At 42.0% G+C, this 57,671-nt stretch carries 48 protein-coding genes (1 of these 48 running past the window's edge); 23 read left to right on the top strand and 25 right to left on the bottom strand.

Translation table 11 applies throughout. From position 1 onward, the window contains the following. A protein-coding gene (thrC, locus tag V7L29_RS30065; RefSeq protein WP_334737795.1) for a threonine synthase crosses the window boundary here: on the bottom strand, positions 1 to 878 show its 5' portion. It extends 427 nt beyond the left edge of the window; 878 of the gene's 1,305 nt are visible here — the first part of the coding sequence; it begins with the start codon at positions 876 to 878; the stop codon falls past the left edge of the window. An 817-nt stretch (positions 879 to 1,695) separates the two neighbouring features. On the opposite strand from thrC, the gene V7L29_RS30060 reads away from it, so the two are divergent. From V7L29_RS30060 to V7L29_RS30040, 5 genes are all read left to right on the top strand, one after another. Next, positions 1,696 to 4,251, top strand: coding sequence for a beta strand repeat-containing protein (locus tag V7L29_RS30060; protein WP_334737794.1), 2,556 nt, complete (start codon positions 1,696 to 1,698; stop codon positions 4,249 to 4,251). Between the two features lie 172 nt (positions 4,252 to 4,423). After that, a complete protein-coding gene (locus tag V7L29_RS30055; RefSeq protein WP_334737793.1) occupies positions 4,424 to 4,987 on the top strand; it encodes a hypothetical protein in 564 nt (187 codons plus the stop codon). A gap of 157 nt (positions 4,988 to 5,144) precedes the next feature. Next, the gene (locus tag V7L29_RS30050; RefSeq protein ID WP_334737792.1) at positions 5,145 to 6,686 is read left to right on the top strand and encodes a hypothetical protein; all 1,542 of its coding nucleotides are present in this window, start codon (positions 5,145 to 5,147) and stop codon (positions 6,684 to 6,686) included. Then, complete coding sequence (locus V7L29_RS30045) at positions 6,683 to 10,771, top strand: TonB-dependent receptor (protein WP_334737791.1); 4,089 nt, start codon at positions 6,683 to 6,685, stop codon at positions 10,769 to 10,771. The genes V7L29_RS30050 and V7L29_RS30045 overlap by 4 nt, the downstream gene beginning before the upstream one ends. A gap of 253 nt (positions 10,772 to 11,024) precedes the next feature. After that, positions 11,025 to 13,958 carry a lamin tail domain-containing protein gene (locus V7L29_RS30040; RefSeq protein ID WP_334737790.1) on the top strand — a complete coding sequence of 978 codons (2,934 nt, stop codon included), beginning with the start codon at positions 11,025 to 11,027 and terminating at the stop codon, positions 13,956 to 13,958. Between the two features lie 71 nt (positions 13,959 to 14,029). On the opposite strand, the gene miaB is transcribed toward V7L29_RS30040, so the two are convergent. From miaB to V7L29_RS30015, 5 genes are all read right to left on the bottom strand, one after another. Then, positions 14,030 to 15,394, bottom strand: a complete 1,365-nt coding sequence (miaB, locus tag V7L29_RS30035) for a tRNA (N6-isopentenyl adenosine(37)-C2)-methylthiotransferase MiaB (protein ID WP_334737789.1) — start codon at positions 15,392 to 15,394, stop codon at positions 14,030 to 14,032. Positions 15,395 to 15,518: 124 nt separating this feature from the next. Further along, on the bottom strand, positions 15,519 to 16,355 hold the full coding sequence (locus V7L29_RS30030) for a Uma2 family endonuclease (RefSeq protein WP_334737788.1): 837 nt from the start codon (positions 16,353 to 16,355) through the stop codon (positions 15,519 to 15,521). Between the two features lie 344 nt (positions 16,356 to 16,699). Continuing rightward, a complete protein-coding gene (locus V7L29_RS30025) occupies positions 16,700 to 18,139 on the bottom strand; it encodes a carotenoid oxygenase family protein (protein ID WP_334737787.1) in 1,440 nt (479 codons plus the stop codon). A gap of 722 nt (positions 18,140 to 18,861) precedes the next feature. Continuing rightward, the gene (locus tag V7L29_RS30020; RefSeq protein ID WP_334737786.1) at positions 18,862 to 19,101 is read right to left on the bottom strand and encodes a type II toxin-antitoxin system HicB family antitoxin; all 240 of its coding nucleotides are present in this window, start codon (positions 19,099 to 19,101) and stop codon (positions 18,862 to 18,864) included. Between the two features lie 41 nt (positions 19,102 to 19,142). After that, positions 19,143 to 20,222 carry an NACHT C-terminal helical domain 2-containing protein gene (locus V7L29_RS30015; RefSeq protein ID WP_334737785.1) on the bottom strand — a complete coding sequence of 360 codons (1,080 nt, stop codon included), beginning with the start codon at positions 20,220 to 20,222 and terminating at the stop codon, positions 19,143 to 19,145. Positions 20,223 to 20,288: 66 nt separating this feature from the next. Here V7L29_RS30015 and V7L29_RS30010 point away from each other — a divergent pair, with 66 nt between their 5' ends. Continuing rightward, positions 20,289 to 21,056, top strand: coding sequence for a thioesterase II family protein (locus tag V7L29_RS30010; protein ID WP_334737784.1), 768 nt, complete (start codon positions 20,289 to 20,291; stop codon positions 21,054 to 21,056). Positions 21,057 to 21,157: 101 nt separating this feature from the next. Here the strand turns inward: V7L29_RS30010 and V7L29_RS30005 are convergent, their stop codons facing one another. Together V7L29_RS30005 and V7L29_RS30000 are read right to left on the bottom strand one after the other, a co-directional pair. After that, the gene (locus V7L29_RS30005) at positions 21,158 to 21,562 is read right to left on the bottom strand and encodes an ExbD/TolR family protein (RefSeq protein ID WP_334688873.1); all 405 of its coding nucleotides are present in this window, start codon (positions 21,560 to 21,562) and stop codon (positions 21,158 to 21,160) included. After that, complete coding sequence (locus tag V7L29_RS30000) at positions 21,549 to 22,217, bottom strand: MotA/TolQ/ExbB proton channel family protein (RefSeq protein ID WP_334737783.1); 669 nt, start codon at positions 22,215 to 22,217, stop codon at positions 21,549 to 21,551. Before V7L29_RS30000 ends, V7L29_RS30005 begins: the two co-directional genes overlap by 14 nt. Before the next feature lie 351 nt (positions 22,218 to 22,568). Here V7L29_RS30000 and V7L29_RS29995 point away from each other — a divergent pair, with 351 nt between their 5' ends. From V7L29_RS29995 to V7L29_RS29985, 3 genes are all read left to right on the top strand, one after another. Continuing rightward, positions 22,569 to 24,008 (top strand): energy transducer TonB, encoded by a 1,440-nt coding sequence (locus V7L29_RS29995; protein WP_334737782.1) that lies wholly within the window; start codon positions 22,569 to 22,571, stop codon positions 24,006 to 24,008. Between the two features lie 614 nt (positions 24,009 to 24,622). Then, positions 24,623 to 24,868 carry a hypothetical protein gene (locus tag V7L29_RS29990; protein ID WP_334688870.1) on the top strand — a complete coding sequence of 82 codons (246 nt, stop codon included), beginning with the start codon at positions 24,623 to 24,625 and terminating at the stop codon, positions 24,866 to 24,868. A gap of 10 nt (positions 24,869 to 24,878) precedes the next feature. After that, the gene (locus V7L29_RS29985; protein WP_334737781.1) at positions 24,879 to 25,919 is read left to right on the top strand and encodes a hypothetical protein; all 1,041 of its coding nucleotides are present in this window, start codon (positions 24,879 to 24,881) and stop codon (positions 25,917 to 25,919) included. Between the two features lie 75 nt (positions 25,920 to 25,994). Here V7L29_RS29985 and ilvA read toward each other — a convergent pair whose 3' ends face one another. Continuing rightward, the gene (gene ilvA, locus V7L29_RS29980; protein ID WP_334688868.1) at positions 25,995 to 27,506 is read right to left on the bottom strand and encodes a threonine ammonia-lyase, biosynthetic; all 1,512 of its coding nucleotides are present in this window, start codon (positions 27,504 to 27,506) and stop codon (positions 25,995 to 25,997) included. Positions 27,507 to 28,065: 559 nt separating this feature from the next. Here ilvA and V7L29_RS29975 point away from each other — a divergent pair. Further along, complete coding sequence (locus V7L29_RS29975) at positions 28,066 to 29,067, top strand: aldo/keto reductase (RefSeq protein WP_334688867.1); 1,002 nt, start codon at positions 28,066 to 28,068, stop codon at positions 29,065 to 29,067. A gap of 265 nt (positions 29,068 to 29,332) precedes the next feature. Next, entirely contained in the window at positions 29,333 to 30,304 is a 972-nt protein-coding gene (locus tag V7L29_RS29970) for a polyphosphate kinase 2 family protein (protein ID WP_334688866.1), read from the top strand. A gap of 356 nt (positions 30,305 to 30,660) precedes the next feature. On the opposite strand, the gene V7L29_RS29965 is transcribed toward V7L29_RS29970, so the two are convergent. Both V7L29_RS29965 and V7L29_RS29960 read right to left on the bottom strand, forming a co-directional pair. Then, a complete protein-coding gene (locus V7L29_RS29965; protein ID WP_334737780.1) occupies positions 30,661 to 31,356 on the bottom strand; it encodes a pentapeptide repeat-containing protein in 696 nt (231 codons plus the stop codon). 142 nt (positions 31,357 to 31,498) lie between these two features. Then, on the bottom strand, positions 31,499 to 31,681 hold the full coding sequence (locus V7L29_RS29960) for a hypothetical protein (RefSeq protein ID WP_334688864.1): 183 nt from the start codon (positions 31,679 to 31,681) through the stop codon (positions 31,499 to 31,501). Positions 31,682 to 31,711: 30 nt separating this feature from the next. On the opposite strand from V7L29_RS29960, the gene V7L29_RS29955 reads away from it, so the two are divergent. Beyond that, on the top strand, positions 31,712 to 31,897 hold the full coding sequence (locus V7L29_RS29955; RefSeq protein ID WP_334688863.1) for a hypothetical protein: 186 nt from the start codon (positions 31,712 to 31,714) through the stop codon (positions 31,895 to 31,897). 53 nt (positions 31,898 to 31,950) lie between these two features. Here the strand turns inward: V7L29_RS29955 and V7L29_RS29950 are convergent, their stop codons facing one another. After that, a complete protein-coding gene (locus tag V7L29_RS29950) occupies positions 31,951 to 32,556 on the bottom strand; it encodes a DUF411 domain-containing protein (protein ID WP_334688862.1) in 606 nt (201 codons plus the stop codon). A gap of 374 nt (positions 32,557 to 32,930) precedes the next feature. Between V7L29_RS29950 and V7L29_RS29945 the strand changes: the two genes are divergently transcribed. Beyond that, positions 32,931 to 33,875, top strand: a complete 945-nt coding sequence (locus V7L29_RS29945; RefSeq protein ID WP_334688883.1) for a DNA polymerase III subunit delta' — start codon at positions 32,931 to 32,933, stop codon at positions 33,873 to 33,875. Between the two features lie 266 nt (positions 33,876 to 34,141). Further along, positions 34,142 to 34,762: a hypothetical protein gene (locus V7L29_RS29940; RefSeq protein WP_334688860.1), complete on the top strand. Its 621-nt coding sequence runs from the start codon at positions 34,142 to 34,144 to the stop codon at positions 34,760 to 34,762. Between the two features lie 121 nt (positions 34,763 to 34,883). On the opposite strand, the gene V7L29_RS29935 is transcribed toward V7L29_RS29940, so the two are convergent. The 3 genes from V7L29_RS29935 to mnmG form a co-directional block, all read right to left on the bottom strand. Then, positions 34,884 to 35,861 carry a bestrophin family protein gene (locus tag V7L29_RS29935; RefSeq protein WP_334688859.1) on the bottom strand — a complete coding sequence of 326 codons (978 nt, stop codon included), beginning with the start codon at positions 35,859 to 35,861 and terminating at the stop codon, positions 34,884 to 34,886. Positions 35,862 to 36,752: 891 nt separating this feature from the next. Further along, a complete protein-coding gene (locus V7L29_RS29930) occupies positions 36,753 to 38,105 on the bottom strand; it encodes a hypothetical protein (protein WP_334737809.1) in 1,353 nt (450 codons plus the stop codon). Positions 38,106 to 38,336: 231 nt separating this feature from the next. Then, positions 38,337 to 40,259, bottom strand: a complete 1,923-nt coding sequence (mnmG, locus tag V7L29_RS29925; RefSeq protein ID WP_334737808.1) for a tRNA uridine-5-carboxymethylaminomethyl(34) synthesis enzyme MnmG — start codon at positions 40,257 to 40,259, stop codon at positions 38,337 to 38,339. A gap of 180 nt (positions 40,260 to 40,439) precedes the next feature. Between mnmG and V7L29_RS29920 the strand changes: the two genes are divergently transcribed. From V7L29_RS29920 to V7L29_RS29910, 3 genes are all read left to right on the top strand, one after another. Beyond that, complete coding sequence (locus V7L29_RS29920; protein WP_334737779.1) at positions 40,440 to 40,712, top strand: hypothetical protein; 273 nt, start codon at positions 40,440 to 40,442, stop codon at positions 40,710 to 40,712. A 123-nt stretch (positions 40,713 to 40,835) separates the two neighbouring features. Continuing rightward, the gene (locus V7L29_RS29915; RefSeq protein WP_334737778.1) at positions 40,836 to 41,678 is read left to right on the top strand and encodes a D-alanyl-D-alanine carboxypeptidase family protein; all 843 of its coding nucleotides are present in this window, start codon (positions 40,836 to 40,838) and stop codon (positions 41,676 to 41,678) included. 63 nt (positions 41,679 to 41,741) lie between these two features. Continuing rightward, the gene (locus tag V7L29_RS29910) at positions 41,742 to 42,074 is read left to right on the top strand and encodes a hypothetical protein (protein ID WP_334737777.1); all 333 of its coding nucleotides are present in this window, start codon (positions 41,742 to 41,744) and stop codon (positions 42,072 to 42,074) included. Positions 42,075 to 42,493: 419 nt separating this feature from the next. Here the strand turns inward: V7L29_RS29910 and V7L29_RS29905 are convergent, their stop codons facing one another. After that, positions 42,494 to 42,856, bottom strand: coding sequence for a hypothetical protein (locus tag V7L29_RS29905; protein WP_334737776.1), 363 nt, complete (start codon positions 42,854 to 42,856; stop codon positions 42,494 to 42,496). 254 nt (positions 42,857 to 43,110) lie between these two features. On the opposite strand from V7L29_RS29905, the gene V7L29_RS29900 reads away from it, so the two are divergent. The 3 genes from V7L29_RS29900 to V7L29_RS29890 all read left to right on the top strand — a co-directional run bounded on the left by V7L29_RS29900 (position 43,111) and on the right by V7L29_RS29890 (position 46,538). After that, entirely contained in the window at positions 43,111 to 44,166 is a 1,056-nt protein-coding gene (locus V7L29_RS29900) for a DMT family transporter (protein WP_334737775.1), read from the top strand. 328 nt (positions 44,167 to 44,494) lie between these two features. After that, positions 44,495 to 45,238, top strand: coding sequence for a class I SAM-dependent methyltransferase (locus V7L29_RS29895; RefSeq protein ID WP_334737774.1), 744 nt, complete (start codon positions 44,495 to 44,497; stop codon positions 45,236 to 45,238). 541 nt (positions 45,239 to 45,779) lie between these two features. Further along, a complete protein-coding gene (locus V7L29_RS29890; protein WP_334737773.1) occupies positions 45,780 to 46,538 on the top strand; it encodes a DUF2996 domain-containing protein in 759 nt (252 codons plus the stop codon). Between the two features lie 62 nt (positions 46,539 to 46,600). Here V7L29_RS29890 and V7L29_RS29885 read toward each other — a convergent pair whose 3' ends face one another. Further along, the gene (locus V7L29_RS29885; RefSeq protein ID WP_334737772.1) at positions 46,601 to 47,095 is read right to left on the bottom strand and encodes a TM2 domain-containing protein; all 495 of its coding nucleotides are present in this window, start codon (positions 47,093 to 47,095) and stop codon (positions 46,601 to 46,603) included. Positions 47,096 to 47,739: 644 nt separating this feature from the next. Here V7L29_RS29885 and acsF point away from each other — a divergent pair. Beyond that, positions 47,740 to 48,816 (top strand): magnesium-protoporphyrin IX monomethyl ester (oxidative) cyclase, encoded by a 1,077-nt coding sequence (gene acsF, locus V7L29_RS29880; RefSeq protein ID WP_334737771.1) that lies wholly within the window; start codon positions 47,740 to 47,742, stop codon positions 48,814 to 48,816. Between the two features lie 133 nt (positions 48,817 to 48,949). On the opposite strand, the gene V7L29_RS29875 is transcribed toward acsF, so the two are convergent. The 7 genes from V7L29_RS29875 to V7L29_RS29845 form a co-directional block, all read right to left on the bottom strand. After that, complete coding sequence (locus V7L29_RS29875; RefSeq protein WP_334737770.1) at positions 48,950 to 49,081, bottom strand: hypothetical protein; 132 nt, start codon at positions 49,079 to 49,081, stop codon at positions 48,950 to 48,952. Between the two features lie 341 nt (positions 49,082 to 49,422). After that, positions 49,423 to 51,606 carry a caspase family protein gene (locus tag V7L29_RS29870; RefSeq protein ID WP_334737769.1) on the bottom strand — a complete coding sequence of 728 codons (2,184 nt, stop codon included), beginning with the start codon at positions 51,604 to 51,606 and terminating at the stop codon, positions 49,423 to 49,425. Positions 51,607 to 51,849: 243 nt separating this feature from the next. After that, entirely contained in the window at positions 51,850 to 53,133 is a 1,284-nt protein-coding gene (hisD, locus tag V7L29_RS29865; protein WP_334737768.1) for a histidinol dehydrogenase, read from the bottom strand. Between the two features lie 327 nt (positions 53,134 to 53,460). Continuing rightward, on the bottom strand, positions 53,461 to 53,628 hold the full coding sequence (locus V7L29_RS29860) for a hypothetical protein (RefSeq protein WP_334737767.1): 168 nt from the start codon (positions 53,626 to 53,628) through the stop codon (positions 53,461 to 53,463). Positions 53,629 to 53,838: 210 nt separating this feature from the next. Next, positions 53,839 to 53,961, bottom strand: coding sequence for a hypothetical protein (locus V7L29_RS29855; protein WP_334737766.1), 123 nt, complete (start codon positions 53,959 to 53,961; stop codon positions 53,839 to 53,841). A gap of 15 nt (positions 53,962 to 53,976) precedes the next feature. Further along, a complete protein-coding gene (locus tag V7L29_RS29850; RefSeq protein WP_334737765.1) occupies positions 53,977 to 54,672 on the bottom strand; it encodes a type I restriction endonuclease in 696 nt (231 codons plus the stop codon). A gap of 318 nt (positions 54,673 to 54,990) precedes the next feature. Next, entirely contained in the window at positions 54,991 to 55,419 is a 429-nt protein-coding gene (locus V7L29_RS29845; RefSeq protein WP_334737764.1) for a hypothetical protein, read from the bottom strand. 160 nt (positions 55,420 to 55,579) lie between these two features. On the opposite strand from V7L29_RS29845, the gene V7L29_RS29840 reads away from it, so the two are divergent. Beyond that, positions 55,580 to 55,852: a hypothetical protein gene (locus tag V7L29_RS29840; RefSeq protein ID WP_334737763.1), complete on the top strand. Its 273-nt coding sequence runs from the start codon at positions 55,580 to 55,582 to the stop codon at positions 55,850 to 55,852. Positions 55,853 to 55,977: 125 nt separating this feature from the next. Next, positions 55,978 to 56,244, top strand: coding sequence for a Precorrin-3B methylase (locus V7L29_RS29835; protein WP_334737762.1), 267 nt, complete (start codon positions 55,978 to 55,980; stop codon positions 56,242 to 56,244). Positions 56,245 to 56,365: 121 nt separating this feature from the next. Here the strand turns inward: V7L29_RS29835 and V7L29_RS29830 are convergent, their stop codons facing one another. Further along, positions 56,366 to 57,439 carry a WD40 repeat domain-containing protein gene (locus V7L29_RS29830; protein WP_334688842.1) on the bottom strand — a complete coding sequence of 358 codons (1,074 nt, stop codon included), beginning with the start codon at positions 57,437 to 57,439 and terminating at the stop codon, positions 56,366 to 56,368. Positions 57,440 to 57,671 lie beyond the last annotated feature (232 nt).

The following is a 57,671-nucleotide window of genomic DNA, read 5'->3' as shown; positions in this document are numbered from 1 at the left end:
TTGAATGCTTGGGCGATGGGTGAACAACCTTCAGCTTGAGCGCCGCTGAAACGAACGTTCTTGTTTTCTACCAAACCAACTTTTACAAATTCTTGGAAACCTTTATAAATTTTGGTAAAGAGCGAACCAGAAGCTAAAGGAGCAACAACATGGTCAGGTAGTTCCCAGCCTAGTTGTTCCGCGACTTCAAAACCTAGTGTCTTAGAACCTTCAGAGTAATAAGGACGCAGATTAATATTGACAAAACCCCAGCCATGTGTATTGGCAACTTCCGAACAGAGACGATTTACTTGATCGTAGTTGCCCTTGACGGCCATCAGGGTGGGACTGTAGATCAGGCTACCGATAATTTTACCGGCTTCTAAATCTGCGGGGATGAACACACAGCAGTCTAAACCTGCGTGAGCTGCGATCGCAGCTGTAGAATTTGCTAAGTTACCAGTGCTAGCGCAAGAAACAGTAGTGAAACCCAACTCCCGCGCCCTGGAGAGGGCAACTGACACCACCCGATCTTTAAAGCTAAGGGTGGGCATATTAACAGCATCATTTTTTATATAAAGCTTATTTAGACCCAGGCGACGGGCAAGACGGTGGGAACGAACCAAGGGAGTCATCCCCGTTCCTACATCAATAACATTGTCAGTTGCCACAGGCAAAAAGGGACGGTAGCGCCAAATTGAATTGGGCCCGGCTTGAATTGTTTCACGAGTGACAGTCAGACGTAGGGCACTGTAGTCATACTTGACTTCTAACGGCCCAAAACATAATTCACAAACATTACTGGCTTTGAGTTCATATTCTGCACCACATTCCTTACATTTCAAGGCTTGAAAGTAAGCAGTGCTGGCTTTGGTTTGGGTTGTGATTGCCTGAGTCATAAACTAGCTTTAATAAGTTTGTCTGTCGCTGTCGCCTGATAGTAACACGAGCAAAAATACCAGTCAAACATATCCGACAAAAATAGTCGGGTATCATTAGTAATGAAAGGAATGATTTTTGTAAAATTTTGATGTCAGTAATCCCTAGATTTAGTATTTACACTGTTATAAAACAAAAAAATAGTTGCAATTATTCAGCATTAACACAGATAAATAATCTGATTAAATTGCATTATAGTAATTATGATGAATTTGCATCTCTTAAAATTACTATCTTATTTAAGTGATCTAGATCACTTAGTTAAACCTTCATTTTTTTATCTAAATGCTCCACAAGGTAGTATACATTTCTAATAGCAAAAACTCAAAAGCATTTTCAAACATAAGTTTTAGTATTTTTAGCCTCTGATTAAACCATTAAAATTGCTATGTGTGTTGCCAAAATAAAGTTAATTTTTCAGCTTTGATGCACTCGTTGATCGCTAGAGAAGTTCCTTATTTATACGGAAGATATCTTAGGCTATAAAAGCTACATTACATTCACATCTACAATTAAGCAGAATACAGTCATAAATTACACATATTTGCGATTGCCAGCCTTGAGTCTCTAGGGTAAGCGTAAAACAAGTAGGCAAGTTATTTCTGCTATTGCCTCAATATAGTTTTTAAGGTGTGTCAATAATGTAACTCCTCCAAGATATGCTCCTAAAACATTAAGGTTTTGGGGAGATGTAATCGGTAATTCTTTAAGGAATTACCGAACTTTATCCTGCCTCAAAACCCAAGATACAAGTTCACCAAACAAAAAAACTACCCGATGATCAAACAAAATAAATCTGTTAACAACCAACACCAACACTACCGTTCTTTGGTAGCAACAGCATTATTAACTAGTAGCCTTTTCCAATTTGTTGCACCTGTACTAGCTGACGGTACAGCTGGTGGTCAAGCTATAAGTAACACAGCGACAGCGACCTACGAAGATCCTAACGCGCCAGGGACAACTATAAATGCTACTTCTAACACTGTAACTGTAACTGTGGCAGAAGTTGCTGGTATCACTGTCACCGCGTCGGGTGTTACAGATAACAATGGTGGCTCTGTTGCAGTTGGTGATTTACTAACTTACACCTACACCCTAACGAACGTAGGTAACGACCCCACCAAATTCCACATTCCAAACCAAGCAACAACAACCGGGCCTGGTACAGTTTCTGGTCAACTTCCTCCTCCTACCGGGAGTACTACTGCACCACCTAGTGGCACATTGCAATATAGTACCGATGGTGGCGCGACTTGGACAAATGTAACAGCAGGTGGTGTAGATACACCCTCAATTCCGGTTAGTGGTACTGTGTTGGTGCGTGTGCCAGTGACTGTACAGACTGGCGCTCAATCGGGTGACGTAATCAAAGTTACCCTTGGTAACACTCCTGGAGATGCTCAAAACCAACTGCGGAATCCTGATGGTGGTGACGTTTATACTGTAGATAATCCAGATAATCCACTTGTTCCTGGGGAAGTTATTGGCGCACCAGTTAACGGTACACGAGAAGCTAGTATTACCCAGCAAATTCAAGTGGGCAACACTGCTAAAACCGTTGCTCTAGCCACAATACTTAAAACTCGGACAGCCTACAACCCTGGTAATACTTCCGTACTCAATGATGATGTTCTGACTTATGGTTTAAGCTTGCGAGTTGAGAGCAATGACGTAACCAATCGGGGGCTAACACCCGCAGCTTTAGCTGGTACAAGTATCAATGTAGATGGTAGTGCAGTTACTCGCATCTTAGTTTCTGATGCACTTCCAGCATCCACAACTCTTAATGGGACTCCAACCGCTCCTCCAGGGTGGATAGTGGTTTACGCTGGCGAAGATCCTGCAACTACAACTGCTGATCAGGCTCTATGGAAAACTGACAAAACTCAAGTAACAGGCGGCACAGTAAGACGAGTTGGTTTTATTAACAATCCTAGCTCTATCTCTACAGTTGCCACTGGGACAACCGTTACAGGCTTTACAGTACAAGTAACAACCACTGGAATCACAGGAACGACAACGACAAATGTTAACAACATCGCTCAAGTGTTCGGTAGAACTGCTGGTGATGCAAGTAGCCCCCTACTCTTCGACGATTCAGGTGACCAAAACCCAGATAACATCAACCCCACTACTGGAGCCTTTCCGACTACAGTAGACCCTGGCTATTATGCCACTACTCCCGCCAATACTGACACAGGCAATAACAACCAAGGAACTGCTTCTGTTACAGGCAATGTCAACGTCTATACCATTTCAACCGCCACAGCGAACTCAGTTTTGAATGGGCCGAATGGTGCACCTGATGCCACTGGGCCATCAGGTTTAACCAACGATGACTTCACCAACAAATCTGCCTTTGTTCCTCCTAACACAGCACCTGGTAGTACACTTGACCCACAATCAGTTGGCTTCACTAACACAATTAAGAACAACGGTACTGCGCCTAACGACATTACAATAGTGCCAACCGCACCAGCAACAGCTACAGATTTGCCAAATGGTACGAAGGTAACTGTTACCTATAACAATCAATCTGCCGTTTATACCTACGATAGTACTACTGGTGCTTTTACCATAGCAACAGGTAATACACCAATTAAAATCTCTGGTGTTGCCCCTGGCGCCAGTGTTAATTATGGTCTAGAAGTTGACTTACCAGCTGGTACGAAACTATCGACTGATATTGGTAAGGGCTTCCCAGTACCCATTACTGCCTTTATTGACAGTAATAATAATGGTGTAGTTGATTCTGGTGAAGTCAAAAACATCTCCATTGATCGCGTCTACACTGGCTTTTTACAATTGATGAAAGTGTCACGAGTTTTACAAGGAACTGGACCAGCTGTTGGTGCAAATCAGGGTGATTTTGAGTCTACACCAGCTTACACAAATCCTGTTACTAGCACTGTTATTGATCCGAATCCAGGAATTGCTGATGTACCCAGAAATCCTGCTCCAGGCAACATTATTGAGTACCAGATTCGGTACAAAAATATTTCTGATGCTCAAGCTGGAACCGGTAACGTGATTTTGAATGCTAACAAAGTTGTGATTACTGAAGACGGTACATTAGGGTCAGGGGGCAACAACTGGGCGCTAGACAACGACAATAACACTCAAATTGATACTAGCAACATTGTTGGTTCAGCTAAGGATTCTGGGGCTTCAACTATCCAATTCTTCAGTGGTAATCCAGCTACTACCTCTGGCATCGACCAAACTGGAACCACGGTAAACACTGATATCACCAAGTATGTAGATACTGCCACCGGACAGGTTGCACCAGGTATTCAAAGAACATTTACCTTCCAACGCAAGGTTAACTAGGTAGTTTGACCTCACCCCTCTTTGTTTGCAAACAGAGGTGTAATAGCTCCTATACGTTTGTAGTTGGTGATTTAGGGCTGAAGCGTTAACTACAAACTGATTATTCCCGAGCCAAAACAGGGAAAGATAAATCAACTATCAACATTGTGAAAGTTTTTTGAGGTTATTGATTATGAAGCGTCTTTCTTTTGCAAGTTTAGGAGCGTTCGCACTCATTGCTACCGTTCCATTTGTCAATCAAGTGCCGGGAGTGTCTTCTTTATGGCATTCTACAAGCGCGATCGCTCAAAATGTCAAAACTCAAGGCCAGTTACAGTTGCGCTTAGAGGCTGAGAAGCAAGTGGTAGCACAGGATCAACAAGGTAAGCAAAGCAAGACATGGCAACCTTTGAAAGGTCAAGTTGTGGTGCGACCTGGAGATGTGTTGCGATATACCTTGAGTGGCGAAAATAAGAGCGATCGCCCAGTGAAGAATTTGATTCTCAATCAACCTATTCCTAAAGGAATGGTGTACGTACTTCAATCAACCAATGTTACTAACAATGCCAAAGTTATTTACAGCATTGATGGCGGACGCAGCTTTGTCGAAAATCCTACTGTTAAAGTTACTCTTCCTGACGGTAAAGTCGAAACCAAACCAGCACCAGCGAATCTTTATACCCATATCCGTTTGCAAGTGCCATTAGTTGCAGCAAAGACAACAGTCAAAGCGACTTATCAAACCCAAGTGCGTTGATTTAATAAGATACAAAAAATCCGAAATTTAGTAATTCGTAATGGGAATTTTAAATTATGAATTACTAATTACTTGGTGTGGGAAATATACTTTAAAATTTATGAGTTTTTCCCAAAAACTAATTGTTTTTATGAAAAAAAATGGCAGCCAATAGGAAATGTATTCAGTGAGCCGTCCTCAAAAAAAAAAGCAAATTAATTCTAACAATATCTGGTGTCAAAGGTTAACAACAACCGTTATTTTGGTAAGTTTTTTGCATACTACTATATCTATACCAGCCAGAGCGCAACCGACTAACAATCTGGCTGCATCTTTGCCAATAACTAATCAAGCTACTTATACTTATACAGATTCTGCTAGTAATTATCAATATCAAGGAAGTTCTAATCAGCTTAATGTTAACTTTAATCCATTAATTGACCCATTAGGGCGAATATTAGGTTGTGCTGGCGCTATTTTACCTGACTATACAGGTTTTTCAGTTGGCGTATACGAACTTAACCCTAGCGACCCAACAGGGACAGAATTGGGCAGCTTGCTTGCTTTGACTCGAACAGAGTTACCGAATATTTCTAATAACAATGTTCCTGGCGGTAAACCGCCAAATACCGAGAATAGTAATCCATATTTCATTACAAATAACCCTGCGGGTTTCTACAATTTTCTACTTGACCCGAATAAAGGTCAAACTGATCCAGGTAAAACTTATATTTTTGTAGTCAATCCACCGCCAAATTCTATCTACAAACAACGGCGCATCAAGATTGAAATTATTGCAAAAAATAATAATAATGTTGTGCAATACATTGCTACTTCTCTGGATGGACAACCAATTAGTCTCACAGGTGAGACCAGGCTAGAGGAAACAGTTGTCTTAGTTCCCAGCGCAGAAACAGTGGGACTGGACTTATTAGCCTTTGAATTCACTGTAAATATGTGTCAAGCCAATCAGTTGCAGATTATCAAAACAGGCGATCGCGCTGCTGCTGAACCTGGAGATACGGTAATCTACCGCCTCTCAGTAAAAAATCTAGCTGATGCTGGTTTAAATAATATAGTTGTCACCGACAACTTACCTTTAGGATTCCAGTTCTTGCCTAAATCTGTGCGGGGAGAGTTGGATGGTCAAGCAATCACTATCACCTCAGAACGCAATGGAAACACGGTGACATTCCGCACAGACGTAACAATTACAACAGAAAAAATCCTGAATATTGCTTACGCGGCTCAACTAACAGCCGATGCTCTGCGTGGTAACGGTCGCAACAGTGCGATCGTTAATGCCCAACGGGCTGATAACCGTTTTAGCACCAAGGATGGCCCTGCAACACACCAGTTAAAAATTCTTCCAGGAATCGTTTCCGACTGTGGCACGATTATCGGTCGCGTGTTTATTGATAAAAACTTTGACGGGGAACAACAGCCTGGTGAGCCTGGAGTCCCCAATGCAGTGATTTTTTTGGAAGACGGAAACCGCATCACCACAGATCCTAATGGTTTGTTCTCCTTAGCTAATGCCTTACCAGGAAACCATACGGGTGTACTAGACCTCAGCAGTGTACCTGGTTACACCCTAGCTCCCAACGAAAAATTCCGCGAACGGAATAGCCAATCTCGTCTAGTGCGTTTAGAACCTGGTGGCTTGGTACGTATGAACTTCGGAGTTACCCCCGCCTTCCAGGAGCCAGTCAAGAAATGAAGCCCAGACTGCACCATGCAACTATATTTCACCTGAAGATGATCGGGGTAATGCCAGTAGCTCTCAGCCTCGTTTTGTATCCTGCCATAGTTAAAGCAGAAATTATCCATGAAAACCAGGTTTTTCCTGATTCCCCTTTGCAAGCAGAGGATGCTATCAAAGATCAAGCGGATCAAGACAAAGGGGTTGAAAAAAGTACAGGTTCAAATTCTGGCATTGGTGATTCAGGATATGAAAAACTGACGCAAAGACAAGGTAGCGCATTGGGGAAGCAGTACGTTGAGCAGGGAACCTCTGTTCAAACTGCCAAGCGAATGCTGGACAAAGGCGCAGAGATCAAGAGAATGATTTATAGTCGAATTGAGCAACGCCTAAATTCTCCTGAACTCCTGCAAAGTTCTGAGCAGCAATTTCCACTCCTCGAAGTTGCCTCAACTTCTCCAGCACCAGCTACTGATACTTCAATTCCAGATGTCCAGCCAAGTGAAACGCAAATACAACCATTTCAACCAGTAACTTCTGTTGATTTGCCCAGAGGTTTACGCAAAATTGCCGGAATCGAGGACAAGAACAATGGACGCGAAGACATCGAGATCCAGTTGCAAGCTTCTTCAAAGGAAATACAACCATTTCAACCAGCAACTTCTGTAGGTTTGCCTAGAGGCTTACGCAAAATTGCCGGAGTAGAGGACGCAGGGACAAGAAGACAAGGGGTGAATGAAAATCTTCCCGTGTTCCCCACTCTCCCTATATCTACAGCAATAAAAATCCTGACTCCGGCAGCTAATAGTGTTGTAGATGTACAAGCTACCACGGTGATTGTGCAATTTCCCTCTGGTGGTCAGGTGGAATTGCGGGTAAATGGCGCGTTGGTAGACTCTTCCTTAGTGGGACGAACGGAAACTGATACCACCACCAACTTGGTAACGCAGACATGGTATGGTGTCTCGTTAAAAGAAGGTGCAAACACCATCTCTGCACAAGTTGTTGGAGGAACAGAACCCCCCGTAACGGTGCAAGTCGCAGTTCGGGGAGCACCACAGAAATTAACTTTAGAAACGGTTGAATCCCGTATCCCAGCAGATGGACGTTCTACGGCGACAATCCGAGGTCAACTCATCGATGCAAGTGGCAATCGTTCTAATCGTGATGCTGTTGTCACTTTGATACCCACTGCTGGAGAGTTGGTTGGGAAAGACTTCAAACCCGATGAGCCGGGATTTCAAGTAGAAGCTAAAGCGGGGCAATTTACAGCGATTTTACGATCGCAACTCAATGCCCAAACTGTCAGAATTCGTGCGATCGCTAATGATTTAGAAGCCTTTACCCAACTACAATTTGAAACAGCACTGCGTCCGAGTTTAGTAACAGGGGTCATAGATTTACGTTTGGGCGCTAGAGGTACAAATTATTACGGCAGTTTCCGTGATTTCCTCCCACCTGATAAAGACAACAGAACGCAATTAGATTTCCATTCAGCGGTATTTGCCACTGGTGCGATCGGGGAATGGTTGTTTACAGGCGCATACAATAGTTCTCGTAGCCTCAATGAAGATTGCAACTGCGATAATCGCCTGTTTAAAACTTACCAATTCAGCGAGCAAAATTATCCTGTCTACGGCGATAGCTCCAAAGTTGATGCCATCGCTCCTTCTATTGACAGCTTCTTTCTACGTTTTGAGCGTTCAACTCGTATCCCCGGAGCTGATCCTGATTATGCCATGTGGGGTGACTACAATACAGAAGAATTTGCTCGGCGATCGCAGGAATTTACTTCTATCACCCGTCAACTTCACGGCTTTAAAGCTAACTACAATTTAGGGAACTTACAAATTACGGGTTTATATGGCAACCATTTAGAAGGGTTTCAACGAGATACTATTCCTCCCGATGGCACTAGTGGCTATTACTTCCTCTCTCGCAGACTACTACAACCAGGTAGTGAAAATGTCTTTATCGAGTTAGAAGAACTCAATCGTCCTGGGACTGTACTAGAACGCAAACAGCTTAACCGAGGCCCAGACTACGAAATCGACTATGATCGCGGTACCTTATTATTCCGCGAACCGATTCTTCGCACCGATATTGATCAAACTGGACAAGTGTTGGTACGCCGGATTGTTGTTACCTACCAATATGACAGCCAAGACTCTGACAGCAATATCTATGCTGGTCGTCTGCAATATAACCTTTCCCATAAGCTCAATCAGCAAAGTTGGATCGGAGCAACTTACGTTCAAGAAAATCACGGGGTGCGTGACTTTCAGCTCTACGGTGCAGATGGGCTGATTGCTTTAGGTGATCAGGGGAAATTAATCGCAGAATATGCACATTCCAGTAATGATTCTGATGTGGTAGGAAAAGTCAGGGGTGATGCGTATCGGTTAGAAGCTGAGGGAGAAATTGCCAATGGGATTCTAGGTCGTGCTTATTATCGCTTTGCTGATACGGGTTTTGCTAATAATGCCACTATCAGCTTTGTCCCAGGACAAACCCGTTACGGAGCGCAGGTTACAGCTAAACTCACCTCAAGTACTAACGTCAGAGCGCAATATGACCACGAAGACAATTTTGGGATTGCTCCTCAACCGCTAGACACCTTTGAAGAACTGTTTGCACCGCGTTCTGAGGCCATACCTGGGAGCGAAGTTAATAATTCGCTGACAACGATTTCCGCCGGGATTCAACAACGCTTGGGTAGCGCCACCCTTGATGTGGATTGGATTCATCGTCATCGGGAAGACCGTATCCCTGACAGCGCCCTGAGTGGCAATTCTGATCAATTGCGATCGCGTTTTTCAGTTCCTCTAGCTAAGAACCTGACTTTCCAAGCACAAAATGAACTGAGTTTATCTTCCCAAAAAGATACAGTTTACCCAGACCGTACCATCTTAGGGGTGAATTGGGCAGCAATTCCTGGTGTCAATATCAGTCTAGCCCAACAGTTTTACACTAGCGGTCAATATTCGGGTAATTCCATCACCAGCTTAAGTGTCAACGGTGAACACAAACTCGGACCAAATACTACCTTGACCGGTCGTTACTCAATTTTGGGTGGTGCTAACGAAATGACTACCCAAGGGGCGATTGGTCTAAATAATCGCTGGACTATTGTTTCTGGATTACGGCTGAACGTTGCTTATGAACACGTATTTGGCAACTTCTTCGGACGAACTGCGGCGGGTCAACAATATGCTCAACCCTTCGCTTTTGGTCAATCAGCATCTGCGATCGGATTTGATGGTGGTGATAGTTACAGTGTGGGGCTGGAATACTCTGATAATCCGCAGTTTCAAGCCAGCGTTCGTTACGAACATCGCTCCTCTTCTGGTGGTGGTAATACAGTAATTACCGCAGGTGTTACTGGTAAAATTTCTCCGGCTCTGACAGCCTTGGTACGTTATCAACAAGCTGGTTCTTCCAATCAAAAGCTTTCAGGATTGGGGGATACAGCTAATCTGAAGCTAGGTTTAGCCTACCGCGACCCCAATAGTGATAAATTTAATGCTTTATTGCGTTATGAATATCGCCAAAATCCATCAACTATCCCTGACACTATTCTCTTAGGTAGTGGTACAGGTTCTCAAGACCATACTTTTGCCTTAGAAGCTATTTATGCTCCTAATTGGCAATGGGAATTCTACGGTAAGTATGCCTTGCGTAACAGTACTTCTTACATAGCCAGTGATTTAGCTGGTACTAGCACAGTAAATCTGGCCCAATTTCGGGCTACCTATCGTTTGGGATATAGCTGGGATTTGGTGGGTGAGGCTCGTGTAATTAGTCAGTCTAGCTACAGCGAAACAGGGTTTGTTGTAGAAACAGGTTACTACCTGACACCTAACCTGCGCGTTTCGGCTGGATATGTGTTTGGTAAAGTTGATGACCGGGATTTCTCAGGAACACGTTCCGCAGGCGGTGCATATTTGGGTATAAGCGTCAAGCTCAACGAATTATTTGATGGATTTGGACAGCAAAAGCCTGTAGCGCGTCAGCAACAAAAATCTCCCGTGCAAACCCTGGTAGAGAAATTACGCCAACAAAGGAGCAGAGGAGCAAGAGTACAAACAGATGCATCAATTTAAACGTGTAGATACGTAGTAATGTAACGTATCTACAACTAATTTCCATAATGATACGCAGATAGTAAATATGAAATTTTTATTTAAGAATTTAAGAGCGATCGCCACAATGAATATGAATCAAGATGGTAGATTCTCTTAGACAATGGGAAACCTAAAAGCGGCGCTACCCACCACCAGCGTGAAACCTCTGAATCAGCCATGAATGCAATAGATCGCACTCATTCAAACGTAATCAGGAGCTAGTAAAGCATAAATGAGCCTACTTTTAAAACATTTTTTAGCGCCCAATAATAGACTTTATAAACGCTATAAAAGACTACTAAATAGTCTTGCTCTATCACTGTGCGCCCTGAGTTGCTGGACACAAATTGCTGAAGCTGAAGGTAGTCGCACACTATATCCCAGTAGCGCTACAGCTAGCAGTAGCAGAGCTAACCTGGAATGGCGTACCAACACTTATGGCAATCTTGTGCTGCGACGAACCTTGCTTAAGGTCTACGCCAACAAAGATGAGTACATTCTTTTGGGTTCCAGCGCAGTTGGGATAACTAATGGTGATATCCGCGTTTACAACCCCGGTCGTGTCAGTGGAAGTATTGGTAGTGAAACGATTCCCAGTACAGCAGATTTTGTATGTACTTCTCAAGCTGGACAAGGGGTTATCTCAACTCGCTCACAAGAGTTAAATGGCCCCCGTGCTATTTCTGGTGGAGGTAATCCCAGCGGTTATATTCCCTGCTATTACCACGCTCCATCCACTGGAGTTTATGACATAGTTTTTTACGGGCCTATTGGGAGTAACTCTGCAACTGATGGCACTGTTACTGGTGAGATTAATTTGAATAGTGTGAACAACTTTAATGCTCAACAAGGAAGTAGTGTTGCAGCTTGGGATGTAACAGTACGTAGTAACGACCAAACTTCAACAACTGACTTAAACGGACGCTTATTCAGCTATTATCTGGCTTTATTTACTGGCAATAACGGTCGATATCTCAACTTCCCTGTCTATCCTGTAACCCTAGATGGATTTCGATATAAAGTAGAACTTAGGGGTACAGACCCGAATGGATTCGTTCTCTATGGTAATCAGACTGGCTTTTTTGATAGTGATGGCAAAACGCCTCTCTATCATGATCTACTAGGGGCGGATGGTCAGCTGACAAGTCCCCAAGGTGGTGTTAGCTTGGCTCGTCCCCAATATCCTACCTTTTTCAACTCCATCGACGCCAGCGCACTTTCATACATTGAACGTTACAAATCAGATGGCAGTTTAGATGGAACTGGCATTCCCCTTAGCCCAATTATTCCTGTTATCAGTAACTTACAATTTAACGGCACAGTTACAGGAAATAATAGTTCTTACGGTACAGGCGGTACTTTTAACTTTGGCAGCAATGTCACAGGTATTTATGAACTCATTATGAGCCGAGACGGTAGTAATTTTGATCCGACCAACTCACAAAACCGTCTTCTGCGAGGGATTATGACCACAACAGGACAGCAAGCGGTTAGTTGGGATGGTAAAGATAACAGTGGTAATTTTTTTCCAGTTAGCAGTAATTATAAAGTCAGAGTCAGAACCTTTGGAGGTGAATATCACTTTCCCTTGCTAGATGCGGAAAACAATTTTACTGGCGGCCCTACCATTACAATGCTGAATGCTACTAATCCACTCGGCAACACCAGAGGATTTTATGATGATCGCGGTTATAAAACCATCAGTGGTTCTACCGTTGGCACTGTTGGTCAGGTAATCTGTGGTATTAATCCACCAAACCCAGCCTTTAGCGACCTGATTAACGGTTTTGACACCGCCAGCAATGACCGGAAATTTGGTCAGTCTGGTAACGTTGGTAATAGTAACGCATCATGCTCTGGCTCTTTTGGAGATGCTAAAGGGTTGGATTTATGGACTTATTATCCTGGTCAAACTCAACCAACTCCATTTAATATTATTGATGCAGTTTCACCCAACGTTGGCAAAGTCATAATAAATGAAGTTTTGTATAACGAAACGGGTACTACTACTAACACTAACGATGAGTTTATTGAACTTTATAATGCTTCCTCCTCAACTGTAGATTTAAGTGGTTTTAAGTTAGCAGATGGACACTTAACTGCTAATGATAATGATAGTACTAACGGGTTTACTTATACATTTCCTAACGGCACAACCTTACAACCAGGGAAATATGCTGTGATTTGGATTGGGGATAACAACGCCAATCATCAAGCAACAGGAGCAGCTTTTCAAGCTTGGTTAGGACAAACTCCCAAACTCAACAACTCTGGTGATGATATTTGGTTGTACGATAACCAAGATAAAATTATTGACTATATCGCATACGGCGGTGGTAGTGAGGTTAATACACCTCCTTCAAGTGTTCTTAATCTCTGGGACAATACTTATCAGTCTTCTCTAGTTGGCGCTAGCACTGGACAATCTATCAGCTTGACTCCCAATGGCCAAGATACAAATGCTAGTGCTTGCTGGGAAGCAACTACTAGTGGGAACGCGAAAACGCGGTGTCCCAACTACTTACCAACCATAAACACTGATGCTACAGGTAGTCGCATTACCAGCGTTGGCAAGAACAATAACGCTGTTGCTCCTAAACTGCTGCTAGTAAAACGCATCACCCGCATCAATAACCAAGATTTAACCGATATTGTGGATGGTCGTAGCGACGTTGCTATTACTGCAACCAATTATGTCCCAGAACCCTATGCTTCTGATGATAACGATACAAAATGGCCTGCTAGCTACCTGCGGGGATTGATTAATGGTGGCACTGTCAAGCCAGGAGATGAGTTGGAATACACTATTTACTTCCTTTCTAAGGGCCCAAGTGATGCTACTAATGTTAAATTCTGCGATTTGGTTCCTACCAATACTACTTTTATTCCCACTGCCTTTAATGGTAATACTCCTCGTGATGGCGGTCTAGCAGGAGCAGATCAAGGTATAGCTCTTGCTATTGGTTCTAGCAGTCCCACATTTTACCTCAGCAATGTAGAGGATGCAGATCGCGGGCGCTTTTATGCTCCTAACGAGGTAGCCCCATCATACTGCGGTGCTAACACCAATGGAGCGGTGGTGGTGAATATTACGCGGAGTCCAGATTTACCCAATCTCGTCAAAGATTTTTACGGCTTTGTCCGCTTCCGCACTAAAGTGAAGTAGCTTTGAGAAAGAAAAAAGGTTAAATTATGAGATTTCCTTTCCCCCTTAACCTTTTCTCTTTACCCCTCTTTTTATACTGCTATGGCTTGTCTCACTTCAATTGGTTCACCTGTCAAGCTAAAAGGGCGAACTTCGATAATTTTTACCTTTACTAACTGCCCTTTCAATTCTTTGATGTCGCCACTGAAGAACGTTAGACGATTACCGTCAGTGCGTCCCATAACTTTAGTTTTATCTTTGGGGTTTTGGTCTTCTACTAAAACGGATTCAATGCGGCCAAAGTAACGTTGCGATCGCTCTGCTACTTTCAAGTTTACTAAATGATTCAGGCGTTGCAGGCGATCGCTTTTAATTTCTTCACTCAGTTGATTGTCCCACAAAGCGGCAGGTGTCCCTGGACGCGGTGAATATGCTGCTGTATTCAACATGTCAAAGCCAATATCTTCCACCAGTTTCAGAGTATTTTCAAACTGTGCTTCTGTCTCCCCAGGAAAACCGACAATCGCATCAGCACTAATTGAAGCATCTGGCATATACCGCCGAATGGTATCGATGATGCGGCGATATTTCTCATGGGTATAACCCCGCGCCATTGTCTTTAAAAGTTCATTATCCCCAGATTGAAAGGGAATGTGGAAATGTTTGCACACCTTGGGCAACTCAGCACAAGCCTGAATTAATCTCTCTGTAAAATAACGGGGATGGCTAGTAGCAAATCTTAGCCTTTCAATCCCCGGCAGATCATGTACATAATAAAGTAAATCTGTGAAGTTGTGCAAATGCCGACCTTCTGGTGTCACTCCCGGCAAATCTCTGCCGTAGGCGTCAATATTTTGACCGAGTAGAGTAACTTCTTTGTAACCTTGGCGTCCTAATTCTTCCATTTCAGCCCGGATAGCTGACGGTGTGCGAGATTGTTCGATACCACGGACATTAGGAACTACACAATAGGTGCAGCGTTCGTTACAGCCGTAAATTACATTTACCCAAGCTGTCACTTTACTATCCCGTCGCGGCTGGGTGATATCTTCAATAATATGAACCGACTCGGTTGCCACAACTTGGTTACCTTCAAAGACCGACTCCAGCAAATCTTTGAGGCGGTTAGCGTGTTGTGGCCCCATTACCAAGTCTAATTCTGGAACTCGCCGCAACAGCGCTTCTCCTTCCTGCTGGGCAACACAACCAGCAACAATCAGAGTTAAATCAGGCTGCTCATGTTTGCGTTTTGCCTGTCTGCCGAGATAGGAATATACCTTTTGCTCGGCATTATCCCGAATTGTGCAGGTATTGTAGAGAATCACATCTGCATTATTCGGGTCTTCTGACCATTCAAAGCCCATGTCTTCCAAAACGCCAGCCATGCGCTCTGAGTCAGCTTTATTCATCTGACAACCGAAGGTAGTGATGTGATAGTGGCGTTTAGAAGTGGTCATGGGCAATTATGCTTAATCAGCGTAATGTATATAAGGTTTATTTTTATTCTATGTGCGTTACGTTGTCACTAACACACTCTACGAAAACAAAATCTTGGAGTTATTAGTAACTTTTTACTTTCTACTAGAACGGAGGCAAATTATTCGGGTCAATACCCTGAGATTGCAAATAAGCAATCAGTTGTTCTTTTTGCAGACGTTCTTGTTCAGCACGTTGACGTTCTTGTTCAGCACGTTGACGTTCTTGTTCAGCACGTTGACGTTCTTGTTCAGCACGTTGACGTTCTTGTTCAGCACGTTGATGTTCTTGTTCAATTTGTTCCACAGCCCAAGGTAACAAATTACCAGCTTCATTCCACCAGCGCAACCAATAACCAGTTCGAGCTTCTTTTGTTCCTTGCCAAGTTCCCAAAAATAAGCCCATTGTCTTAAGCCAATGACGACCATTTTTGTCAGGTTGCTTTAATTCATAGCGTCTATTTTCTAGTTGATAAAATTCTAATAAACCGCTATCTGGTTCAAAAATCGCGTAGATGGGAACTTGCAAAATCTGTTCATAGAAAAACCATTTTCCTGGTGGATAAGTTCGCTTTACTGAATATTCCCCACCCTCAGTGTCGGATAGGAATTCTATAACAATCGCCGGGATATCACCTTTTAAATTGGGTGTATAACTTTTCCGATTACTTACAACTTCATTAACCGACGGCACATAAACCCAGTCAGGTGCTTTCGCAATAAATTGCCCGTTGACAGTCGCACAAAGAGCAAAATTCGAGGCTATTAACATCTGAGGTTGAATGAATCCACTGATTTCTAGACTTTCACGTAAAGCACCAGCCAAAATTGGCTGACCCGTATTCTCCACTGGTTCATCCTCTAGTTGAAAGTCGTCGGGCAACGCTTCCCAAGATATTACCAGTTCTGTTGGTGATTTGGCTTTGCTGAGTTGGGTTGCCATAAACACAGCATGAATGTAATTTTATTTTTTATTTTATCGTTTCCAGCATAGGGATGGGGGAGTATCCCAATTTTGCCAAAATACTTATTTTTAGATGATTTTGAAGAGATTGTATACACATCTTTGCTAATTGCTAAGTACAGTTTTGCATAATAATCGTAGCGTTTTTAAATGTAGAGAGACGCATTGCCATTGCAGAGGGATACATTGCCATTGCAGAGGGATGAATTGGCATTGCTAAATTTAATTTTAGGACTTACGCAATAACTCTTTGAAACTCTTGTTCTTTTATGAGTTAAAAGTAAGTATTGAATTCTTCACTTATAACTCATAACTTATAACTTTTATGCAGGGTTCCAAGTACCGTGGAAGCTGTGGGGAATGACACTGGGTAATCCAAGTTTGCAAATGGGTTCGGCATCCAGGCGATCGCTATCAAATACCCAAACTTCACTACTATGAGAATTACCATCGTAGACAACAGTTAGCACCCAACCTTGTTCAGGGTTTTGAGTGTCTTGGGCGTGGATGGGTTCTGAAGGATAACGGTTTTCTCCTAAGTCTGCTTCGGTGAGGGTTTCGGTTTTGTGATCAAAACGAGCGATCGCATTTAATAGTTCTTGGCTAATATCTGTTCCTGAGCGGAATGTTGACATATATGTGTACCGAGAAGCTAGCCCTACGTTTTGCTGTGGTACATTGGGAAACTCACAATGTTGGTTTAATAGTTGTTGAATTGACGTAACTTTGCCAGTTTGGGGATGCAGATGAACTTGCGTTAGTGTACTTTTAGCTGGGGTGTGAGTCTCACCTGTAGCCACTTCCTTGAGATATTGGTTAGTTTGAAAATCTTCATAACGGGCGATATCCACAATTACTGAACCGCTAGCATCTACATAACCGTTGCTAAAATGCCATTGATACCAAGGTTCGGTTTCTCCACGACTGACTACAGATAGAGTTTCCCGATCAATAACTAAAATCTGAGTTCCTAATTTAGGTTGCCACTTTAGCGAATCACTATAGTTGCTTGTCCCTATTAGCACGGGTAAGACATTCAACCGCACTGGCGGAAGGAAAAATACAAGATACTGTCCTGCTAAAACAAAATCATGCACCAATGGTACACCATCTAGCTGATATGCGGCTTGTTGGATAATCCGCCCAGTCGAATCGCTTTTATAAATATTAAGCGTCGCATTTTGTTCAGGGCTGATGCCAAAGTTAAAAATCTCCCCTGTTTGCTCGTCACGCTTACAATGCGCGGAATAGCTTAATCCTTTAGTTAACCCCCCTAAATCATCTTCGCCCCAAGTTTCTAAAGTTTGTAAATCAAGGGCGTGGGGTTTACCACCTTCCCACAGTGCCAAAAGTTTATCTGGAAGTGCTAGCACCGAAGTGTTGGCAGCATTTTTGAGCGGCTTTTGCCATTGATTCCAAATTGGGCCTGGTGCAGTCATACCATAATTGCCATAGACTAGTTTACCTGCTGCGGCTTCTTCTTGATAGCCAAAGGTTTGCACGTAGCGATAAACCCCGGTTGCAACTGCATCGGTAAAATTTACAGCCAAAATTGCCCCATCTCCATCAAACCAGTGTCCCATGCGAATGCCACCGCGTTCTAGCCGTGCGGGGCCATTGCGATAAAGTGTGCCACGCAAGCGATCTGGAATTTTGCCAGAAAGAATTGACAGTTGGGTAGAGGGGAATTCTGTAGCTGGTTGTGCGTTAGCGATCGCACCTGCCCAGGCTTTTGTGGTTGACTTTCTCTCAATGGTATGCATATAAAATTTTGGCTTGATAAATTATCGATGTACATACCTGCATTCTTACATTTTCATCTTTGCTGCAATTTTTTAACAATGCTTCTAGCTACTGAAGCTTATCAGGCATTGTCTCAGGTATTTATTAACAGAGAAGATGAGATATACAGCAGATTGCAACTTAGTGAGGTATAGATTATTGTAAGGGCACAACATTGTTGTGCCCCTACCTGTGTACCTCATTTACCTGAAAAACGCTATATGTGGGTGAAGAGAAAAAACCACAGCTTGTGCATTCATAACCACAGAACTTAGTACAGCATTTCATTAATTCGTAGCAAATTAAACTTGGCAATACTCTCACAATGCCAATGCATTCCTATACAATGTTAATGCGTCTGAATGCAATGCCAATGCATCCCGATACAATGTTAATGCGTGCCGATACAATGTTAATGCGTCTGAATGTAATGCCAATGCGTGCCGATACAATGTTAATGCGTCTGAATGCAATGCCAATGTATCCCCCTGCATTAAAAACGCTACGCTTTTATGCAAAACTGTACTAAGGAACAAGAATTAAATAACATACAATTTATGTCCCTAGCTTACCTCACCCTCAATCCCTTTCCTTATAAAGGAGAGTGAAGCTAGATACAGGATGAAGTTTTGCATTTTATTTAATCCACGTTCCTAAGCGTTCTAGAACACTAATAACTTCAGAAGCTCGAACTCTTGGTAGCTTAGGCACTGGTTACCTCAAATGTGTTTAGCAACCGACAAGGTGCTATCTCAGGAAGTGAGAATTCTTCTAAATAAAGTTCCGTTGCTTCCCGCAAATTAGCAATAGCTTCTTCTATCGTCTCTCCTTGGCTGGCGGTTCCCACCTCTGGACATTCAGCTACATAAACATCCTCTTCCCAATGCAAGATTGCTATAAAGGTTCGAGTTTTTGTATCCTTAGCCTGTTGTAATGAACTCATGGAGCATTTATCTGGCTATCTTTTGATTTTCCTATTGTTGCTTAACCACCTGGAACCAACAACATCTGCGCCTCAATCGCTTCCCAGGTTTGGGGCGACACCCGCACTGCTGCTTGTTTGCACTTGATGATGAGATGATTGGCGTAGAGATAATTTTCCAGTGACCTTGCTTCTTTATGAGATAAATTGACCATTTCTGAGGTGAGATTGAAAGCATTAAGTAAGGTTACTTGGAGGCGCTTCGCAAATACCCGACGCGCTTCTTCTGGCTGTTGATCATCAGGAATCTGAACTTTCAGTCTTTCTAGTCGAGCAATCAGCATAGTAAAGTTAATATTATTAAAGATTTTTAATTTTTCTAGTTCACGAGAGTAGTCGATAGCTTTGGCGATGGCGTTGGCGTTGATATAGGTGTAGGCATTGGCGTTGGGGTAGGCGTTGGCGTTGAGGTAGGCGTAGGCGATGGCGTAGGCGTAAACGTTGGTGCTGGTGATGGCGTTGGCATTTGCGTTGGCGATGGCGATGGCGTTGGTATTGGCGAAGGTATAGATGTAATCCTTGGCGTTGGCGTTGGCGATCGCAGCTGCACGTTTACCCACAGGTTTAAAATCTCCCGGCGATCCAGCTGTTACCTCTTCTGCCCAGTTGATTAAAGCTTTTAACTTCGGTGTATTAATATACTTCTGTGCTTCTCTTTCCATTAGCAACAGCAAATCATCTGCACCACCGCGCATTAACCCAGCTACTAACAAAAACACCTCTTTCCAGCGTTCATCTGGCAGATGTTTAGTAACTAACTTCTCAACTTGGCGATAGAAATTTTCTAAATTCTCAATAGATTCAAAACTACGGATAGCATCATCACCTAAAAACTGCACTGCTGTATAGATCGATTCCAACTTGACAGGTTCACGCATTCCCAATACTTTGAGAATGCCATGCCGTTCTTCGTACTTCTGGACATATTGTTTTGATGCGGCAAAAATTATCTCCCTAGTTTTTTCGTCCAGAGTTTTACCAAATATTCCTAGAACTTTACTGCTACCTCCCCAAAGGATTTGGAAAATCGGAACTGCTAAACCGCTAACTGCTTGTGCGGCTAAAGATTCCATTCCTGTCATAAGATTATTCAGTGAATATGTTTAAAAATTAAAGCAAAGTTGTATTATCCAACTCTAAGCTCTCTTATGACAACTACACCAAGCTTCAATTCCTGGGTTATCTGTCCCCAACCAAATCCTCAAGCCAACTTGCGTTTATTCTGCTTCCCCTACGCTGGTGGTAGCTCAATGATTTTTCGTACATGGTCTAATAATCTTCCTAGTAATGTCGAAGTCTGTGCAGTGGAATATCCGGGACGCGGAAGACAGATTAAGTCAGCACCCTTGACGCGATTAGAACCTCTTGTTGAAGCGATCGCTCCAATTCTGATACCATATTTAGACAAACCATTCGCCTTTTTCGGTCACAGTATGGGCGGATTAGTTAGCTTCGAGTTAACCCGTCTACTTCGCTCTCAGTATAGTCTTGCTCCCTTTCACCTCTTCATATCTGCTCGTCGCGCCCCACAAATCCCGTCCACAAAACCACCCCTCCACGTTTTATCAAACCCTGATTTGCTGAACGAGCTACGCAGTCTTAACGGTATACCCAAAGCAGTACTAGAAAGCCCGGAACTGATGCAGATGTTCCTCACGATTTTGCGGGCAGATTTTACTGTTCTGGAAACTTATATTTACACTCAAAAACAGCCTCTGGAGTGTCCTATTACTGTTTTTGGTGGTTTGCAAGACCAAGAAGTTAGTCATGAGGCTCTGCAAGCATGGCGAGAGCAGACAATCGCTGCTTTCTCATTACATGAGTTCAACGGTGACCACTTTTTTATCCATTCACACCAAGAATTATTATTTAAAGTTATATCTCAAGAATTACAGATGCGTAAGCGTAGCTGGTAGTAGACATTGCTAGCATAGTCATTACAAAAAAAAGGAGTTAGGAGTCAGAATATAGAATTTTCCTGACTCTCTGAACTTCTTGTACACAATATTTCTACTTTTTATTTTTGGGTAGCGATCGCTAGCCTTGCTCCCTTCACCTGACGTACTTGATCCATTATCCCCACTATTTCACCGTGCAAGACTTTTTGATCAGCATTAATAATCACCAATGCATCTGGGTTAGAACCAACTAAAGTCCGCACTCGCGCTGCTAAATCATTAATTGCTATTGGATCGCGATTTAGGCTTACCTGACCTTTTTCATCTACCGTGATGGTAACTTTAGTGGGAATTTGCTGTTCCTTTGCCGTAGCTGCTTTCGGTAGATTTACTGGCAACCCTTCTGATCGTGTTAAAAACAGCGTTGACATAATAAAAAATGTCAAAAGGGCAAACATTACATCAATCAGAGGTACTACATTTATAAATGGTGCTAAATCTGGTTCATTATCATCTAGATCCATAAGACTTCTCCTGTTGTTCGTAGCGTTCATGTTGTTCATAGCGATCAAGGAACAGTATTTCTAGCTGTCCCCCGTACTCTTGAATCATTGTTATCTGCCGCTGGTATAATCCCCGGAAGATGCTGGCTCCTAAAAGCACAAAGATAGCCACAATCAATCCTGAGGCGGTAGCAACTAAAGCTTCACTAATACCAGCTGTGACTGCACCAGTTTTAGTCGCTCCGACATCACCAACATTCAGTCCAGCAAACGAGCGAATTAATCCTAAAATTGTGCCGAGAAGTCCCAACAAAGGTGCTAAACCGATAATAGTGTCAAATACAGGTTGAAACCGCTTGAGTATAGGAATTTCTGCTTGCGCCTCACTTTTCAAAGCCAAACGAAATTTTTCTGGAGTCGGTCTTTCTAGCTGTAGTCCAGCTAGAAAAATGCGTGCTATAGGTAAATCTACATTTTTTTGCAGCTTATCCACAGCACTAACAACATTATCAAGTCGATAAAGATTTAAAACCTCTCGCACTACCCGGTTTTGACGCTTACCAATCTGTGCCCAAAACTTCGCTCGCTCAATCATTAGTGCCCCTGCCAACACCGAAAACAGCAACAGGGGCCACATAACCACACCACCTGCTTCAAACAACTTCTGAATTCCCATGTAGTGCCTCTAAATGTCATCAACAATACAAAATCAGATTACCAGAATCAAGCAAAAAAAATGAAACTTTTTCTCAATAGAGTTTAAGATATAATTAAAATTTTTTCAAATCTAATTTAATTATCATTATTTTTATTTACTCTTTTTTTATTTTGTATAAATTAATTTAATATAAAAATTAATATTTAGAAATCATGACAATAAACAGTACAGTATTTTTCAAAAATATTTTATTTTTTTGAGTAGTATGCTGTTCCGTAACACTGCCCAAAATAATTTTAATTTTTTACTTGATATTTGCAACCATGCATTCTAAAATGACTAAATTAGTGAGAATAGGTAGCAATAGCTATGAGCTTTTATGGCATTACTGTCGAGCAACGTTCCAAAGAAGTTGAGGCTCTGAAGTTTTTTCTGGCTTTCAGTCTGATAGGTTCACTGGCGCTGCATATCGGCGTACTGTCCTCAGGTATAGGTAATTATTTGACGAGAGTGCCCACAAACGAAGATGAACCAATAGAGGTTGCGATCATAGAGACTCCGGCTCCGGAACCAGAAAAACCACTTGAAAAAATTCCAGAAGAACCCAAAAAAGAACCAGAAATTGTTCAAAAACAGCTTAGAGAAACTACAGTAGTACAAAAACCAGTACAAGAATTGATTGAAAGACCAAAAATTCAGCCAGTTGAACAACAACCAAAACAAACTACTCGAAACCCACAACCAACAAATAGGGAAATTGCTCCCAAGCCACAAGTCCCTGTGACAACTGTTGCACCTGTGAGCGGCGGCGGTGGCGGCGGTGGTGGTAGTCCAGTCCTGACAAATAACTCTGGTGGCTCTGGCCCTGGTGTTGCTTTAAATACAGGTTCAGGTACAGGTACAGGTTCAGGTACAGGTTCAGGAATTGGCTCAGGCTCTGGCAGTGGTATAGGTTCAGGAATTGGCTCAGGAATTGGCAGTGGTAGAGGTTCAGGAATTGGCTCAGGCTCTGGCAGTGGTATAGGCAATGGAGTAGGAAACCGTCCGACAGTAGCAACAGCGCCAATAGCACCAACACCTCCACAAATTAACAGTTCAGGTAATATTAATGGTCGGGCAGCCTGCCGTGAATGCAACACCAAGTATCCAGAGGGAGCAAAACGGCGAGGAGTCGAAGGCAGAGTAGAAGTAAAAGTTGATACTGATAAAGAAGGTAATGTTACCAACGTGCGGGTTACTAAGTCCAGTGGAAACCGCGAATTAGATGAAGATTACGCCAGACAAGCGCGTGACTGGAAATTAAAACCCTCAGAAGGTGGTAGACAAGGAGTACCTATCGCCGCTGAATTTTCCATAAAAGGTTCACGGCGAAACCGAGAAGTTCAAGAACGTCAAGCACAAAGAGAAGCACAAGAAAGAGCCCAGCAAGCAGCTGCTGCTAACTCCACACAGGAACATCCAGGACGTAGACGTAGAGATTTGACACCCCCATCTAATGAAGCTACAGCCACAAGACCAACAGAATCTCAATTGAGTAGACGGCTGCTACCTCAGAGAAGAGAAATTATTACCTCCGGCTCATCATCTGAAGCGAGGATAAATCGCACTCAAAGAAGTGCAAGAGAGTCCTTACGCAGTATTCAGCGTGAGCGAGCGGCTACCAATTCATCACAACAGCCACAAGCAACCCCTCGGCGGCGGCAAGGAGAAAACACCAGTCAGAACAAGTTGCGGGAGTCTTTGCGCGGTTTACGCCAACAACGTCAATCCCAACCTGCTGCACCGTCTACTGCTCCTAGTCAGCAGTAGAGGGACAAAACTTACTGTAATCATACTTTGATTAGCGATGATCGCCGCTTCCTGTTTTTCGGAGGCGGTTGTTTTTTAGATAGGGGATTTCCAAGAAATAAATTATCTAATCTTGTGGGGTGGATCGAAAAGTCCGCCCTTTGCTACGGGCGGGCGCGGGCAAAACGCCTATCTCACAAGAAGTAGTTGAGTATTTTTTGATTTGTCAGTCCCTAAGAATGGCTTCGTTAAACATCACCCCTCTACCATGAGGAAGAGGGGTTAGGAGTGCGGTAATTTTATGATGGACAATTAGACACACTGGCGATAACTTGATTTGCCAATCAATGGAAGTGGAAGTGAATAATCCTGGACTTCCCCCTACCCATTTCTCTGATCAGGGCGATGAAAATCGCCTACATCTAAGGAATGGTAGTGTTTGCTCATCAGCAATTATATGCTGAAAGGATAGTCAATGGTTAACTCTCAAGTTGCTCATCTGCACTTTATGCAAGGCGTCAAATTCACTGATTTGAATAAAACTTCTACATAAACACACACTGATGCAGTTTGATTTGCTTGAATAGCTATATTGACTAGGACATTGATACGACGGCAATTCACAATTCCTGATTATGGCAAGTAAATTCATTGATGTTAGGGAATATACTGTCAGGGCGCACAAAAGACAGATTCATACTCGTGTTTTCCAGTTTGTCTGTAAAGAGTGTAACGATCTGACAAAGCGCGAGACTTTTGGACCTCGACCCTTATATTGTGAGAAATGTCGCCCTCCCCAACCGCGTAAAAAATCCCAGCCAACATCTCAGAAAGCAAAACCCAGACCAATGTCTTACAAAAGTGACATTAATTTAAATTGATTGAAGCCTTATGACTCAAAATGGACAATTAGAACCACCTCCGGGCATCTTTGTTTCACCACTGTTGGAATTACGAGACTATTATGCTCGCCTTACAGAAGAGTATGAACGCCTTTTTGTGCAGGCGCGATCGCAGCTGGATCATGTAGAAGCGTTGTTGTCTAACTGGTCTTTTTCTGATGCCAACAAGCAGATATCTCGACTGACGCCGGCTGATGAAACCGCAAATCTTTCTCAAGAAGGCTCTTTGGGGTTTTTATCACCGCTTAATGACATTGACGAAATTAACTTGGTGGAGTCTGTAGAGTCAGAACCAAAAGACTCAGATAAAGTTGAAATAGATAATTCCGTTTCTGCTGCTGTTGATACAAAAGAGAGTCAATCTCCAATTAGCTCGCCAGATCCAAAAATACCTACAGAGAACATCGATAGTTTAACGAAGGTGGCGGAAATCCCCATGCTACCTCAGTATCAGCACGCTCTCTCGCGAATGGAAGCCATAAAACAGCTATTGCAAGAGAATATAGGTATTGTCTGTCATATCGATTTTATCGTGCGATCGCTTTATGGAGAGTTAGATTCCAATCTATTCAAAGTAGTTAAAGGTAGGGTTCAATCTTCCCTCACCCAAGGCAGAGAAAGGAATTACTGGGTAACTATTCCCGATGAGCCAGGTTGTTATACTCTGGATTTAAGTTTGGTAGTCCCAAATAATGGCAATGGTGCTTCTAAAAGCATCAAAAACAAAAAGAAGAAACTTTTCGTACCCCCGACAAAAACAGTACCAATGCTCAAAACCTTTGAGGGTCAATTCTTAATTGATGCCCTCACCTCTCTGTTAGAACAAAATCCAGGTAAAGTTTTCAGCGTTGCTGAAGTCATCGCCGGAATTTATGGAGAACTAGATTCTCAACAACTTAGAGAGATCAAAAATAAGGTGTTGAATGAATTATCTAGAGGCTATCGGACAGGCAGATTCTCTAGGGTTCCTGACCAAATCGGCTTCTATACTTGGGACTCCAATCTGATATCAAAGAGAAGTTCTCGCTAAATTAGGCATTGGGGAGCCAGCGCCGTGGGCGGGTTTCCCTGCCCCTCTGCTTCTTCCCCACTCCCCGACATCACCCTATCCCAAAAATAGCTTGTATGCCGGATTCTTGTTTTCATCCCAATAGCGATAGCCCAGGTTATCGAGAAAAGCTTGCCACTCTTCCATCTCGTGAGGGGGAACCTGAATACCAACAACGATTCGACCGTAGTCTGCGCCGTTGTTGCGGTAGTGAAAAAGACTAATATTCCAGTCAGGACTCATGGAAGTAACAAACTTCATCAATGCGCCGGGACGTTCGGGAAACTCAAAACGGTAGAGCAATTCATTGTGAGCAAGGAAAGAGTGCCCACCCACCATGTGCCGTAAATGTAATTTAGTTAGTTCGTCGTCCGTTAGATCAAGGGTTTCAAACCCATGATATGCAAAGGTTTCTACTATCTTTGCAGCATCAGCACGATTTTGAATTTGCACACCTACAAAAATATGGGCTGTTTTTTCATCGGCAATGCGATAATTAAACTCGGTAAGATTACGTTTGCCAATACATTCACAAAACTGGCGAATACTTCCCCGTTCTTCAGGAATTGTGACTGCAAAGATAGCTTCGCGGTGTTCGCCTAACTCTGCACGTTCTGCTACAAAGCGGAGGCGATCAAAATTCATGTTTGCACCGCAGGCGACAGCAATTAAGGTTTGTCCCTCGATTTGTTCTCGTTGTGCGTAGGCTTTGGCAGCTGCGATCGCTAATGCACCCGCTGGTTCTAGAATTGATCGCGTATCCTCAAACACGTCTTTAATCGCAGCACAAGTATTGTCTGTATTCACCAGAATAATTTCATCTACATACTGCTGACATAAACGGAAGGTTTCTTCACCTACTTCTCGCACCGCCACGCCATCAGCAAATAACCCCACTTGGGACAAGCGCACCCGATGTCCGGCTTTGAGCGATTGAGACATCGCATCAGCATCTACTGGCTCAACCCCAATAATCTTGATTTCCGGACGCAATCGTTTCACATAAGCCCCAATCCCAGAAATTAATCCGCCTCCTCCAATTGCCACAAAAATCGCATCGATGGGTTGCTGATATTGCCGTAAAATTTCCATCCCGATTGTTCCCTGTCCAGCAATTACATGAGGATCATCAAAAGGATGAATAAAGGTCAACCCTTTTTCTACTTCTAATTCACGAGCATAGCTATAAGCATCGTCATAGGTATTTCCATGTAACACGACTGCTCCGCCCCTGCTTCTAACCGCATCTACCTTGACTTGGGGTGTGGTTATTGGCATGACGATAATTGCTTTGGTTCCCAAGCGATGGGCTGCAAGGGCGACTCCCTGAGCATGGTTCCCCGCAGACGCTGCAATTACACCTTGCGCCAATATATCTGGTGGCAGTTGCACCATTTTGTTATAAGCACCCCGCAGTTTAAAGGAAAATACTGACTGCATATCCTCACGTTTCAGCAGGAGTTGATTATTTAGCCGCGCAGACAAATTTGGGGCATACTCCAGTGGTGTTTCCTGGGCAACATCGTACACACGGGCCGTTAGAATTTGGATGAGGTAGTCGCAATACATGGGCGTCAAAGTGTTAGCAAATGCCGGATGGAAATTAATTTTACGTTACAAGCGATCGCACTGGTTTCATTTAATTGCACTCTCTGGAATTTGGAGTGAATAAAATCTAAAAATTACTAATACTGTTTGAAGATAAATAAATTCAGTGATTGAATTTTTTTGGTGACTTCAAATTTAATGCGATCGCTGGTAGGTTGATTTTAAACGAATTTTGCCAACTGTCCGAGTATTTAGATCAATAGATAAGTATAGTGTTGCTTATGAATATAACTTCTCAATTTATGTTAAAGTATTGCATGGAAGATTAAATTCGGCTGTATAATTTCTTTTTATATATACTTGATATTACAGACCTCTGCGGATACGCATTTTGGATGGATCATAAGCAGAAACTGAACTATATAAATGTATACGCTTATACAGCCCCTAATGAATTTGTCCCATTCCGCCCGTTCAAGTCCTAGAAGGTTCTCCCTTATTTGCCTGGTAATCATACTACTCGCGGCTTAATACCTGCTATATGCCTGATAATTAATAAGGCAATCTACAGACAGCAAAGATGCAGACTCTCCAAAAACTCTCCCTCCCAAGTATGGGCTGCGGGACTTGGGCCTGGGGCAACCAATTGCTTTGGGGATATAACGAAAGTATGGATGACCAGTTGCAAGCCGTCTTTAACCTTTGTGTAAGCAACGGTGTAACTTTATTTGATACAGGTGATTCTTACGGAACTGGGAGATTGAATGGTCGGAGTGAGTTACTTCTGGGACGATTCAACCGAGAATATCTAGGTTTATGCAAAGAAAATATTTGTATTGCGACTAAGCTTGCTGCTTACCCGTGGAGATGGACACGTCAGTCAATGGTAAAAGCTTGCAAATCATCTGCCCAACGCCTGGGAAGAAACGTAGATTTGGTGCAAATGCACTGGTCTACAGCGAATTATGCTCCTTGGCAAGAGGGAGGGCTGTTAGATGGTCTTGCCGATTTGTATGAGCAAGGACTGGTCAAGGGAGTGGGACTATCCAATTATGGGCCTAAGCGGCTTAAGCAAGTGCAGAAAAAGTTTGCTGAACGAGGCGTTCCGATTACTACTCTGCAAGTTCAATACTCTTTGTTGTCTACATATCCTGTCACCCAACTAAAGCTCAAAGACCTTTGTGATCAGTTGGGAATTAAACTGATTGCCTACAGCCCTCTAGCTTTGGGGCTACTGACAGGAAAATACTCTGAGCAAGGCCCTTTGCCCAAAGGCATCCGAGGTCTGCTATTTAGGCAGATATTGCAAGGAATGCGTAGGCGTAGCCAGCCGCAGGCATCGCTTTTGGCATGTTTGCAAGAGGTGGCACAGTTCAGAAACAAAACCATGTCACAGGTAGCAATTAATTGGTGCATCTGTAAAGGAACCATTCCTATCCCTGGAGCAAAGAGCGTGGAACAAGCTAGGGAGAATATTGGTGCATTGGGTTGGCAATTAGACGCCAGTGAGATTGCAGAGTTGGATAGGGCGGCGGCGAATACAGACAAAAAAATGGTACAAAATATCTTTCAAACTAAGTGAAATTTCAACGTTGCTGAATATGAATATGAATAATTGCAAAAACTTGGTTTAAGTCTGAGAAGAGAAATACTTAACTACTTTCAGCAACTTGCTTATAAACTCTTTGGCCAGAGGTTCAATCTGAGACGGTCGATTGGACTAAAGGACAGATGCTAGGGGAGCTAACCGTGAATTTTGTAATCTGTCATCCATTAGATGGAGAGAAAATACTGACAAACTCTATTTTAATTGTAAACTCTATCTAAGTTAAAAGTTAAAAGAACCTATGAGCCAGTCAAATAGTTCAACAGATAATATTTCAACTGCCAACAGCAACGCAACACCAGCAGAATCTCGTAAGACAAAAAAAGCGGCAGCAAAGATTACAACCGAATATGCCGAGGAAATGGCACCTGAAAAAATCGTTGTAGACGAGCCACCGCCTAAACCAGACTATCCTCGCTACCGAGTTCACCCAGGACAGCCCATCACCTTGGCTAATTTCGATCCAAATAGCTGCGAGGACTACAAGAAAAAGAAGCACGTTGAGAAAGAATTGGAAAAGCAGCGTCAACGGTTGCAAAATTTGCAAGAACGGTTATATGCTGAACACCAACGCAGTTTGCTAATCGTGCTACAAGCGATGGACACCGGGGGTAAAGATGGTACCATCAAACATGTATTCGGTGGTCTTAACCCACAAGGCTGTCAGGTTTGGTCATTCAAAAAGCCCAGCGATGAAGAATTAAGCCATGATTTTCTTTGGCGCTACCACCAGCGGACACCACAACGGGGGATGATTAGCATCTTCAATCGCTCTCATTACGAAGATGTGTTAATTGTGCGAGTCAAACAGCTAGTACCGGAGGATATTTGGCGCGATCGCTATCAGTTGATTAACGAGTTTGAGCATATGCTGACACTCAATAACATTACTGTTATCAAGTTTTTTCTTAACATTTCTAAAGACGAACAAAAACGGCGCTTGGAAAGTCGGTTAGAAGATCCAGATAAGCATTGGAAGTTTTCGAGCAACGATTTAAAAGAGCGGGTGCTGTGGGATGACTACCAAGCGGCATTTGAGGAGATGATTAACAATTGCTCGACTGCTCATGCTCCCTGGTATGTCATACCTGCAAACAATAAGTGGTATCGTAACTTGGTAGTAGCTCGAACGATCGCAGACACTCTAGAGGCAATCAACCCGCAATTTCCACCAGCAGAAAAGGGTTTAGAAAATATTGTGGTTCCAGATTAAAGTAAGAAATTACCTAAGCACACCATTTCATGAATTTATTGCGAATTAAATTTGGCAATACTTTGTTAAGTGGATAGGCATAGATAAACAATACTTTGTAGTAAGTATTAAAGTGCTAAAAATCGTTACCCTGAATACTGCGCGATGGCTACGGCGGACGGCTACGCCATCGTAGATTATTATTATGGATCAATACGCTTGGGTTAAGGCTAAAACTCTTTCTTCAAGTCAATTTTTTAACGAACCGCCAAGGACGCAAAGGACGCAAAGAGAAGAAAGAAATTCTTAACCCAAGCGTATTGTATTATGGATTACTTAAGCAAACCGCACTTAAGTCCAATCGCCTCCAGGCGTACTCATTGTCTAGCAAAAGCCAAGTCACTTTCAATTATCTTGGCACCTGTTAGGTTAGCCCCACTTAAATTGCAGAAGTTAAAATTTGCCCCTCTTAGGTCTGCTAGTGATAGATTCGCTCCTGTTAAATCTGCATCAGTGAGGTTAACTTCACTTAAGTTAGCGCTACTTAGGTTAGCCCCCCTCAGTGAAGTTTGTTGCAGGTCTGCCCCCTTTAGGTTTGTCCTCATTAGGTATGCCTTACTCAGGTCGGCTCCACTTAAATTAGCTTCACTTAGGTCTGCCGCTGTTAAATCAGCTTTACTTAGATTGGCTTGACTTAGGTCTATTAAACTCAACTTCGCATAACTTAGGTTAATTTCACTCAGCTTCACTGAAGCAAGTACTGCACCCCTCAAATTAGCATTAATAAAATTTCTTTCTCCCATTGCATAACGGCGTAAAATTTTATCCGTTGTTACTCTGTCTAAAACAGCTTTTGATGCGCCTTGATAACACCATGTAGCTTCTAATAATTTGGTAGCAGTGTTAACAGCTACCTCATCACATTTAGCCATAATCACACCATTGCAGCCATCCCACTGACCGTTAAGCATAAAGGCAATCTCACTAGCGGCAGCAATTGAGTCAAATAGTAAAATAGATTCTTTGTCCCGTTTTAACCAGCTATTCCAAACAATCGAGATAATATTTTTCATTTTTATAACTGTTGGCGCGTTAGCCCCAGTTAATGACAGAGCGCTGTACAAAGACCTACAACACTAATGCAGCCCATTTACAGCGCCCAGTCACTACTTTAGTGATAATCGGCTTAAGTACAAAATCTGCAAGAACTAAGTTCTAAACAGCTGAGTCTGAGCGTTCTATTTGCTGCCGAATGGTATCAATAGAAGCATTTAGTCCAGCCAGTTTGGACTCTAAATCATCTCGCATCCAAATCAAGAATTTTAATTTCCGCTCTAAGCCAGCTTTGCGCGAAATGGGTTCGCTTCCATAACAGGTATTACCCCAAAAAGGAAACATAATTTACCTCTGTATTTAGCTTTTGTAACAGTGCAATATCTTGCACTACTACACTACATTCTGACTCATAACAATCAGGCTGGTATGTGTGACAACCGACCTAAATTGGACGTGCTTAACGAACGCAAGCTAAAACCCTACCCCCAACACCCTGACATTTATGTCTGCGGCAAAACCCGCATTGTTTTGGCGATCGCTGCCCTTATGATCATCTAAAGGGTCATCGCATTGGGAAAAATGGATAAAGTCGAGCTTAGGAAAAGTTTAGATCAAGAGGACGGATATTTATTGAATACTGCAACTGAGTTTTTGTGATCAAAAGAAAACACAGAAAACGGGTCTTTTCGATTCCCCATCTCCATCCCAGGAGTGCCTACAGGCATTTGGGGAACAGATAAACCAGCAACATTGGGCTTTTCTTGAAGCAGACGTTTGATGTCGTTTGCTGGGACGTGTCCTTCAATCACATATCCATTAACAATTGCTGTGTGGCAAGATGACAAGTTATCCGGCACGTTGTACTTTTGTTTGACTGTTTCGATGTCAAGTGTGGGAAAGTCTGTAATTTTAAAACCCTCTGCCTTTAAGTGATCAATCCACCCGCCACAACAGTTACAATCAAGACTGTGATATACAGTGGCATTTAGCGCTGTTGATTTTAATGGTGTTTGTTGATCCTGGATGCGCCTAGTAATACTTATCAGTTGAGCATTAGCTGCAACAGAAGCAGGAAAAACAGTTTGAGCATGACTCATCGGAGCAGTGCTTCCCAAGATGCCCAACACCCCTGCTGTAAGACAAATCATTACCACTGCACGTACCAAGATGGAAAGTAACCATTTTTGCGAGCAATAAATAAATTGTTTGTGCGACATCTGAGACTTCCTAAATACAATATTGCATAAATTTGTCACGAATTGTCTTCAAAAAGACTCTGGGTACCTACCCTGTAAGAAGGCGAAGCGCTTATGCGTTTACTTTGCGTCCCTCTGCGTTTAAAAACACTACGAATTAAATTTGGCAATGTCAATGTGTCCCTCTACAATCCTAATGCGTCCCTCTACAATCCTAATGCATCCCTCTATAATGCCAATGCGTTCTTTGCTAATGCCAATGCATCCCTCTACAATGTCAATGCGTCCCTCTACATTTAAAAACGCTACGATTTTACGCAAAACTGTACTACGTCCTCTAAAGCAAAAGTAATTCCTTATCAGTTATCATATTCTTGTTTTAGCGAAGGTACTGAATTATTAACCCATTTGCACCAGTTGTAGGACAACAACAAGCCATAGAATTACTCACTCAGGCTATCAGACAAAACCGGGTTGCTCCAGCCTATCTATTTGTGGGGCCAGATGGTATAGGAAGAAGTTTAACAGCCAGGTGTTTTGTGGAATTGCTATTTTCTAGTCAGATGGGAGTCACTGCGTCTTTACAAAACCGTTTGCGTCAGGGGAACCACCCAGCTTTGTTGTGGGTGCAACCAACGTACCAATATCAGGGACAACGATTAACACCAGCAGAAGCGGCAAAGAAAGGACTTAAGCGTAAAGCACCACCTGTAATTCGGCTAGAGCAAATTCGGGAAATTACCGAGTTTCTAAGTCGGCCACCCTTGGAAGCACCGAGGAATGTGGTAGTGCTAGAAGAAGCCCAAACAATGGCAGAAGCCGCAGCGAATGCTTTACTTAAAACCTTAGAAGAACCGGGACAGGCGACATTAATTTTAATTGCACCTACACCTGAGTCTGTTTTGCCAACTTTGGTATCACGCTGTCAACGGATTCCTTTTTATCGCTTAAATGCACAGTCTTTGGCTGTTGTACTCACACAAACCGGTCATCAAGAAATTTTGCCAAATCAGGCAGTATTGAGTATAGCAGCTGGTAGTGCGGGAAGTGCGATCGCATCTTACGAGCAATTACAAGCTATTCCCCCTGAGTTACTCGAAGACTTGAAAAAAGCCCCTGCTTCCTACCGCAAAGCCTTGGAGTTAGCTAAAAAAATTGATAAAGATTTAGATACAGAAGCACAACTGTGGTTAGTTGATTATCTTCAGCAATTTTACTGGCAGCAGTGGCATCAACCCACCATCATTCACCAGCTAGAACAAGCTCGTAAATACTTACTTGCTTACGCTCAACCCCGGCTGGTTTGGGAATGTCTGCTTTTATCTGTATACCAAAAATAAAATCGCATTCATGAATTTTTGCACAAAAACCTCAAACTCTTTAGCTATATTAAATAATATTACTTAAGTAACCGGACATATTAGTACTAACGTATTATTGAAAAGCTATGTAAAGCGTCTCGTAGAGAATGCGGCGAGTTAACAGACATCGCCTCAAGACACTGGGATTTGCTCAATTGCCAAAGCTTCTTTTAAACAAAAGTCTTGCAGGGGATGACTAATAAAGGTTGTCCGATTATTGTTTTTGAAGATTGTATCCCTGACTTATGATTAACTTACCACAGACAATTCCAGTTCTTCTTTTAGGGACAAGCTTGGCTGTGCTTTCCCCTCAAGTTTGTACTGCTTTCACTGTTCAACAGGTAGCTAGCCTTGCTAAAGCATCAAGCGATTTACCAGTGGTCAAATCAGCAGGACTGTCCCCCAATATGGATGTGCCTTGGTCGAAACCCGTGAGAATCATTGATCCTTTTGAAGGGGAATTAGTTGGGGTTTTTGACCGCAACTCTTTAGGTGGCTATTTGTACCGTGAGAATTCAAAACAAGTTATTAGTCTATGGACTCCTTCGAGCATTCGAGTCCTGGTAACACTAAATTCGGATCAAGCAAGTTCTTCTTTCTACACCGCAGGTCTTGTGTATCCCAGATATGACTATCTAAGGTTTGTTACTACCAAGAAAGTCGATAAACTTTTACTTAAGGTCAGGGGAAAAGTTTTTCAATTAGACAGTTCAACCGGGACGTTTGCTGTCAGTCAAGAATTAGCCACTGCTTTGAAAAATGCTCCAGATGAGAACTTAGACATCAGACTACTATTGGAAGGAGGTCAAACTCTTGATAGCGAAATTGGCAAAGAGACGGTAAAATCTTGGCGAAAGATTTATTAAGCAATGTCTAAGAACAGGCTACTTATTGTGCATTTTCAACCCAAGTATTATCTATATATTAAGAAAGTAAAAATTTCTCACCTATTATCAGTAATTTATCTGATAAAGGTTGTTTATAGATTTAGGAAGAACGAACATTGTTAGAAGCAAGCCTGATTAATTCTTCAACATTGTTTGAAATTGTATTGCAAATTGTATTTAAAGGTAAATCATTGGGATCAAATCCGAAAGGTTCTTCAATTTCTGAACCAATTTGTTCAATACTTAATAATGTAAAACTTACAAAAGCCATTACTATACCAGTCCACCAACTCAAAAAGCTAACAATTTCCAAAGGTAATATCAGACAAAAAATTAATAACAGTTGTCTGAGTTTAATAGTATATATCAAAGGTAGTGGCGTTTTTAAAATGCGTTCGCAACCACCTAAAATATCTACTAAATCATCTACGCAGTTATGTAAAGTAGTCAGTTGATAGACATTTAAAAAATTCCGGTCATGCTGAGACTGCAAGTAATCTCCTATCCAATAAGCAATTTGTAGTGGGGGATGATTACTATCTTGGAGTTGTAAATATTGTTTTTCAGACACTAAGGATGCTAACTGAGTGTCTAAAGGTACTGATCTTAAATGTAACTTCATTGCAACTGCAAAAGCAGTTACTAACCGAAGTATTGCCTCTTTTTCTCTTCTATCTTGCGGTGTCTTTTCTTTAACTATTATCCAAATTCCCCGAGTTAAGTTACGAGATGTATTAACTAAAGATCCCCATAATTGACGACCTTCCCAAAATCTATCATGGGCTGTATTAGTCCGAAAAACTAATAGTAATGTAAAACCAATATTAAAACTTAAAACAGCATTAGTAAGAATACTGTTGGAATTGGAAAATGCTATTGGTAATCCTAAATGATCCAAAAATGATATTAAAATACCATATGCAGTACAAAAAATTACCCAAGGAAGGATGATAGAAATAATTGACCTTTCAAGCCGAAGAGTTACTTGAAGCCAGTTCAATTTTTCACCTTTATAAAGGTGATACTTTTCTATTAAAGAGTTTTTGGAATTCTTTTGAAAATAGTTAGGTCGTTTCATATTGGTAAAGTTTGACGATTACATCAATTAGCAAACTAACTTTTTTAGCTAAAGTTATCTTGCTTAAGCAAGATAGGTGCAAGATGTAGGTTTCCAGATAGCGACCGTCGTGCAACTATAATCAACATAAATTATAGTTTTAACATTGAAACTTCTTTTTGTGAACCCTCTTTAGGTAGGTAAATTCATGAGTGTCTTCATTCTTCACATAAACTCTAACGAAACAGGACTTAGGCAAACAATATCCAAAAAGAAAGATTTTCTTATTAAAGCAATTCATGAATTGCCCCAGAGCGCGTTTAGTTTTGCGTAAGTCCTAGACAAGTCTGGAGCAACGGAAACGTCTCCGGCTTTGCGCTATGCATCTACGCCACAACTGAGAACTGACTTGTTTGATGTATAATCTCAACTTATTATAGAAGTCAGGGTTTTGAGACTCTCGATTTTAATTAGTATTCCAAAACTTTTTAGAAGATAAAACTATATAATTACTAGATGATTTAGTCAACAATTATCTTAATGGCTAACTTGGCAGTTCGTTTAATAAATATTAAGTGCATCTTTTTAGTACAGTATGGCGTAAATCCAGCTAGGATCTCAATTAATAAGACTTGGGGCTTAAGCTACTTATTAAAGGTAGGCAAACTGACGCCACAGTGGACTAATTAATTCGTATAACTTGCAATTCTCTATAACTAATACTATTTCCCAAATCTTGGCAACACATAAACTGACTGTAGGGACGTACAGGTGTACGCCCCTACCTATGTATTTGTATCAGCTATCTTGTTTAACGTTATAATTAGGCAAAACTGATCTGACGCAATGTGTAACTTAGAGTTGATCATTACAATATTCTGGTGCGTGCAAGAGTTGTCTAGAGAAGAACTTTTACAATTTCTGCCCTGCGTAAATTGATCGCACTTCGCCGTTACGCCGGATGACAGCTTCGCCATTACTAACATCTACTAGTGTCCAACCGCTTGAGCCGATACTTTCACCCATATTGATGCGGCGAGTCACGCCATCAATTTTAAACAAAGCGGCAGATTTGTTGCCTAATTCTAGCAACCCCTCTAAGGTATTACTAGGAGCATCTGCGATCGCAGTTGGCGGATATACTTCTTCCTGGGTAATAGTTGGTTCTGATGGTGCGAGTGCTTCACGTAATGGAACTACTGGTAATGCAGGCAGAGGCTTGGGTGTTTGTCGCACGGTAATGGGTGCAGTTTTGGCAGTCACAGGTTTGAGTTCTGCTCGCACAGCCGCAGCTAACATGTTAACGGTTACAGGCTTGGCAGCTTGTCGCACCGTATTCAGGGCAGTTTTCACAACATTAGGTTGAGATCCCTGCAACACACTCGCAACTTGGGGTAAAAGTGTGGGATTACCAGGAATAGCCGGGAGTGCGTAGTGCATTGGCGATGGCGCTTGATAAACCGGAACGTAGATGCGCTTAACAACGCTTGAAGAACGGTTAGGAGTTGGTGGTGTATTGTTAGCTAGAAGTGGAAGTGCTGGTAGATTACCAGTTGTTTGCCCACGAGCAAGAGCTATTTGGTTAGTATTTGTCTGACTGAAGAATCGCGGGCTAAGAGATTTTTGATTGCTTGCTCCTTGCTTATCTATAACTGCCAGCGCTTGGAGCATGTAGTCAACTAACTCTGCCTCAATTTCTGTTTTTACAGGCAACTGTAACTGGGGTTGCGGCACTAGAAGAGCTGACTCAGGCAATTTGGTATTTAAAAGATATATGACTCCAGACTCTATTAGGTAGATAATACCAGCGATCGCCACGCCTAAAGTTGTTCCCACAATCAGCAGTTTGCCCAAATTACGACTACTTTTCTGACGTTTTCTACTAACTGGCTTAACGGTGGGGGAGCCAAACACAACGGTACTCAAGTGCTTGTGGTTATCTTGAGCAACCGACTGTATTGGTTGGTTGAGTGTGTTCGGTAAGATAATCTGCGGTATCTTAATTGTTTGCAGCACGTTTTCTGGAGGCGACTGGCGTTGAGGTTGGGGGGAAACCCCAGTAACAGACTGGCTCGATTTGTTCTGACTACTGTGCTTAACGGTTTGAGAAGGCAGATTACTACTAACATCCAGAATGTAGTCGATATCGGCAAACAGTTCATCCATTAGGCCATCAGCATAGTTTTCTATCGACCAAGGTTCGTTGGCGATTAAGTCTTCTGATGGTTCCGGTACTATGAGACGGGTGCTGGCTTCTTGTAACATAGACGTTCTATCTTTGTTGCTAGGACGGAAAAACGCCGCCCCTACTGCCTGGAAATCAGGATTATTAATAAAACATCCAATCCCCCATCCTATTGAGACGAGTTGATTGAGCGTTGGTATTAAACTCAACTTTCATATGGAGATTGTTAATGATGGCAGTACTAATACTTATGTCATCTATCATACCAATCTCCCTGCTTACTACTATACTCAGTCTTTATCAAGTTTATATTAAGCTAATGCTGGAAACTCAGACTGGTTCTTGGTTCTACGCAATTCTAAATATAATAATAAAGCATTTATATCCGCTGGGTTTACACCACCTATACGTGCAGCTTGACCAAGAGTGAGTGGTTTTACCTGAGTCAGCTTTTCCCGTGCCTCTTTAGAAAGAGTATCAATTGTTGTGTAATCCAAATCTCCAGGTAAGTGGCGGTGCGCTTGGCGGGCAATTTGGTCAATCTGATTTTGTTGCCTAGCGAGATAGCCTGAATACTTGATGTCAATTTCTGCGCCTTCTTTCTCGGCACGGTTGAGGTTGGGGTTATCCAGTCCGAACCTGTCGAGGTCAACGTAATGGAATCCCGGACGCCGCAGCAAGTCATTCAGGGTAATTGAACCTTTAATTAATTGCTGGGTATTAGATGTGATCGCTATGCCTATTTCATCATGTTCTTTGACTCGTGTGGCTTGCAATCTTTGTTTTTCTGTGGTAATATTGGCTTGCTTTTGGGTAAATAGATCCCAGCGGCGATCGTCAATTAAACCAATTTCTCGTCCCAAAGGTGTCAGGCGTTGGTCGGCATTGTCAGAACGCAATATCAATCGGTACTCTGACCTACTGGTAAGCATCCGATAAGGTTCCCGCAGGTCTTTTGTACACAGGTCATCAACTAGCGTCCCGATGTAACTTTGCTCGCGGGCAAAGACAATCATTTCTTGAGAGCGAACAAATCGAGCGGCGTTAATTCCCGCCACAAGCCCTTGGGCTGCGGCTTCTTCATAACCTGTGGTGCCGTTAATCTGCCCAGCACAAAACAGCCCAGCAATCTTCTTGGTCATCAGTGTGGGGAAACACTGAGTTGCTGGTAAATAGTCATATTCCACAGCATACGCCGGACGGAGCATCACAGATTTTTCCAAACCGGGGAGAGTCCGCAACATATGCAGTTGCAAATTTTCTGGTAACCCTGTAGAAAACCCTTGGATATAAAGTTCCGGTATATCCCTTCCTTCTGGTTCAATAAAGATTTGATGGCTTTCCTTATCGGCAAAGCGCACAATTTTATCTTCAATACTGGGACAATAACGCGGCCCTTTGGCTTCCACCCAACCGCCATAAACTGGCGACAGCTGCAAATTATCCTGAATCAGGCGATGGGTTTCGGCGGTTGTGCGGGTGATGTAGCAAGGCATCTGTTCCCGTTCTACCCACACATCCGGGTCAAAACTAAACCAGCGCACATCTTCATCCCCTGGCTGGATGAGCATTTTCCTATAATCCACCGATCGCTTATCTACCCGGGCTGGAGTTCCAGTTTTGAGTCTTCCGGTTTCAAATCCCAGGCGATTTAAGGTTTGTGTCAATCCTTCAGCCGCAAATTCCCCAGCCCGTCCGGCTGGCATTGATTTGTTACCAACCCAAATTTTGCCTCCTAGGAAAGTACCAGTTGTTAAGATGACTGCTTTACATTGGAACCCTACACCAAAATAAGTTTCAACACCGATGACTTCATCGTTAGCACCCAGCACCAAGTCTGTTGCCATACTTTCGCGGATTGTCAAGTTTTCTTGGTTCTCGACAATATTTTTCATCTCCGCTGCATATTCGCGCTTATCCGTCTGGGCGCGTAATGCCCAAACAGCAGGCCCCCGTGAAGAGTTGAGGATACGTTTTTGCAGGTAAGTGCGGTCTGCTACTTTACCAATTTCTCCGCCGAGTGCATCGACCTCATGGGTTAACTGAGATTTGGCTGGGCCACCCACTGCTGGGTTACAAGGTTGCCAAGCGATTTTATCCAAGTTGAGCGTCAATAGCAGGGTACGACAACCGAGGCGTGCAGAGGCGAGAGCTGCTTCGCAACCGGAGTGACCTGCACCGACGACTATGACATCAAAAGCGTCTTGAAATTCAACGGAATTGTGCATGGTCATATTTACAGGATCGGCAAGCTTAGAGTTCTTTTCAATTTTAACTGTTCCAGTGGTTTCATGGATGTATCTTTCTGATAATAAAGTTATCAATTTTACTATAAATAAAAGACTAATTGGGGTAAGTTATAATCAAATTTATGGCTTTTTATTTGGATTAGTTTATTTTTTGTAGGTATAAATATGAAAATCAACAAAATAACCTTTTATGACCTCACACAAAATCGTTGTATTGAAACTTGGTTCTTAGGAAATACAAAAATTTACTCAAGGCAACCCCAAAGTGAACCATTATTAGATTATACGCGTTATTATGATATTTCAGTTAATTGCCCAGAGCTAATGGGTAAGTATGATAAATTCAACACTCATGCTCAGTTTCATGAAGCTTATTTAAAAGAATTATTTAGAGCGAAAAATATTAACTATTCTAAAAAAAATCTGGTGATGTACTGAAGCTATATTACTTAGAAAAATTATTAAAAAGGATTGAAGATAAAAAATCCCACTTACCTAGTTTTCAAAATTTTATAAAGTTTTGTAATATGATTAAATCTAAATTAACTCCTTAATTGATTAATGAAAAAAATTTTAAAAAAGATAAAATTTATTACTATAGTTATGTTCATAATTTTCACATTAGTAGCCAGTAATGAGATTACCCATAACCAATTGGGTAGAACTGCCCAACCATTAAACGGATGCTTGAGTACTGATTCATTACCTTGTACAAATGGCTCAAAAGAGACAATATCAGAACCATTTCTTCCCAACCCAGAATTAAATGAGCAACAGCGTTTTTTATCTGCGATCGCTAGGAAGTTACCTACAATTCCCCAGCCTGGTACTTATGAATATACTTTGCTGCGAACATATGGTGCAGTTTTTGTAAATCAAGATGTCGGGATTAAACTGCCGCAAAAAGATATCTTTGCTAATGAACAAGAAACCCAAGAGTTTCAAGCTACTTTAACAATGGGTCATGTTGATGGCACTAACGACTGTTACTTACAAAAATCGGCGGCTGATGCTTTAAATAAAGCGCGAATCCAACAACATATCCCGCTAAAATCTGGTTATGGTTCTGGTGATTGTACTCGCACTTTCAACACGAATTTAAGATTTTGGCACAAATATGCTAACAATAAAATTTTGGCAAAAGTTCAACAGGGCAGAGAAACAAAAATTCTCGGTTTGGTTGCACCTCCTGGAACTTCACAACATCTCTGGGGATTAGCAATTGATTTACGCGTATCTAATCAAGAACAGAGAAAAGCTCTTAATCAAAATGGTTGGTTTCAAACTGTAGAAAACGATATTCCACATTGGACTTATATAGGTTTATCTGAAGAGAATTTACCTCTGTTTGGATTTAAGAAACAAGCTATTAGGGGCATTAATTATTGGATTACACCACTATAATTGTTAGATAGCATGAAAACTTGGGAATACTAATCTTAAATATGTATTGTCAGGGATTTAGCTATGCCAAACGAAGCTGCTAACCAGGAGCAAAGCTTCCTGATCGAATTATTAAAAGCAACTTATCAGAATCAGGAAATATATCCAATTCTGCAACATAACTCAAGTAAAATAAATGATAACTTAGCTTTAATATTGCGAAAATGGGTAAGCGAGCGCTTTGCAAAAGAACCTGCCAACGCTATTAATTTAGCTAGAGTTATTGTCAAACTAAGTAAAATTATTCAAGGGTTTGAACAAGGTAACTTTGCAAGTAATTTGGAAATTGCGATCGCAGGTTATGAAACTGACTCTAGCAGTCACTTCAAAGAGATTGTAGTAGCTGGTAAACCTTAAGTTAGTTATAATACCGTCGTTTAGCTTGCGGGTGTAGACAATGATATATGGGCTTGTCTTAAACGATTTAATCTTCGCAGGCGATCGCTATTGGTTTGTTCACTTCAAATTACCTTTAGTGAAAAGAATTAAAAAAAGGGTTAAAGGGCAAAGTAAAAATAAAATCTCATCTCTTTGCCTTAGCCTTTTCCCAACTTATGCAAGAAATTTCATGCTTTTTTTTAGAGGACTTAATGAGACTTTTGCTAGGGCGTAGACGCGGCAATCAATATAGATATAGTCCCTCTAGTTTAAGCAAAATATTAAAATGTTAAAAACTGATACAGTGATTGTTTGAAGATACCAGTTTCCAACTTTTCAGCAACCAGCTTGGACATATTCATGATTGAGCAGTTCTTGCACTCAACGCCCTCAATAAGTTACTTCACTTCACTGGGTTCAAATTTAGTCACCCTACCTTTCTTAATCGCTACAATCACATCGTAGTACGCACAGTAAGAGAATGTAACATTATTGGCTTTGTTATAAAGGTTAACTACGTGACCTGCACCACCTGCCTGGATACTGATTGGCTCCAAGTCACCAAAAAAGAAACGACGCAGTTGATCACCACTACCAATCTGACCCTTACTCTTAGTAAGCAAGTCTAGTTTCTGTGCTACAGACATTTCTTCGGCTGCTGATGCCTGCACTAATGACGGATTGATCACCTTTAATGGTGCGTCCCAAACTGTGAAAAAACCAACCAAAGCAATACTTGTAAGTAGGGGTGCAAGTTTCATTTGTTACTCTCTTCTTTGTTTTATCCTGAACATCCCAAGCATCTCAGGTGGAAGTGAGAGCTTATTGAAACTCAGCCATTATTTTCATGAATTTATCCCTTGAGAAATTTAGTTAATTCTCAGCATTTTCTTAGGCAATCATAGTTGCTCAAAGTCACAGCAGAACTTAAGGATTTTCTCAACAAAACCTCATTCAGAACTGGATGACGACAACTTAATATAATGAGCAATGCTTTCATTGCTGTGGTGTTATTGTGACTAGACCCAAAAGACCACATCGTCTAATCCATAGAATTTCCGGACAAACATATCTCTGGCTAGCAATGCTAATTTTTGCAGCGTCTGGCGCAGTTACCCGCAAGCTAACAGAAATTGGTGCTCAACACTTCATAGGCGCTCGCAATCCAATTTCTTTTTGTAATGTTTTATTCGTAGGAAACCTTTGCGCCTTGATACTTCTAATCCTAATCTATGGGCAACAGTGGAACAAAGCGACTTTGAAGCAACTCTCAAGTCAAGATTGGGTCAGTCTTACAGCTGTAGCTATTTTATCGGGAGCGCTGGCCCCTGGCTTAATTTTCCAAGCACTTGCACTCACAGGGGTAAACAATGTCATTTTGGTGGGACGCTTGGAACCACCTCTAACTCTGGCTTTATCAGTCTGGTTCTTGAGGGAACGAATAAATATTTGGGAATTTATCGGAGCGATCGCTGCTTTTGTTGGCGTTATCCTAACTATTATCCTTCAGCCTCCAACAGAAGCCATGATGAACATGGGAGGTTTCAGTTTCGGCATAGGGGAACTTTTGGCAGCAGCAGGATCTGTAGCTGTAGCCGCTTCTACGATTATTGGTAAAAAATACCTTTCGCAGATACCTTTGGGAATCTATAGCATTTTTCGGACTGCACTAGGAACCGTAATCTTTTTCTTCCTTGCTTTAGTCCTCTATGGCAGCGAGCATTTTGTTGATGTCCTCTCACCGTTCTTGTGGCAATGGATGTTTTTGTATGGTGGATTGATTGTGGTAGTAGGTCAGTCTTTTTGGATTAAAGGCTTGAAAACTTCCACTGTATCTATGGCTTCCTTAGTTAACTCATTTAGCCCAGTTGTGGGTATCCTAGCAGCTTATTTAATTTTAGGTGAAGCTCCTACCCTACCTCAATATATTGGTGGTAGCTTGATTTTAGTAGGCATATTCTTGAGCCAAGTTGGTATTTGGCGTCAGACTTCTAGGATTGCGTCTGCTAAGGTGAGTTCTACTCAAGCGCAGCAACAGCTAGAAATTGGTATGGGATTCAAGGGGATTTGAAACCCGGATTTCTCACAAGTGAGAAAAAATCATTAGCATTAGCAAAAATTAAAATAATTTAATTGATACATCTCAAAATAAGATTTAAAAGCAGGATACCTTAACGTGAAAGGCGAAGAAGAAAAGATAAATAAAAGACAACACAAATGAACTGTTCCGGTATACAATCTGTTTTCTGAGGGGTCATGCTTAAAACTGCTAGAATTTATGTGCAATAGACATTTTGGCAGTTTTTGACTCCTCTTTTCTCCGGTTTTATGAGAAATCCGGGCAACGTATAATATTACTAGGCGCAGAATGTGGCTTGAAAATTTGTAAGTGAGGAAAAATGGCAGAGGTATATGACAACATAGCTGAACAGTTTAAAAAATTTCACTCGATGCTGCTGATTCAGTATGTGATCACCTATACATACTTTCATCTGCTTGGAGATGTAACAGAGAAATCAATCCTCGATCTAGCTTGCGGAGAAGGATTTTACACGAGGTTGCTCAAACAGAATGGAGCTGCACGCCTAGTGGGTGTGGATATTTCTTCAGAAATGATCAAACTAGCAAGACAGGAAGAAGAGAAAGAACCAAAAGGAATTGAGTATATTATCGCTGATGTCGCGGAAATTGGCTTTATTGACAACTTTGATCTTGTCGTTGCCTCCTTTGTTCTGAATTATGCCTCAACAAAAGAGCAACTACTCAAAATGTGTCAGACCATATATGCTAATTTGAAACCAGGCAGTCGGTTTGTCACATTGAACAATAATCTAGAGTTGCTTCCAGATTTCTATCATAAAAATGAAAAATATGGTTTTGCTAAAAGCTGCGCCAGCTCGCTTCAGGAAGGTATTCCCTTAACCATAACATTGATATTTTCCTCGGACAGCGAAAAAGTCAGCTTTGACAACTACTACCTTAGCAAAGCAACGTATGAATGGGCTTTGAGAAGTGTTGGTTTTAAAGATATCCGCTGGCACCATCCAGTAGTCTCTCCCGAAGGTGTGCAGAAGTATGGTGAGGATTTCTGGCAAGATGCTATTGACTATCCTTTTGCGCTAGGCATTACCTGTCTAAAATAGCTATCAACACAGGTCAAGGCATTTATCCTGTTGCAATTTTGGAGTCAGAGTGGCTATTGTGGGTACTTAAGTTTACATTTATTCACCGTGCTACTTCTTCCACCTAGATTTCTCATCACATCTCGATTTGCCTGCGCTTGTGCAAGGGAGCAGGGGAGCAGAGGAGAGTTATTGTAACAAGTTCTTTCCTCTGTGCCCCTCTGCACCTCTGCCCCTTCTTCGCCTCAAGCTTGTGAGAAATGGGAGGAAAGAGGTGGAAGAATTTTATATTTTAGATTTTGGACTTCGGCAACTCTTAGAGACGTTGCGCGTAGCTTGCTTCTCCGTAGGAGTACGCTCAGTCGAACGATTTTGGATTGAACAATCTAAAATTGCATGGGTAGGGGACAGAAGGGAAGAAAGCTTATGTCCTAAGCCTTTGCGTTATTTCTAACTGTGCAGTTATTATTGCCTTGCGGCACTATTATGTCAAAATGAAAATACCCGATACCTCAAGGTGAGCGATCGCTCCCAAAGCTAGATTAAAGGATTGACCTGAGCAATGGCAGACGAAACCAATCACAATCAAGCGGGAGAGATAGCTCCCAGCACTGTTGACAAGCAAGCTCCCAGTGTAGCTGAAGAACACGCTCCTAGTACAGATTCACCCGAAGCCACAGATATTCTTACTGCCAACGCGCCAGATCCTAAAGCCGCAAACCCCGAAGATAATCCCAATGCTGCTAAACCAGCTGCTGTACCACCCAAGCGAGAAAAACCCGCAGCCGCAGCTAAAGCCGCAGCAAAGGAAGAAAAACCCGCAGCCGCCGCAGCAACAGGAGAAAAACCAGCCGCCGCAGCTAAAGCCGCAGCAGGCGAAAAACCCGCAGCAACAGGAGAAAAACCAGCCGCCGCAGCTAAAGCCGCCAAAAAGGAAAAAGTCCCAGCTGTTGAAGATAAGCCATTTGTAGAGTTCATCGAGCAAAACTACTTGCCAGCTATACAAAAAGCGATCGCTCAAAAAGGCGTGCAAGATTTACAGGTGTCTTTTGCCAAGCAGAAGGTGCCAATCACTGGCTTTGAATCTGCTGAAGAATGCTGGCAAATTATCGGCAGTTGGAAAGAAATCGGTCTGCGTCAGTTTAACCTGTATTTCCCGGAAGAAGATATTCAAGGGAAAAAGGGATTTTCCTGCAATGAAGGTAAAAAACCTAGCACTCTTGAGTCATTCTTAATCGATGAGCGTAGAGTTACACTCGATTTATTAGTATTTGGCTTAGTTCAGCGCTTGGACGGCCAAAAGTGGTTAGGTATAAATTAGTCATTGGTTATTCGTCATTAGTCTTTGGTTTTTGACAAAAACAAATGACTAATGACAGTTGTTTAAAGTTCGTGGAAATGGTAAGTAACGGCTCCTGTATTGGGGTCGTTATCAATTTTCACATAATCTGATTTGTACATCTCATTGAGAGTAGCTTCCACTTCGGCAAAGCTGGCTCCCGTGAACTTTACCCCTTGAGTGACAGTTAAAATACCACCTCTGCTTTCCGCTGCTTCGATCAGTTTCGTCATCAGTTGGTTGCCTATTGGGCGGTGAACTTGAGAGGCAACCACTGCTTGATTTAACGGCACACCAAAGGGAGATACACCCGCTTTTAGTCTTAGCTTGTATTCGTATTCGTCAATCATACCGGGCATGATGAACAAATCCACGAACTGCCCTATACCAAACACACCACCGGTCAACAGCCACAACAACCCAGTCCCGATCTTGCCATTATAGAAACGGTGCAGTCCTCCTAATCCGAAAAAGACTGCTGCACACAAGATGTAAGAGACAATAAGTCGGTCTTTATGCTGATTGTTTTCAAGATTCATCTTGTTTTCAACCCTTTGGATTTGCTCTTGTTATTTCAGATAGCTTTTATACCAAGTATAAACAGTTAGACTTACATTTGTACCTGGCAATTTTTGTAGGTGGGCATTGCTGTTTACTCAAACTCTGATTTGAGGTAGTGGGCAATGTCTAACCTAAAGTTATTGATAATGGTGCAAGATATTACTAGATTCATTAAAAATTTTTAAGTAATTATGCTAATCATAGATTGTTAATTTTAAGATGAGCAACGTATTGATAAAACCGTATTAATTTATTCTAGTAACAACTACAGAAAATTACTGAGATAGCAGTGCTTTGAGAAGACAAGAGGAGCGTACTACTCCACTTGAACGAAACAATGCTGCTCACTGAACTACGTTTATTTAACTACCAATCTGCAATTTTTGATTCCGCAAACATAGAATTATTGTTGCAACTCTTAATGTTTCGCTTACTAGTTTGTAACCCGCACCTTGGTAGACTGAACTTTATACAATTCGATTATTGTGGGCTGTTACGCCTTACCAGAGCATTACCCTTGGCTTTCTGGTGAAGCAGTAGCTCAAAGGGGGTTTCCCCTATAAGGAACTGCATCACCCGAAGGGTCTACTTAAGATAATAAAGACGAAAGAGCAATCAAGACATGGTAGATTCCCTCAAAAAACCAGGCTTTGAAGAAATCCGGCCAGGGATTAAAGTCCCGGCAAAAGAAACCCTGTTAACACCTCGGTTTTATACTACCGATTTTGATGAAATGGCGCGGATGGATATCTCTGTCAACGAAGACGAGTTAAGAGCCATTCTCGAAGAGTTTCGCACTGACTATAACCGCCATCACTTTGTTCGGGATGCCGAGTTTGAACAATCCTGGGATCATATTGACGGGGAAACTCGCCGATTGTTCGTTGAGTTTCTAGAACGTTCCTGTACGGCAGAGTTTTCCGGCTTTTTACTGTATAAAGAACTTGGTCGTCGCTTGAAAGGCAAAAGCCCCGTCTTGGCTGAGTGCTTTAACCTGATGTCACGGGATGAAGCGCGTCACGCTGGCTTTTTGAACAAAGCGATGTCGGACTTTAATCTGTCCCTAGATTTAGGGTTTTTGACTAAGAGCCGCAATTATACCTTCTTTAAGCCAAAATTCATCTTCTACGCCACTTATCTTTCTGAAAAAATTGGTTATTGGCGCTATATCACCATTTATCGCCACTTAGAAGCACATCCCGAAGACCGGATTTATCCAATCTTCCGGTTCTTTGAGAACTGGTGTCAAGATGAAAACCGTCACGGCGATTTCTTTGATGCGATCATGAAATCCCAGCCGCAAATATTGAATGATTGGAAAGCACGGCTGTGGAGTCGGTTCTTCCTGTTATCTGTGTTTGCGACAATGTATCTCAATGACATCCAACGCAAGGACTTTTATGCCAGCCTTGGACTGGATGCGCGAGAATACGATATCCATGTTATTCAGAAGACTAACGAAAACGCAGGTAGGGTGTTCCCGCTGATGTTGGATGTAAAGAATCCAGAGTTTTATCAGCGGTTGGATACTTGTATAAGCAATAATCAAAAGCTGAGTGCGATCGCTAACTCTAACACTCCCAAATTCCTGCAATTCTTCCAGAAACTGCCGCATTACATCTCCAATGGCTGGCAGTTATTGCGGTTGTATCTGATAAAGCCAATTGATACTATTTCTGCTCAAGGGGCAGTTCGTTAAGTTATAACAGGTTTGCGAAAGCTTCTGTGGTTCTGCTAATTGCAGAGCCACTTTTTTTGTCAAAAATAATACCATAAGGTGTACTACTCGTCAATAGGCATAGGCAGTTGGCAGCAACTCTAAATTTGGCTCTCTAAGAGGAATTGGCTGGATAAATGGGGTCAAATTCATCTAGCATAAATGAAATCAAATGCCGCCACGAGTCAAAAATAAAGTAGGTAGTTAAGGTATGCAAATCATTGAAAAATCGTTTGCGGCTATCCATTTAGAATATGACCTCTTTCTTGGTTAGCGATAAAATCCATACGATAAAATCTATGTATGTTTTAGTTTTCTAAAAACTGTGGAATCACCAACTTATAAGCTATTAGCTGATTTTTATATTTCGTCGCATAGCTTGATTTTTTAACGCCGACTTACTTATAGCCCTCGTAATTTTCTTCTTGGAGGGCATTTTATTGCTTAATTGCCCCAAAGGGTTGAAATTACGTTATCTCTTGCTCAAGTTATGGTTTAGAATTTTACTCATTTTTTAGTTCAAAGCATATTTAAGCAGTTGGCTGTTCAGCCTATTTAAAACTCACATCAGGCGTAGGCTGTAACAATTTACAACTGTCTTACAACAAGTTGTACCTGCTCTGTTGTCCATTTGTCACTAGGATAAGCTGCCGCACTAATATTTCTGTTTGGGGGTCGTTCATCAGCAACAGCCGCTAATAATTCTTCTAGAGGATTATTTGCTCTGTTTAGCTGTATTCCTTTACGAGGTTTATCTAAAGCTGGTAATTCTAGCCAACGGAAATTAGTTGCACCAACAGTTGCAAAAACTTTGAGAATATCCACACCTTCTTCATACCCTTCTGGAAGGTTTGTATGTATACGGACTAATTTTTCCTGTCCTGAGTCTAGGGGTTCAAAATAAGCTGCCCCCTCTGGGTGTAGCTGGAAGATACTCCAATCAGGCTGAATTGCCATTACGGTAATATTGAGAACTTGGGAGGATTGATTACGGATACGTAAGACTGCGTATTCATCAACATCGAGGTTGGGAAGGTTGCCATTCGTATTAAATGGTAATAGTTCATTACGACTTTCTCCTGCTTGGCATAACTCGACTTGCAGCTTTCCTACTAAAGAAGACAACGGGTCGTTATTTTCAAGCTGTAAAGTTGCTTGATACTTTGACAGATGTACCAAGCGATTGACTACACTACTGGCAGCATTCGGCGCACCTATTTTCAACGAGGGTCGCAAATTAATTGGTTCTCCACCTGCATCAAGGATTTCATACTCACCTTGTCCATTCACAGACACCTGATAGCTAACAGGTTCATCACTAGGTTCATCAAAAGACAAAAATTCTAACCAGGCATTACCCTGTACTGTTTCCTTAGTATTTTTGACTGCTGTCAACGCTGCTGTAACATCTATACCTTCAGGTAACCGATTCTCTGCTGGAGGTAACAAGCGTACCTTACGGACAAGCTTGACACCCGGATACAGCAATAAGGCGGGAGCGCCATCTTGAATGATTCCTTCACTCAGAGTTCTCGGAGGCTGAACGATTGAACGAATCGTACCTTGAGCATTGTCTTCAACCAGAAGTTTTGTAATCTCAGCCCACGATTCTTCTGCACGCACTTCTACAATCTTTACCAGTGCAACTCGCTTGTTAATCTGAGTAAAATCAGTTGTGCCTAATTCGTAAACTGCAAACTCTGCGCCTTTACGCAAACCTTGGGCAACCCCTGCTTGCAACAGCACCCAATTTTTGGCTACATCTACTCGCTTAACGATGACAGCAGACTGGGAAGTTATAGATTGACCGCTGAAAACAATGCGATGCCCCTCGCCTTGCAGCATGGGTGTTTGTCGTTCAAACTGGCTGTTTACCTTGGCAAGAATGCGGTCATGAAGTACTTTATAAGTAACTTCATTTCCCAGCTTTTGCAGAGAGTCTAGCAGCCAATAGGTCAGTGCGCCGTTACGTTCTGTGCCATTGAAAGCATATTCATAGGCATACTCATTATCCCGACAAGCAGCCAATAAAACATAACCTTTAGGTTCAGGCAACCAACCACTGGTGACGGTAACATTGCGAGTCTTTTGTTGTCCCTGTGTTAACATGAGCCAGTTTTGCATCAACTCCTCAGCCGATGCTATCAGGCTTGCTTGAGGACGTGGCGTTGTATCTATAACGTTCTTGTTCAAACCGCGAATCCCAGCGTCATTTACTCCTCCTCTTGTTGCTCCTCCAGAATGACAGCTATCTAGTACCACTGTGACAATTAACCCCTTATCCACCATATTTTGTAGAAGTTTTGCTATCTCCAGGTCGCGAATATATCGAGCTTCTGAGTTGCCAATATCTGTGGGAACAAGTGTTTCATCTACACCGTAGTTTCCCTTAAGTTCTGGATAAATTGTTGCTGCACGTCCACCATGACCAGAGTAGTGAATGTATACCTGGTCTTGAGGTTGAGCTAAATCAGTAAGTTCCTTAAATTTGACTACGATATTTTCATAGGTTGGTAACTGCTCCGCAGGTTCTTTTGGCTCGTTGGAACCATCAAAGTTAGAAGCCGTTAATTTAAAAATCTGTGCTTCGGGTATTTGCAGCGTATTTTGTAGGAAAGATTCTACATGGTTAATATCGCGCACGCACCCCTGAAGGCTATTGTAGGAAGAACCCGACGGCAATGTGTTCGGTAGATATAAATCAATCCCTATTAATAAAGCAAAGAATTTAGAGGTAGATGTTGCATTTCCTTGAATTAGTCCATTTAGCATACATTAAATAATTTTATAATTATTTTAAAAAGATATCAGTAAATAAGATTTTACTGGTGGTGTTATTGAGAATCTATAAGACTAAAGTTTGATTTTTGTTGAGTAATTTATTCTTTGGAAGTCCCTCAGCATCAAGGTATTCTAACCAATCAGACAAAGCTGTACCCCTACCGCTCAACCTCTTGTCAATTCTTAAATTTAGAATTGCTGACTAGGAACGAGGAACTGGGAAATTATCTCACTTTATGATTGCAGGCGCACAGATACACTACCTGCATGGGCAGGTAAACCTTCTGCTTGTGCTAACGTCACGGCTGCTTTGCCGAGTGTCTGTAATGCTTTTTGATTGCATTCCAAATAAGTAATCCGCTTGAGAAAGTCATAGACACTCAAGCCAGAGGCAAATCGGGCAGAACGTGCAGTAGGCAGTACATGGTTGGGTCCTCCTAAGTAATCGCCAATTGCTTCTGGGGTATAACGTCCTAGAAACACGCTACCAGCACACTTAATTTGATTGGCAAGCAATTGTGGGTTATCTGTGCACAATTCCACATGTTCTGGAGCTAGTTGATTTAGCAGTGGTATACTTTCTGTCAAATCGCTGACAATAATCACGGCTGCATAATTTTGCCAACTAGCATTGGCGACTTCTTTGGTGGGTAGGTTAGCGAGAATTTGCTCAACCGCCGCTATTACTTGCCCAGCAAAAATTTCCGAATCAGTAATCAAAATTGACTGGGCGCTAGGATCGTGTTCTGCTTGTGATAGCAAATCCCAGGCAATCCAGTCTGGGTTATTATGTTGGTCGGCTACCACCAGAATTTCTGAAGGCCCGGCGATGCTGTCAATGCCAACAGTGCCAAATACTTGACGTTTAGCTTCAGCAACATAAGCATTACCAGGGCCGACAATTTTATCTACAGGGGCAATACTTTCTGTACCATAGGCTAATGCTGCGATCGCTTGCGCCCCACCAATGCTGTAAATTTCCGTGACACCAGCTATTTGGGCAGCTGCGAATACAGCAGAATTAATCTCACCGTTAGGTATCGGTACTGTCATAACGATTCGTTCCACGCCGACAATCTTAGCCGGTAGGGCGTTCATCAGTAAAGAACTAGGATAGCTGGCACGTCCTCCAGGTACATAAATTCCCACTTGAGATAGCGATATCCAATTTAATCCCAGTTTTACCCCGGCTGTATCGGTGTAGCTAATATCTTGCGGTAGTTGTTTTTCATGGAAAGCCACAATCCTTTCAGCAGCAAGTTCCAGCGCCGCTTTGACATCAGCAGGACATTGTACAGCGTGTTCGGCAATAAAGGTTTCACTCAGATGCAAAGACTGGGGATTGTAGCGATCAAAGCGGCTAGTATAGTCTTTGAGAGCGGCATCACCCCGCACTTTGACATCAGCTAGAATCTCACGTACTGTCCCACTAACATCAACTGTAGCTTCCCGGCGATCGCTAACAAGGGTTTTGAATTTACTAGAAAAATCTTTGTCGGTAGTTTGAAGCAGCTGCATAGACAGTATCTTGCAAGCGGTGGATTCTCTAAGTACTTTAACATGAGTTCGACGGGTTGAAAAAATTCAGGACTTACGCAAAATACCTCTCAAACTCTCATTCTTCCGTGTCTTCTGCGTCTGGAGCAGTAGCCTGCGGCAAGTCGGTTTGCGTCTACGTTAACAAATTGACTACAAAGAGTTTTAACCTTAACCCAAGCGTATTGGTATATGTAGTTTTGCTGTGGACAAACATATGACAGACTGATCGAACGGAATTGGAATTATCAGACAAAAACCAACTCTAGTTTCAACCTTTGAACTGCTAGTAAAAGCAATTACACCGAGTTAAGCTGATTTTTCCATTCTGATTACATCTGGGGTAAATACTTGGTGCTTGGCTGCTTCTGCCTCGTAACATTTGAGAATCAGTGATGTCAGCTTATCAAAATCACTGACAGAGGAAATAATTACTTTTGATGCGGCATCCCCCAGAGAAGCTGTTATTTCCTGCACTTCAAAATTTGAAGCTAGAGACTTTACTTCATCTACACTTAGCCGAGTAATAAAACTTTTTTTCTGCGAAGAAAGATATAGTCTCAGAAACCACCAAGTACTTTTGCCAAGATTGATACCAAAGTATGAAGCAGTATCCTTGTATTGAAGTTCAAATTTGTAACTCCTTGAGGTTTGCGTAATTGCTTTAATTTTTTCAAAAGCTTCGATTTATTCGGCAGTTGTTACTACTTTTGATTCTTGAGATTCTTTTTGTTTCTCCTCTTCTTCAATCTCTTGTTCTACTTCTACTTCAACAGGCTGAGTTATTTCTTGACTAAGTGAGCGAGTCATTAACTCTACTAAACTTTACTGTATCGACTTTTTAACAATTGGTTTGAATTTATCAATAAATTTACCAGTAATTCGACCTTTAATTTCATAATTAGGGGCAAGTGTACCGAGTTCAGTCACTAAAAAACGAACAAATTCTTCAGAAGGAGAACGTAAAAGATTTCCTAGAAGCTGAGTCATACCTTTTACATAAACCATTTCCTCAGCATGGTTGGTAATAGCTGTAAACTCAAAATTATCACGGTGAAAAAATTTGAGGTTTTCAATATCTTTGGTATCATATTCCAGGATGTTAAAAGTAAAAAATGGCTCTTTGTCCATGACATTTTTATCATGCAAATCTGTAAAGAAACGGTACTCAACCCCATTAGTCACAATAGCTACTTTTGTTGTCAAAAGTCCATTAAAATAGCGGCTCAGTTGCCCATCATGTGCTTCAGCTTTTTGACCACGGGCTTTTGCCTCTACGAGCATAACTATATTATTGTTAATAGCTAAGGCGTAATCTACCTTTTCAAACTGCCCTGCTTTTTTAATAGCAAAATCTGCCACGTATTCCGGCATTATTTCACTAGGGTCATAGACATCGTAGCCAATAGCACTCAAAAAAGGAACAATCAGTGCCATTTTAGTAGCTTCTTCGCCAACAACTTGGTCAGCCCGCTTACGAACTTGTTCAGACAGCTTGGTAATATCTTCAGTGAATCCCATCTTATTTGCTCCTGGTAGATTAGTGAGTATTAATACAATATTTTTTGTAAAATAGGAGCGATTGCAAGGTGATATGGTAGATTTAAATTGAAAGTGTTAGCGCGATCGCCTTGCTGATCACTCCTATAAAAGTATTCCCAAATAAGTACTAGCCTGTAATACTCATAACCTGTTCATAAGTGCAATGGCATTGGTAATAAATAAGAATAAATCAGAATGATTTTTGATAAAGCCTTAGTTTATAGCAGTTCTCAAAAGAAAAATGCTCAAGCTAATTATTCAAGCCCCCGGATGAATCCGTGGGGCCTTTAATGGAAGCTAACTTGTCGCCGCTGCTTTGTTACCATTCTGGTTGCCATTCACGCTGGTAATAAATGACGGTTGCTGTGAAATAGAAACTGGTGACTCGCCTCGCAGTCCCTTGTGACGCTGGTTCTTAGGAACACCTCCCGCCATGCCGTACTCCACACTGCTTTTACCATATTGAGTAGCAACTCCTAACAGCATATGCTCTGCCATATCTGCCAACTCGCGCTCTGTTTCGAGCATTTCATAGTACAACTTATCGAGGTTGGAAAGGGCAGTATTGTATAAATTCTCTCTATTTCGCATCGTCTCGATTAGGGTAGAAAAGGCAGGTAGCGTCAGTCCATTGCCTACATTTAAATTCGGATCAATTGAGTTAATGCCAGCAGCACGACGCGCTGCTTTTTCTAATACCTGAGAGGTTCTTTTTCTCCGAGCCATGATCTGAACCTTGTAATCTAATACGGTTAATATTCTTTACTTTAAAAAACTTCCGTATTGATCAGCTTGAGAGAACTCCGGCAATTCTGCAATGATTTTGTTACATAGCGATGGTTTTCATGAATGCGCGATATACCGAAATCAGAAAGCAATCAAGCTTTTGAGAAAGCAATATGCCTTTTTGCTTGCTAAATCTACTGAAATCAGAAAGCAATCAAGCATTTTAAGAAAGCAATATGCCTTTTTGCTTGCTAAATCTACCGAAATGAATACGCGATATACCGAAATCAGAAAGCAATCAAGCATTTTGAGAAAGCAATATGCCTTTTTGTTTGCTAAATCTACTGAAATCAGAAAGCAATCAAGCATTTTGAGAAAGCAATATGCCTTTTTGCTTGCTAAATCTACTGAAATCAGAAAGCAATATGCTTGATTGCTTATTAAAATCGACCTAGTTTATCATTGAAATCCATTTGCGGGTTTGACTTGTTTGGGTTGCGATTGTGAAAATGAGTCTGACTCGCTACGATCGCATTAGAAATTTATTGCATTTTGAGTATGGCAAAGCAGGACGCTCCACTCACCGGAGAAGCGCTAATTAAAGAAGTCTGTCGGCGGATTCGGGTAGCCCGCAGCTATTGGGATGCTCACAATAACGCTGCGTGTCGGGGTGAGCGCGATCGCGCATTAGTCCTTTACAATACACTGAGCAAGGAACAAAAGGAGCAGATTCCGCAAGTGTTGCGGGTGTGGCTGCGCTATCGCAGTGAGAAGTATTTTGGCGCACACCGAACACCGCCCAAATCGGCACGAAAATCAAAATAGTCCTTATTAGGGCAACACCTCGCCGTTGATATGCCAAAAGATACTTGTGTTGTTGATTTATCTAGATATTTTTGACTGTATATGTATATTTCTGAAGGTTTTACCCATTCATTTTAGTTTATTAGTTAATTTGCCAAATATGGATAGTGCTATCCTCATTGCTACTAGCGAGGGTTTTACCATCTGGGCTAAGAGCAAGTCCTAAAACGGAACTAGAACTATCCTCAAAGGTGTGCAACAATTTCAAAGTTTCTAAGCTCCACAGTTTAATACTGCCATCAAAATTGCCGCAGATTAGAGTTTTTCCATCCGGGCTAACGGTAAGAGATTCAACTGAACTAAAATTGTCAGGAAACTCATGCAGCAGTTTTCCAGTTTGAAGATTCCATAACTTCAGGGTGCTAATTGCACGATTTCGAGAAACTAACTGACCAAAACTGCCAGTGACCAGCTTTTTGCTATCTGGAGTAATAGCAATAGCATCAACTGCGGTTTTGTGTCCTTTGAGAATATGGCGTGTTTTTTTAGTTTGCAGTTCAATCAGCCTAATTGTATTGTCATCGCCACCCCCAGTACTCACAAGGGTTTGCATATCAGGGCTAATTGCAACCTTACTCACAAAGTCTGAGTGTGCAGCAATGGTATTAAGCTGCTTTAGCGTGTGTAAATCCCAAAGCTTAATTGTATGATCATCACTGCCACTAGCAATTAATCTACCATTTGAACTAATAGCAACGGTTTCTACTGGCAGCGTATGTCCACTTTCGATGTTAAGCATTAATTGAGTGCGTAAATCCCAAACCTTCATTGTTGGGGTGGTTATCCCACCACTTACAATCCGCTTGCCATCTGGACTAATAGCAATTGAAGTAACACCATCTGAGTGAGCATCTAAACTACGCAGCAATTTTCCAGTCCGGAGATTCCAGAATTTAATAGTATCATCTCTACCTCCACTGATCAGGGTTTGCCCATCCGGGCTAATCACAACTGCTGGAACACCAAAAGTCACTTTTTTATGCTCAGTCAGTGTGTGAACAAGTTGAATATGTGATTGCGACTGAGTAATTGTACTCCTGTGAATGGGAGGATTTGAACTGGAAGAATGGACATCAATGACAATCACAGTGATGTTTACTGCAATAGCTAAGGCTGTAATAGCTGATTTGGATTTGAGGAAATTCAATAATTTCATGGCAGTTAGGAACGCAATTATATAACAGGGTTCCCATTTGATCGGGTGCGATCGCCACCGGAAAGGGCGGGTACGCCATCGCACTCTGTGTAGTCAAATAAAAGCGATCGCTCTGTTCACTATTGCTACCTGCCACTGCTAGGGCGTGTCATCAATTAGATAAACTGGAGTCAGTGATGCTTGGGATTCAGCAAATAGAGAAATAATGACTCGACGTTATGCGCTGCGAGAT

Source organism: Nostoc sp. (assembly GCF_036916575.1).
GTDB lineage: Bacteria > Cyanobacteriota > Cyanobacteriia > Cyanobacteriales > Nostocaceae > Nostoc.
Note: the sequence above shows the minus strand (reverse complement) of the source record. Positions and strands in the feature narration are given on the sequence as shown.

Coding starts and splice junctions, on each gene's coding strand:
- V7L29_RS30060 (WP_334737794.1), top strand. CDS start 1,696: ATGATCAAACAAAATAAATCTGTTAACAACCAACACCAACACTACCGT.
- V7L29_RS30055 (WP_334737793.1), top strand. CDS start 4,424: ATGAAGCGTCTTTCTTTTGCAAGTTTAGGAGCGTTCGCACTCATTGCT.
- V7L29_RS30050 (WP_334737792.1), top strand. CDS start 5,145: ATGTATTCAGTGAGCCGTCCTCAAAAAAAAAAGCAAATTAATTCTAAC.
- V7L29_RS30045 (WP_334737791.1), top strand. CDS start 6,683: ATGAAGCCCAGACTGCACCATGCAACTATATTTCACCTGAAGATGATC.
- V7L29_RS30040 (WP_334737790.1), top strand. CDS start 11,025: ATGAGCCTACTTTTAAAACATTTTTTAGCGCCCAATAATAGACTTTAT.
- miaB (WP_334737789.1), bottom strand. CDS start 15,394: ATGACCACTTCTAAACGCCACTATCACATCACTACCTTCGGTTGTCAG.
- V7L29_RS30030 (WP_334737788.1), bottom strand. CDS start 16,355: ATGGCAACCCAACTCAGCAAAGCCAAATCACCAACAGAACTGGTAATA.
- V7L29_RS30025 (WP_334737787.1), bottom strand. CDS start 18,139: ATGCATACCATTGAGAGAAAGTCAACCACAAAAGCCTGGGCAGGTGCG.
- V7L29_RS30020 (WP_334737786.1), bottom strand. CDS start 19,101: ATGAGTTCATTACAACAGGCTAAGGATACAAAAACTCGAACCTTTATA.
- V7L29_RS30015 (WP_334737785.1), bottom strand. CDS start 20,222: ATGACAGGAATGGAATCTTTAGCCGCACAAGCAGTTAGCGGTTTAGCA.
- V7L29_RS30010 (WP_334737784.1), top strand. CDS start 20,289: ATGACAACTACACCAAGCTTCAATTCCTGGGTTATCTGTCCCCAACCA.
- V7L29_RS30005 (WP_334688873.1), bottom strand. CDS start 21,562: ATGGATCTAGATGATAATGAACCAGATTTAGCACCATTTATAAATGTA.
- V7L29_RS30000 (WP_334737783.1), bottom strand. CDS start 22,217: ATGGGAATTCAGAAGTTGTTTGAAGCAGGTGGTGTGGTTATGTGGCCC.
- V7L29_RS29995 (WP_334737782.1), top strand. CDS start 22,569: ATGAGCTTTTATGGCATTACTGTCGAGCAACGTTCCAAAGAAGTTGAG.
- V7L29_RS29990 (WP_334688870.1), top strand. CDS start 24,623: ATGGCAAGTAAATTCATTGATGTTAGGGAATATACTGTCAGGGCGCAC.
- V7L29_RS29985 (WP_334737781.1), top strand. CDS start 24,879: ATGACTCAAAATGGACAATTAGAACCACCTCCGGGCATCTTTGTTTCA.
- ilvA (WP_334688868.1), bottom strand. CDS start 27,506: ATGTATTGCGACTACCTCATCCAAATTCTAACGGCCCGTGTGTACGAT.
- V7L29_RS29975 (WP_334688867.1), top strand. CDS start 28,066: ATGCAGACTCTCCAAAAACTCTCCCTCCCAAGTATGGGCTGCGGGACT.
- V7L29_RS29970 (WP_334688866.1), top strand. CDS start 29,333: ATGAGCCAGTCAAATAGTTCAACAGATAATATTTCAACTGCCAACAGC.
- V7L29_RS29965 (WP_334737780.1), bottom strand. CDS start 31,356: ATGAAAAATATTATCTCGATTGTTTGGAATAGCTGGTTAAAACGGGAC.
- V7L29_RS29960 (WP_334688864.1), bottom strand. CDS start 31,681: ATGTTTCCTTTTTGGGGTAATACCTGTTATGGAAGCGAACCCATTTCG.
- V7L29_RS29950 (WP_334688862.1), bottom strand. CDS start 32,556: ATGTCGCACAAACAATTTATTTATTGCTCGCAAAAATGGTTACTTTCC.
- V7L29_RS29940 (WP_334688860.1), top strand. CDS start 34,142: ATGATTAACTTACCACAGACAATTCCAGTTCTTCTTTTAGGGACAAGC.
- V7L29_RS29935 (WP_334688859.1), bottom strand. CDS start 35,861: ATGAAACGACCTAACTATTTTCAAAAGAATTCCAAAAACTCTTTAATA.
- V7L29_RS29930 (WP_334737809.1), bottom strand. CDS start 38,105: ATGTTACAAGAAGCCAGCACCCGTCTCATAGTACCGGAACCATCAGAA.
- mnmG (WP_334737808.1), bottom strand. CDS start 40,259: ATGACCATGCACAATTCCGTTGAATTTCAAGACGCTTTTGATGTCATA.
- V7L29_RS29920 (WP_334737779.1), top strand. CDS start 40,440: ATGAAAATCAACAAAATAACCTTTTATGACCTCACACAAAATCGTTGT.
- V7L29_RS29915 (WP_334737778.1), top strand. CDS start 40,836: ATGAAAAAAATTTTAAAAAAGATAAAATTTATTACTATAGTTATGTTC.
- V7L29_RS29910 (WP_334737777.1), top strand. CDS start 41,742: ATGCCAAACGAAGCTGCTAACCAGGAGCAAAGCTTCCTGATCGAATTA.
- V7L29_RS29905 (WP_334737776.1), bottom strand. CDS start 42,856: ATGAAACTTGCACCCCTACTTACAAGTATTGCTTTGGTTGGTTTTTTC.
- V7L29_RS29895 (WP_334737774.1), top strand. CDS start 44,495: ATGGCAGAGGTATATGACAACATAGCTGAACAGTTTAAAAAATTTCAC.
- V7L29_RS29890 (WP_334737773.1), top strand. CDS start 45,780: ATGGCAGACGAAACCAATCACAATCAAGCGGGAGAGATAGCTCCCAGC.
- V7L29_RS29885 (WP_334737772.1), bottom strand. CDS start 47,095: ATGAATCTTGAAAACAATCAGCATAAAGACCGACTTATTGTCTCTTAC.
- acsF (WP_334737771.1), top strand. CDS start 47,740: ATGGTAGATTCCCTCAAAAAACCAGGCTTTGAAGAAATCCGGCCAGGG.
- V7L29_RS29875 (WP_334737770.1), bottom strand. CDS start 49,081: ATGGATAGCCGCAAACGATTTTTCAATGATTTGCATACCTTAACTACC.
- V7L29_RS29870 (WP_334737769.1), bottom strand. CDS start 51,606: ATGCTAAATGGACTAATTCAAGGAAATGCAACATCTACCTCTAAATTC.
- hisD (WP_334737768.1), bottom strand. CDS start 53,133: ATGCAGCTGCTTCAAACTACCGACAAAGATTTTTCTAGTAAATTCAAA.
- V7L29_RS29855 (WP_334737766.1), bottom strand. CDS start 53,961: ATGACTCGCTCACTTAGTCAAGAAATAACTCAGCCTGTTGAAGTAGAA.
- V7L29_RS29850 (WP_334737765.1), bottom strand. CDS start 54,672: ATGGGATTCACTGAAGATATTACCAAGCTGTCTGAACAAGTTCGTAAG.
- V7L29_RS29845 (WP_334737764.1), bottom strand. CDS start 55,419: ATGGCTCGGAGAAAAAGAACCTCTCAGGTATTAGAAAAAGCAGCGCGT.
- V7L29_RS29835 (WP_334737762.1), top strand. CDS start 55,978: ATGGCAAAGCAGGACGCTCCACTCACCGGAGAAGCGCTAATTAAAGAA.
- V7L29_RS29830 (WP_334688842.1), bottom strand. CDS start 57,439: ATGAAATTATTGAATTTCCTCAAATCCAAATCAGCTATTACAGCCTTA.